The organism is Xanthobacter sp. AM11, assembly GCF_047444035.1.
Lineage (GTDB): Bacteria > Pseudomonadota > Alphaproteobacteria > Rhizobiales > Xanthobacteraceae > Xanthobacter.
Genome location: NZ_JBLAOA010000001.1, coordinates 1,832,828 through 1,888,641 on the forward strand (window position 1 = coordinate 1,832,828; position 55,814 = coordinate 1,888,641).

47 protein-coding genes and 2 pseudogenes (1 of these 49 cut by a window edge) are annotated in these 55,814 nt (G+C 69.5%); 18 read left to right on the forward strand and 31 right to left on the reverse strand.

Going from position 1 to position 55,814, the window contains the following annotated elements; genetic code table 11:
- Positions 1-170: 170 nt before the first annotated feature.
- Complete coding sequence (locus ACI7BZ_RS08510) at positions 171-1,172, forward strand: GSU2403 family nucleotidyltransferase fold protein (protein WP_414116732.1); 1,002 nt, start codon at positions 171-173, stop codon at positions 1,170-1,172.
- Between the two features lie 8 nt (positions 1,173-1,180).
- Here the strand turns inward: ACI7BZ_RS08510 and ACI7BZ_RS08515 are convergent, their stop codons facing one another.
- Together ACI7BZ_RS08515 and ACI7BZ_RS08520 are read right to left on the reverse strand one after the other, a co-directional pair.
- Complete coding sequence (locus ACI7BZ_RS08515; RefSeq protein WP_414116733.1) at positions 1,181-1,393, reverse strand: alkylphosphonate utilization protein; 213 nt, start codon at positions 1,391-1,393, stop codon at positions 1,181-1,183.
- Entirely contained in the window at positions 1,394-3,034 is a 1,641-nt protein-coding gene (locus tag ACI7BZ_RS08520) for an acyl-CoA synthetase (RefSeq protein WP_414116734.1), read from the reverse strand.
- 339 nt (positions 3,035-3,373) lie between these two features.
- On the opposite strand from ACI7BZ_RS08520, the gene ACI7BZ_RS08525 reads away from it, so the two are divergent.
- Entirely contained in the window at positions 3,374-5,290 is a 1,917-nt protein-coding gene (locus tag ACI7BZ_RS08525; RefSeq protein WP_414116735.1) for a propionyl-CoA synthetase, read from the forward strand.
- Between the two features lie 88 nt (positions 5,291-5,378).
- Here the strand turns inward: ACI7BZ_RS08525 and ACI7BZ_RS08530 are convergent, their stop codons facing one another.
- A complete protein-coding gene (locus ACI7BZ_RS08530) occupies positions 5,379-5,681 on the reverse strand; it encodes a hypothetical protein (RefSeq protein WP_414116736.1) in 303 nt (100 codons plus the stop codon).
- 118 nt (positions 5,682-5,799) lie between these two features.
- Positions 5,800-6,141, reverse strand: a complete 342-nt coding sequence (locus ACI7BZ_RS08535) for a hypothetical protein (protein ID WP_414116737.1) — start codon at positions 6,139-6,141, stop codon at positions 5,800-5,802.
- A 331-nt stretch (positions 6,142-6,472) separates the two neighbouring features.
- Here ACI7BZ_RS08535 and ACI7BZ_RS08540 point away from each other — a divergent pair, with 331 nt between their 5' ends.
- The 3 genes from ACI7BZ_RS08540 (at position 6,473) to ACI7BZ_RS08550 (ending at position 9,476) form a co-directional block, all read left to right on the forward strand.
- On the forward strand, positions 6,473-7,177 hold the full coding sequence (locus ACI7BZ_RS08540; RefSeq protein WP_414116739.1) for an outer membrane protein: 705 nt from the start codon (positions 6,473-6,475) through the stop codon (positions 7,175-7,177).
- Positions 7,178-7,778: 601 nt separating this feature from the next.
- Positions 7,779-8,693, forward strand: a complete 915-nt coding sequence (locus ACI7BZ_RS08545; RefSeq protein ID WP_414116740.1) for an MBL fold metallo-hydrolase — start codon at positions 7,779-7,781, stop codon at positions 8,691-8,693.
- Positions 8,694-8,744: 51 nt separating this feature from the next.
- Positions 8,745-9,476: an SOS response-associated peptidase gene (locus ACI7BZ_RS08550; protein WP_414116741.1), complete on the forward strand. Its 732-nt coding sequence runs from the start codon at positions 8,745-8,747 to the stop codon at positions 9,474-9,476.
- Between the two features lie 100 nt (positions 9,477-9,576).
- Here the strand turns inward: ACI7BZ_RS08550 and ACI7BZ_RS08555 are convergent, their stop codons facing one another.
- Both ACI7BZ_RS08555 and katG read right to left on the reverse strand, forming a co-directional pair.
- Positions 9,577-10,356, reverse strand: coding sequence for a DUF1499 domain-containing protein (locus ACI7BZ_RS08555; protein ID WP_414116742.1), 780 nt, complete (start codon positions 10,354-10,356; stop codon positions 9,577-9,579).
- A 279-nt stretch (positions 10,357-10,635) separates the two neighbouring features.
- Positions 10,636-12,828, reverse strand: coding sequence for a catalase/peroxidase HPI (gene katG / locus ACI7BZ_RS08560; protein WP_414116743.1), 2,193 nt, complete (start codon positions 12,826-12,828; stop codon positions 10,636-10,638).
- Positions 12,829-12,986: 158 nt separating this feature from the next.
- Between katG and ACI7BZ_RS08565 the strand changes: the two genes are divergently transcribed.
- Positions 12,987-13,895 (forward strand): hydrogen peroxide-inducible genes activator, encoded by a 909-nt coding sequence (locus tag ACI7BZ_RS08565; RefSeq protein WP_414116744.1) that lies wholly within the window; start codon positions 12,987-12,989, stop codon positions 13,893-13,895.
- A gap of 12 nt (positions 13,896-13,907) precedes the next feature.
- Here ACI7BZ_RS08565 and ACI7BZ_RS08570 read toward each other — a convergent pair whose 3' ends face one another.
- From ACI7BZ_RS08570 to ACI7BZ_RS08610, 9 genes are all read right to left on the reverse strand, one after another.
- Entirely contained in the window at positions 13,908-14,891 is a 984-nt protein-coding gene (locus ACI7BZ_RS08570; RefSeq protein ID WP_414116745.1) for a beta-ketoacyl-ACP synthase III, read from the reverse strand.
- Positions 14,888-16,153 carry an adenosylmethionine--8-amino-7-oxononanoate transaminase gene (locus tag ACI7BZ_RS08575; protein WP_414116746.1) on the reverse strand — a complete coding sequence of 422 codons (1,266 nt, stop codon included), beginning with the start codon at positions 16,151-16,153 and terminating at the stop codon, positions 14,888-14,890. Before ACI7BZ_RS08575 ends, ACI7BZ_RS08570 begins: the two co-directional genes overlap by 4 nt.
- Positions 16,150-16,809 (reverse strand): dethiobiotin synthase, encoded by a 660-nt coding sequence (gene bioD, locus ACI7BZ_RS08580; protein WP_414116748.1) that lies wholly within the window; start codon positions 16,807-16,809, stop codon positions 16,150-16,152. Before bioD ends, ACI7BZ_RS08575 begins: the two co-directional genes overlap by 4 nt.
- Positions 16,806-17,954 carry an aminotransferase class I/II-fold pyridoxal phosphate-dependent enzyme gene (locus ACI7BZ_RS08585; protein WP_414116749.1) on the reverse strand — a complete coding sequence of 383 codons (1,149 nt, stop codon included), beginning with the start codon at positions 17,952-17,954 and terminating at the stop codon, positions 16,806-16,808. Before ACI7BZ_RS08585 ends, bioD begins: the two co-directional genes overlap by 4 nt.
- Complete coding sequence (bioB, locus tag ACI7BZ_RS08590) at positions 17,941-18,954, reverse strand: biotin synthase BioB (protein ID WP_414116750.1); 1,014 nt, start codon at positions 18,952-18,954, stop codon at positions 17,941-17,943. The genes ACI7BZ_RS08585 and bioB overlap by 14 nt, the downstream gene beginning before the upstream one ends.
- A 128-nt stretch (positions 18,955-19,082) precedes the next feature.
- Positions 19,083-19,694 (reverse strand): GntR family transcriptional regulator, encoded by a 612-nt coding sequence (locus tag ACI7BZ_RS08595; RefSeq protein WP_414116751.1) that lies wholly within the window; start codon positions 19,692-19,694, stop codon positions 19,083-19,085.
- 58 nt (positions 19,695-19,752) lie between these two features.
- Positions 19,753-20,337 (reverse strand): GNAT family N-acetyltransferase, encoded by a 585-nt coding sequence (locus ACI7BZ_RS08600; RefSeq protein WP_414116752.1) that lies wholly within the window; start codon positions 20,335-20,337, stop codon positions 19,753-19,755.
- A 22-nt stretch (positions 20,338-20,359) separates the two neighbouring features.
- Positions 20,360-22,717, reverse strand: a complete 2,358-nt coding sequence (locus ACI7BZ_RS08605) for an Orn/Lys/Arg family decarboxylase (RefSeq protein ID WP_414116754.1) — start codon at positions 22,715-22,717, stop codon at positions 20,360-20,362.
- Between the two features lie 141 nt (positions 22,718-22,858).
- Positions 22,859-23,611, reverse strand: coding sequence for an N-formylglutamate amidohydrolase (locus ACI7BZ_RS08610; RefSeq protein WP_414119117.1), 753 nt, complete (start codon positions 23,609-23,611; stop codon positions 22,859-22,861).
- Between the two features lie 148 nt (positions 23,612-23,759).
- Between ACI7BZ_RS08610 and ACI7BZ_RS08615 the strand changes: the two genes are divergently transcribed.
- The 3 genes and pseudogenes from ACI7BZ_RS08615 to ACI7BZ_RS08625 all read left to right on the forward strand — a co-directional run.
- Positions 23,760-24,566, forward strand: a complete 807-nt coding sequence (locus ACI7BZ_RS08615) for a transglutaminase-like domain-containing protein (RefSeq protein ID WP_414116755.1) — start codon at positions 23,760-23,762, stop codon at positions 24,564-24,566.
- Positions 24,567-24,812: 246 nt separating this feature from the next.
- Positions 24,813-25,559: a hypothetical protein gene (locus tag ACI7BZ_RS08620; RefSeq protein ID WP_414116756.1), complete on the forward strand. Its 747-nt coding sequence runs from the start codon at positions 24,813-24,815 to the stop codon at positions 25,557-25,559.
- Positions 25,560-25,668: 109 nt separating this feature from the next.
- Positions 25,669-25,818: pseudogene (locus tag ACI7BZ_RS08625) on the forward strand (alpha/beta fold hydrolase); the annotation flags it as partial.
- Between the two features lie 46 nt (positions 25,819-25,864).
- Here ACI7BZ_RS08625 and ACI7BZ_RS08630 read toward each other — a convergent pair.
- Positions 25,865-26,056 carry a hypothetical protein gene (locus ACI7BZ_RS08630; protein WP_414116757.1) on the reverse strand — a complete coding sequence of 64 codons (192 nt, stop codon included), beginning with the start codon at positions 26,054-26,056 and terminating at the stop codon, positions 25,865-25,867.
- 529 nt (positions 26,057-26,585) lie between these two features.
- Between ACI7BZ_RS08630 and ACI7BZ_RS08635 the strand changes: the two genes are divergently transcribed.
- On the forward strand, positions 26,586-27,347 hold the full coding sequence (locus ACI7BZ_RS08635; RefSeq protein ID WP_414116758.1) for a substrate-binding domain-containing protein: 762 nt from the start codon (positions 26,586-26,588) through the stop codon (positions 27,345-27,347).
- Between the two features lie 92 nt (positions 27,348-27,439).
- Here ACI7BZ_RS08635 and ACI7BZ_RS08640 read toward each other — a convergent pair whose 3' ends face one another.
- The 6 genes and pseudogenes from ACI7BZ_RS08640 to ACI7BZ_RS08665 form a co-directional block, all read right to left on the reverse strand.
- The gene (locus ACI7BZ_RS08640) at positions 27,440-29,137 is read right to left on the reverse strand and encodes an FAD-dependent oxidoreductase (RefSeq protein ID WP_414116759.1); all 1,698 of its coding nucleotides are present in this window, start codon (positions 29,135-29,137) and stop codon (positions 27,440-27,442) included.
- 161 nt (positions 29,138-29,298) lie between these two features.
- Positions 29,299-31,021, reverse strand: a pseudogene (locus tag ACI7BZ_RS08645) (ABC transporter ATP-binding protein).
- 104 nt (positions 31,022-31,125) lie between these two features.
- Positions 31,126-33,093: a Fe(3+)-hydroxamate ABC transporter permease FhuB gene (fhuB, locus tag ACI7BZ_RS08650; RefSeq protein WP_414119118.1), complete on the reverse strand. Its 1,968-nt coding sequence runs from the start codon at positions 33,091-33,093 to the stop codon at positions 31,126-31,128.
- 16 nt (positions 33,094-33,109) lie between these two features.
- The gene (locus ACI7BZ_RS08655) at positions 33,110-33,988 is read right to left on the reverse strand and encodes an iron-siderophore ABC transporter substrate-binding protein (protein ID WP_414116760.1); all 879 of its coding nucleotides are present in this window, start codon (positions 33,986-33,988) and stop codon (positions 33,110-33,112) included.
- The gene (locus ACI7BZ_RS08660; protein ID WP_414116761.1) at positions 33,985-34,770 is read right to left on the reverse strand and encodes an ABC transporter ATP-binding protein; all 786 of its coding nucleotides are present in this window, start codon (positions 34,768-34,770) and stop codon (positions 33,985-33,987) included. The genes ACI7BZ_RS08655 and ACI7BZ_RS08660 overlap by 4 nt, the downstream gene beginning before the upstream one ends.
- A gap of 26 nt (positions 34,771-34,796) precedes the next feature.
- Positions 34,797-36,929, reverse strand: coding sequence for a TonB-dependent siderophore receptor (locus ACI7BZ_RS08665; protein ID WP_414116762.1), 2,133 nt, complete (start codon positions 36,927-36,929; stop codon positions 34,797-34,799).
- A gap of 277 nt (positions 36,930-37,206) precedes the next feature.
- Here ACI7BZ_RS08665 and ACI7BZ_RS08670 point away from each other — a divergent pair, with 277 nt between their 5' ends.
- The 3 genes from ACI7BZ_RS08670 (at position 37,207) to ACI7BZ_RS08680 (ending at position 40,016) form a co-directional block, all read left to right on the forward strand.
- On the forward strand, positions 37,207-38,085 hold the full coding sequence (locus tag ACI7BZ_RS08670) for a helix-turn-helix domain-containing protein (protein WP_414116764.1): 879 nt from the start codon (positions 37,207-37,209) through the stop codon (positions 38,083-38,085).
- A 225-nt stretch (positions 38,086-38,310) separates the two neighbouring features.
- The gene (locus ACI7BZ_RS08675) at positions 38,311-39,648 is read left to right on the forward strand and encodes an NAD(P)/FAD-dependent oxidoreductase (protein WP_414116765.1); all 1,338 of its coding nucleotides are present in this window, start codon (positions 38,311-38,313) and stop codon (positions 39,646-39,648) included.
- A 14-nt stretch (positions 39,649-39,662) separates the two neighbouring features.
- Positions 39,663-40,016 carry a DUF5368 domain-containing protein gene (locus ACI7BZ_RS08680; protein WP_414116766.1) on the forward strand — a complete coding sequence of 118 codons (354 nt, stop codon included), beginning with the start codon at positions 39,663-39,665 and terminating at the stop codon, positions 40,014-40,016.
- A gap of 147 nt (positions 40,017-40,163) precedes the next feature.
- Here ACI7BZ_RS08680 and ACI7BZ_RS08685 read toward each other — a convergent pair whose 3' ends face one another.
- The 9 genes from ACI7BZ_RS08685 to ACI7BZ_RS08725 all read right to left on the reverse strand — a co-directional run bounded on the left by ACI7BZ_RS08685 (position 40,164) and on the right by ACI7BZ_RS08725 (position 50,951).
- Positions 40,164-43,373 carry a glucosaminidase domain-containing protein gene (locus ACI7BZ_RS08685; RefSeq protein ID WP_414116767.1) on the reverse strand — a complete coding sequence of 1,070 codons (3,210 nt, stop codon included), beginning with the start codon at positions 43,371-43,373 and terminating at the stop codon, positions 40,164-40,166.
- Positions 43,374-43,450: 77 nt separating this feature from the next.
- Positions 43,451-43,711: a hypothetical protein gene (locus tag ACI7BZ_RS08690; RefSeq protein WP_414116768.1), complete on the reverse strand. Its 261-nt coding sequence runs from the start codon at positions 43,709-43,711 to the stop codon at positions 43,451-43,453.
- 27 nt (positions 43,712-43,738) lie between these two features.
- Complete coding sequence (locus ACI7BZ_RS08695) at positions 43,739-45,082, reverse strand: S8 family serine peptidase (protein ID WP_414116769.1); 1,344 nt, start codon at positions 45,080-45,082, stop codon at positions 43,739-43,741.
- Positions 45,083-45,407: 325 nt separating this feature from the next.
- Complete coding sequence (locus ACI7BZ_RS08700) at positions 45,408-46,706, reverse strand: LLM class flavin-dependent oxidoreductase (protein WP_414116770.1); 1,299 nt, start codon at positions 46,704-46,706, stop codon at positions 45,408-45,410.
- Positions 46,707-46,711: 5 nt separating this feature from the next.
- Positions 46,712-47,473 (reverse strand): ABC transporter permease, encoded by a 762-nt coding sequence (locus ACI7BZ_RS08705; RefSeq protein WP_414116771.1) that lies wholly within the window; start codon positions 47,471-47,473, stop codon positions 46,712-46,714.
- Positions 47,470-48,276, reverse strand: a complete 807-nt coding sequence (locus tag ACI7BZ_RS08710; RefSeq protein WP_414116772.1) for an ABC transporter permease — start codon at positions 48,274-48,276, stop codon at positions 47,470-47,472. The genes ACI7BZ_RS08705 and ACI7BZ_RS08710 overlap by 4 nt, the downstream gene beginning before the upstream one ends.
- A complete protein-coding gene (locus ACI7BZ_RS08715; protein ID WP_414116774.1) occupies positions 48,273-49,295 on the reverse strand; it encodes an ABC transporter substrate-binding protein in 1,023 nt (340 codons plus the stop codon). The genes ACI7BZ_RS08710 and ACI7BZ_RS08715 overlap by 4 nt, the downstream gene beginning before the upstream one ends.
- A 43-nt stretch (positions 49,296-49,338) precedes the next feature.
- Positions 49,339-50,127, reverse strand: coding sequence for a class II aldolase/adducin family protein (locus tag ACI7BZ_RS08720; RefSeq protein WP_414116775.1), 789 nt, complete (start codon positions 50,125-50,127; stop codon positions 49,339-49,341).
- Positions 50,127-50,951 carry an ABC transporter ATP-binding protein gene (locus tag ACI7BZ_RS08725; protein ID WP_414116776.1) on the reverse strand — a complete coding sequence of 275 codons (825 nt, stop codon included), beginning with the start codon at positions 50,949-50,951 and terminating at the stop codon, positions 50,127-50,129. The genes ACI7BZ_RS08720 and ACI7BZ_RS08725 overlap by 1 nt, the downstream gene beginning before the upstream one ends.
- A 274-nt stretch (positions 50,952-51,225) precedes the next feature.
- Here ACI7BZ_RS08725 and ACI7BZ_RS08730 point away from each other — a divergent pair, with 274 nt between their 5' ends.
- The 5 genes from ACI7BZ_RS08730 to ACI7BZ_RS08750 all read left to right on the forward strand — a co-directional run.
- Complete coding sequence (locus ACI7BZ_RS08730; protein ID WP_414116777.1) at positions 51,226-51,939, forward strand: GntR family transcriptional regulator; 714 nt, start codon at positions 51,226-51,228, stop codon at positions 51,937-51,939.
- An 80-nt stretch (positions 51,940-52,019) separates the two neighbouring features.
- On the forward strand, positions 52,020-52,799 hold the full coding sequence (locus ACI7BZ_RS08735) for an SDR family oxidoreductase (RefSeq protein WP_414116778.1): 780 nt from the start codon (positions 52,020-52,022) through the stop codon (positions 52,797-52,799).
- Positions 52,800-52,864: 65 nt separating this feature from the next.
- A complete protein-coding gene (locus tag ACI7BZ_RS08740) occupies positions 52,865-53,998 on the forward strand; it encodes a pyridoxal phosphate-dependent aminotransferase (RefSeq protein WP_414116779.1) in 1,134 nt (377 codons plus the stop codon).
- 11 nt (positions 53,999-54,009) lie between these two features.
- Positions 54,010-54,915 carry an alpha/beta fold hydrolase gene (locus ACI7BZ_RS08745; RefSeq protein ID WP_414116780.1) on the forward strand — a complete coding sequence of 302 codons (906 nt, stop codon included), beginning with the start codon at positions 54,010-54,012 and terminating at the stop codon, positions 54,913-54,915.
- A 27-nt stretch (positions 54,916-54,942) separates the two neighbouring features.
- Positions 54,943-55,814, forward strand: the 5' portion of a protein-coding gene (locus ACI7BZ_RS08750) for a hydantoinase/carbamoylase family amidase (protein WP_414116781.1). It continues 382 nt past the right edge of the window; 872 of the gene's 1,254 nt are visible here — the first part of the coding sequence; its start codon is at positions 54,943-54,945; its stop codon lies beyond the right edge, outside the window.

Sequence of the window (55,814 nt, forward strand, 5' to 3'; positions counted from 1 at the left end):
GAACTTGGACCGTGCAGCATTGGCGCGTGGCGCATGGCGGAAGCATGACCGGCGCATGAAGGATTGGAAAGGTGCCGCAGGGGCAGGAACGCGGCGGGGGAGGGGCGGTTACAGACAGGATTGCGAAATCTGTCTGTAAGCAGTAATCGTTACAGACAGGAGGCAAGAAAATGTCTGTAACCCTGAAGCCCATCCCGCTGCCGCTCCAGACGCTCTATGCGGATCTGGTGCAGCAGGTGCATGGGGTGGTGGAGCGGCCGGCATCGCTCTACCGGCGGGACATTGCGGGCGTCACCTACATCTATGCCAAGCGTCCTGCCGGCGCCTCCCGGCGCGACATCTTCATCGGGCGCGCGGACGATCCTGCCGCGGGGGAGCGTGCGGCCGTGATCGAGCAGGAGAATGCCGCCGCCAAGGTGCGCGCCAGCCTCGTCTCGACCCTGCGTCGGGCCGGAATTCCGGCCCCGACGACCACGCTCGCCCAGGTTCTCGACGCCCTGGAGGAGGCGGGACTGTTGCGCCAGTCCGTGGTGGTGGGAACCGCGGCCTATCAGTGCTATCCGGCGCCGGTGGGTCATCTTCTGCCATCCGCCGCCATGATGACCCAGGATGCGGACCTCGCCACCGCCACCCTTGCCATCAGCGCCGCCAATGCCGGGGAGACGCTGGAAACCATCCTGAAGCGGGCCGATCCCACCTTCCGGCCGCTGCCGGGGCTTGATCGCGCGGCGCCCCCGTCCCACTTCCGATCCGCGGCAGGCTTCGTGGTGGATCTGCTGACCCCGCAGTTTCGCAAGAATGACCCCAACCCCATGCCGCTGCCGGCACTGGCGGCCGGGGCGGCGCCGCTCCAGCACCTCGCGTGGCTGATCGACGCCCCCATGGATGCGGCCGCTCTCTTCCGCTCGGGCATCGCCGTGCGCATTCCCCAGCCGGCACGCTTCGCCGTGCACAAGCTCATCCTCGCCCAGAAGCGCGGCGGCGATACCGCCAAGCGGGCGAAGGACCTCGTGCAGGCCGCTGCGCTCATCGCCGCGCTCCGGGCGGCCGACCCGTTCGCCTTGTCCGACGCCTTCGAGGATGCCTGCGCGCAGGGCGCCACCGGCTGGAAGCGCCCGGCGGAGCGTTCCCTCGCCGAACTCGGCCTGACGCCGGCGGACCTCGTGGCCTGACGGGTCGCTCAGGCCTTCTTCACGAACTCGGTGCGCAGCACCAGGCCCTTCACCTTGTCCACCTTGCAGTCGATCTCTTCCGGGTCGTCGGTGAGGCGGATGCCCTTCACCAGCGTGCCCCGCTTCAGGGTCACGGACGTGCCCTTCACCTTGAGGTCCTTGATGAGGGTGACATTGTCCCCGTCCTTGAGGACGGCGCCGTTGGCGTCCCTGACTTCCACTCAGGCCTCCTTTGCCGCGTCGCGCGCCAGATCGCGCAGTCGGAATTTCTGGATCTTGCCCGTGGAGGTCTTGGGGATCTCGTCGAACATGATGTGGCGCGGGCATTTATAGGCGGCCAGATGGGCGCGGCAATGGGCAATGATCTCCTCCGCCGTGGCGCTCATGCCCTCGCGCAGCTCGATGAAGGCCACCGGCGTCTCGCCCCATTTCTCGTCGGGCCGCGCCACCACCGCGGCGGCGCTCACCGCCGGGTGCTTGTAGAGCGCATCCTCCACCTCGATGGAGGAGATGTTCTCGCCGCCGGAGATGATGATGTCCTTGGAGCGGTCCTTGAGCTGGATGTAGCCGTCGGGATGCTTCACCCCGAGGTCGCCCGAATGGAACCAGCCGCCGGCAAACGCCTTGTCGGTGGCGCTGGGGTTCTTCAGGTAACCCTTCATCACCACATTGCCGCGGAACATCACCTCGCCCAGGGTCTCGCCGTCGGCCGGCACCGGGACCATGGTTTCCGGGTCCATCACGTCGAGCGCCTCCAGCGCCCCGTAGCGCACGCCCTGGCGTGCCTTGCGCATGGCGCGCTCCTGCGCCGGCAGCGCGTCCCATTCCTCGTGCCAGTCGTTCACCACGGCGGGGCCGTAGACTTCGGTGAGGCCGTAGACATGGACCACGTTGAAGCCGGCCTCCTGCATGGCGGCGAGCACGGCTTCCGGCGGCGGGGCGGCGGCGGTGATGAACTCCACCTTGTGGGGCAGGGGCCGCTTGTCCGCGTCCGGCGCATTGAGCAGCGTGGACATGACGATGGGGGCGCCGCACATGTGCGTCACCTTGTAATCGGCGATGGCGTCGAAGATGGGCTTGGCGCGCACCTGCCGCAGGCACACATGGGTGCCGGCCACCAGGGTGATGGACCAGGGGAAGCACCAGCCGTTGCAGTGGAACATGGGCAATGTCCACAGATAGACCGGCTGCCGGCCCAGGGCGCAGGTCACCACATTGCCCACCGCGAGCAGGTGGGCGCCGCGGTGGTGGTAGACCACGCCCTTGGGGTCGCCGGTGGTGCCGGAGGTGTAGTTGAGGGCGATGGCGTCCCACTCGTCGGCCGGCGGCTTCCACGGGAAGGCGGCATCGCCGGTGGCGAGGAAATCCTCGTATTCCATGGTGCCGATGCGCTCGCCCTTGCCGGTGAATTCCGGGTCGTCATAATCGATGACGATGGGCTTCTTCGAGGCCATGGCCAGCGCGGCCTTCATCACCGGCGAGAATTCGCGGTCGGTGATGAGCACCTTGGCTTCGCCGTGGTCCAGGGTGAAGGCGAGGATGGCGGCATCGAGCCGGGTGTTGAGGGAGTTCAGCACCGCCCCGGTCATGGGCACGCCGTAGTGGGCCTCCAGCATGGACGGGACATTGGGCAGCATTACCGCCACGGTGTCGCCCGGGCCCACGCCGAGCCGGGCGAGGGCGCAGGCCAGCCGCCGGCTGCGGTCGTAGAATTCGCGATAGGTGCGGCGCAGGCCGCCGTGGATGATGGCGGTGCGATCGGGGAAGACGCCGGCGGCACGCTCCAGGAAGCCGAGGGGGCTCAGCGGCTGGTGGTTCGCCGGATTGCGGTCGAGGTGCAGGTCGTAGATGCTGCCAGCCATCTGGTTTCCCCTTGCGCGGCCGTGTCGTGGTGCCGCAATGCCGGTTCGTCTTCGGGCGGCGAACGTAGCCGAGCCCGGCGCGCGGGCGCAATCTGGCGCCGGCGCGAAAAATGCCGCTGCCGGGGGATCTGGAGGAGCAAGCGGGGGATGACGCGCCGCCGGTGCGCGGTCTTATCGTTTTAAATGGATTTTTCCGGCCGTCGTGCAAGGTTCATCCTGCTGCAGTGCGGCCGGAAGCGTGATGGAGCCCAACCAAGGTCTTACGCATTTGTGCGAACTTGCGCGGTGATTTGGGGGCCTGCAGTACAAACCATAAGAACAGCCATGAGGGAGACGTCCATGTCCGGAGTCTGCACCAGCCGCTACGCGGAAACCTATGCACGCTGGAAGGCCGATCCCTCGGCATTCTGGGGCGAGGCGGCCCGCGACATCGACTGGACCACGCCGCCCGGGAAGATCTTCGATGCCGAGGCCGGCGTCTATGGCCGCTGGTTCCCGGACGCCGCCGGCAATGTCTGCCACAATGCGGTGGACCGGCACGTGGCGGCCGGCCGCGGCGACCAGCCGGCGCTGATCTATGACAGCCCGGTCACCGGCACCAAACGCACCTTGACCTATGCCGAGCTGCGCGACGAGGTGAGCGCGCTGGGCGCGGTTTTGTCCGACCTCGGCGTCGGCAAGGGCGACCGGGTTCTCATCTACATGCCCATGGTGCCGGAGGCGATCGCCGCCATGCTGGCCTGCGCCCGCATCGGCGCCATCCATTCCGTGGTGTTCGGCGGCTTTGCCGCCAAGGAACTGGCCACCCGCATCGAGGATGCCGAGCCCAAGGTGATTCTCGCCGCCTCCTGCGGCATCGAGCCGAACCGGGTGGTGCCCTACAAGCCGCTGCTGGACCTCGCCATCACCATGTCCGCGGTGAAGCCGCAGGCCTGCCTGGTGCTGCAGCGCACGCAGGGGCCGGGCACCCTGGTGGACGGGCGCGACCTGGACTGGGCGGCGGCCTGCGCGGCGGCTTCGGCGGCGGGCAAGACCTCGGCCTGCGTGGAGATGGCCGCCACCGATCCGCTCTATATCCTCTACACCTCCGGCACCACCGGAAAGCCCAAGGGCGTGGTGCGCGATACCGGCGGCTACATGGTGGCCCTGCGCTGGAGCATGGAGCACCTTTACGGCGTGAAGCCCGGCGAGGTGTTCTGGGCCGCCTCGGACATCGGCTGGGTGGTGGGCCATTCCTACATCGTCTATGGCCCGCTGCTCATGGGCTGCACCAGCATCGTCTACGAGGGCAAGCCGGTGGGCACACCCGATCCCGGCGCCTTCTGGCGGGTGATCGAGGAGCACAAGGTGGTGGCGCTGTTCACCGCCCCCACCGCCCTGCGCGCCATCAAGAAGGAAGACCCGGACTGCACCTTCAAGACCGGGCGCGACCTCTCCCATTTCCGCACCCTGTTCCTGGCCGGCGAGCGGGCGGACCCGGACACGGTGGTGTGGGCGCAGGACCAGCTGAAGGTGCCGGTGGTGGACCACTGGTGGCAGACCGAAACCGGATGGGCCATCGCCGCCAATCCGGTGGGCCTCGGCCTTCTGCCCGTCAAGCTCGGCTCGCCCACCGTCGCCATGCCCGGCTATGACGTGCAGATCGTGGACGAGGCGGCCAAGCCGCTGCCGGCCGGCACCATGGGGTCCATCGTGGTGAAGCTGCCGCTGCCCCCCGGCTGCCTTTCCACCCTGTGGCAGCAGGACGAGCGCTTCGTCGAGAGCTGCCTTGCGGAATATCCCGGCTTCTACAAGACGGCGGACGCCGGCTTCATGGATGAGGACGGCTACATCTTCGTCATGGGCCGCACCGACGACATCATCAACGTGGCGGGCCATCGCCTCTCCACCGGCGGCATGGAGGAGGTGATCGCCTCCCATCCCGACGTGGCCGAATGCGCGGTGATCGGCGTGAAGGACGAACTGAAGGGCGAGGTGCCCTGCGGCTTCGTGGTGCTGAAGGCGGGCGAGCGGCGGGCGCCGGAGATCATCGAGAAGGAATTGGTGGGCCTGGTGCGCGACCGCATCGGCCCGGTGGCGGCGTTCAAGCTGGCGGTCACCGTGGACCGGCTGCCCAAGACCCGCTCGGGCAAGATCCTGCGCGGCACCATGAAGAAGATCGCCGACCACGACGCCTGGTCGGTTCCGGCCACCATCGACGATCCCGGGGTGCTGGAGGAGATCGAGGGCGTGCTGAAGGCCCGCGGCATCGCCTGAGCGGCCGCTTCCTCCGCGTCTCCACCATCGAGATGGGCCGCGTCCGCAAGGGCGCGGCCTTTTTGCATTTGCGGGGTCGGCGCGTGCTCTACCGGCTGCGCCCGCCGCCCCGGCTCGGGTCGAAGCAGGTGTAGCCGACGAAGCACTGGGGATTGTCCCGGGTGGGCACCCATTCCGGGCGGGTGTCCTGGTCGTAGTCGCAGAAGCTGCGGTCGCGCACGTAGCGGTCGTAAAGGGTCCGCGAGGTGGCGAGCACCACCTGCCCGCGGGCCTGCACCAGCGCCGCCGCCTGGACGCAGGTGAGCGAGATGCTTGCGGTCTGGGCGCCGGCCGTGCCGGCCATGGCCGTGCACAGGAGTGCCCCCACAAGGAATGCGAAGGGTTTCTTCATCACCGGCCTCCGGTTTCCCGCGCGCCCGCCGCACCTCGGACGCCGCGCGCCGGAACCTGGGGCGCGTGCGGGCGAAAAGCAAGGCCGCGCGACGGTGCGGCGCAGGGCCGATCGTGCTTCACCGGAAGCCGAAATTGTCGCGCGAGGGCACGAAGCAGGTGTAGCCGATGAAGCACTGGGGATTGTCCCGGGTCTTCACCCATTCCGGCTTCAGCTGTTCCGCGCCCGAGCAGAAGCGGATCTCCCGCACGTAGCGGTCGAAGATGTTCGGCCCGGTGCCGAGCACGATGGCGCCGCTGGAGGTGACCAGGGCCGCGGCCTGGGCGCAGGTCATGGTCAGCGTGTCGGGCCGGGCCTGGGCGGGGCCGCTATAGCCGGCGGCGAGCCCGGCGCAGGCGGCGGCCGCCAGGGCCAGGGGGGTGGAGCGGTTGCGGCGCGGGGGGAATCGGAATGGTTGCATCGCGAACTTCCTTTGCTGTGGGCGCCCGAGCCCGTTTCCCACCCTTCCACCGGCTCCCTGAACGCAGTGTGAAGACCCTGTGTTTACTATTCTTTTACCGTTCAGGCCCGGTTGCGGGGGGCGCCTGGAAGAAAGAAGGGCGATGGGAGGTATCGCGCTAGTTTAGAGGGCTCTGGTTGTGCTGATTTGGGTCCACTGTGGCAAGAATGTAACGGCATTTGGGCCGGCGGCCTGCTAGATAGGTGCCACTGGACGAAACGACTCGTAACAAGCGTATCGGCGTGAATGCGCCTTCGGCCAAAACGTAGTTTCCCAATCAAGGGGGTTAGTCATGAAGCGGTTCCTTCTCGCCACTGTCGCGCTGGCGGCGCTCTCGGCTCCGGCCGCGGCTGCTGACCTGGCGACGAAGTATCCGGTCAAGGCCGTGGCCGTGCCGGTGTTCTCCTGGACCGGTTTCTACATCGGTGCCAACGTCGGCTACGGCGGCGACTCGTTCACCTACGACGTGGACTACTTCGGCCTCCCGGTGGCTGCTGCCAGCATCACCTCGTCGGGCTTCTTCGTCGGTGGCCAGATCGGCTACAACTACCAGTTCGCCAACAACGTCGTGCTCGGCCTCGAGACCGACCTGCAGTGGTCGGACATCTCCGGCACCGTCGATGCCTCCGTGCTCGGCCTGCCCGTGCTCTCCGCCGGTTCGTCGGTTGACTACTTCGGCACGATCCGCGCTCGCCTCGGCTACGCGATCGACCGGTTCCTGCCCTACATCACCGGTGGTGTGGCCTACGGCAAGACCGGCACCGACGTGAGCGTGCTCGGCGTCCCGCTGTTCTCCGAATCCTCCACCTCCTGGGGCTGGACCATCGGTGCCGGCGGCGAGTTCGCCATCACCAACAACTGGACGTTCAAGGCCGAATACCTCTACGTCGACCTGGGCTCCAGCGATGTGGACGCCACCCTCGTGGCCCCCGGCGTCGTGATCGGCAACGACTCCAAGTTCCACACCTTCAAGGCTGGTGTGAACTACAAGTTCTGATCGAAGCTCTGCTTCATCGAGAGCCCGCTGCTTCGGCAGCGGGCTTTTTTTGTGCCGGCACCATCCGCCGCCTGACGGGCGGGTCCGCCCCGACGCCGCCGGCCAGCGGCGCCTCCCCCTTCGATGCTGCTTACCCGGCGCCGGCAGCCCCGCACCGCGGACCAGCCGGTTTCCGGGCGCAGCCCCGCGCCGGCACGGTCTTTAGGGCGGCGCGGCATGGGCTTGGGCGTGGCATGGTCTTGGGCGCGGCATGGTCTTGGGCGTGGCATCTCACCGGCGTCCGCGGCTGCAATTGGAGCCCCCCGGTCACGCGGGCGAGCCGCAACGCCATGAGCCGGAAGGCTTGAACCACAATGCCTCGCGCCGGAAGGCTTGAACCACAAGGCCTTGCGCCGGAAGGCCGGCTGCCGCCGATGGCCGGAGGGGCGAACCCGCGCCGCGCCCGCCAGCCCGGTTCCCTCCGCGCCGATCCCGTTCTAAGGTCGGTGCCTCGATCCGGCGGCCCCCGCCCGGCCGGATTTCCCGTCTTCCATCACAAGAAAGGGAACGCGTCGTCCCGTCGGCCTGGGCCTCGCGCCGACCGACGCACACGCCTCGGCCCATGAGCGACGAAATCCGCTTCAACCGCAGCTTCGATGTCCCGGCTGGCCGGGTGGACCAGGTTTCCCCCGGGGTCCGCCGCCTGCTGGCACCGAACCCGTCCGCCTTCACCTTCACCGGCACCTGCAGCTATATCGTCGGCCGCGGCCAGGTGGCCATCGTCGACCCCGGCCCCGACGATCCCGCCCATGTGGCGGCGCTGCTGGATGCGGTGAAGGGCGAGACGGTGACCCATGTCTTCGTCACCCACACCCATCGCGATCATTCCCCCGCCGCCCGCGCCGTGAAGGCCGCCACCGGCGCCCTGACCGTGGGCGAAGGGCCCCACCGGCCCGCCCGCCCCCTCGCCGCCGGGGAGGTCAACCCCCTGGACGCCAGCGGCGACACGGCGTTTCACCCCGACATCGCCCTGCGCGACGGGCAGGTCCTCACCGGCCCGGGCTGGAGCCTCACCGCCATCGCCACCCCCGGCCACACGGCCAACCACATGGCCTTCGCCCTTGCGCAGGATGAGCTGGTGTTCTCCGGCGACCATGTGATGGCCTGGGCCACCTCCATCGTGGCCCCGCCCGACGGGGCCATGGGCGATTATATCCGCTCCCTTGAAACCCTCGGCGCCCGGGGCGAGCGCGTCTATCTGCCCGGCCATGGCGGCCCGGTGACCGACGCGCCGGCCTTCGTCCGCGATTATCTGGACCACCGCCTCGCCCGCGAAGCCGCCATTCTGCGCGCCCTGGACCGGGATGTGGACACCATTCCCGATCTGGTGCGCGGCATCTATATCGGCCTTGATCCGCGGCTGGTGGCGGCCGCCTCCCTCACGGTGCTGGCCCATCTGGAGCATCTGGTGGAGAGCGGGCGGGTGGTCAGCGATGGCCCGCCGGCTCTCACCGGCCGCTTCCGCCGTGCTGCGTGAGCGCGCCCCTGGGGCGCCGGCGGCGCCCGCCGCAGCCGTGAGGGGGCGGTGATGTGCGGGCGCTTCGTCCAGCATCGCACGCCCGTCGCCTATGCCGAGCATTTCGGCGTGGATGCGGCCCAGGCGCCCTTGCCCAATGCCCCGCCGCGCTTCAATGCCGCCCCCACCCAGGACCTCATGGTGGTGCGGCGGCACCCGGAAACCGGAGTCCGGCACCTCTCCCTGCTGCGCTGGGGCCTGGTGCCCTCCTTTTCCCGGGATGCGTCGGGCGGTGCACGCATGATCAATGCGCGGGCCGAAACGGTGGCGGAGAAGCCCGCCTTCCGTGCCGCCTGGCGGGCGCGCCGCCGCTGCATCGTGCCGGCGGACGGCTTTTATGAGTGGCATGCCGGCCCCCATGGCCGGCAACCCTTTTTCATCCGCGCGGCAGACGGCGCGCCGCTCGCCTTCGCCGGAGTGTGGGACGGCTGGCGCGACCCGGCCACCGGCCACTGGCTGCGCACCTTCACCATCCTCACCTGCGCGGCCGATTCTCTGCTGCGCCCGCTGCACGATCGTATGCCGGTGATTCTCGCCCCGGGGGACATGGCGGATTTTCTCGCGGAGGAGGACCCGCGCGCCCTGTTGCGGCCGTTTCCCGGCGATGGCCTGCGCCTGTGGCCGGTCTCGCCCCGCGTGAATGCGGTGCGCAACGAGGGGGAAGACCTGACCCGGCCCCTGACCGGCGCCGAGGCCGCCGCGGCGCTGGCCTTGCTGGCTCCGGCACCGGACCGGCCGGCCTGACGGCGGCGTGGTCCCCCGGAGTGGACGACGCGTGCTCTCACTTAAGGATAGAGAACGCGTTATCCGACCAGCTTGCGGTGCAAGCTGATCGGCGCGTGCTCTAGCGTCGGCGCCGCTCGGCGGCGAGGTCGGCCATCAGCGCCTCGATGCGCTCGGCATTGGTGCCGAGGTCGTGGATGCCGTAGCGGGCGGCGGAGCGCACATCCACCCGCGCGCCCTTGACCGTGGGGCGGATGCGGATGACCACATCGCTACGGAAGCCCATGACCGGCGAGACCGCCACCGCCTCGATCTGTCCGTCTCGGCGGGAGCCCCGGGGCGGGGTCTGGTCGAGAATGCGCCAGCGCCGCTTCTGCACCAAAGCCAGCACCGTATTATAGGCCTCCTCCGGCGTGGCGCTGAGGTCCACCGGCTTGATGCCGGGATAGGCCAGCCGCTGGGCCGCCGCCGCATCGCCGCCGCCATAGGTAAGGTCGTTGGCCTCCCGCGGGTGGGCGAGGGCGAGGGCGCGGAAGGTCGGCGGATCGGTGCCGTCGGTGGAGATGTCGGTGAGGCGCGGCAGCATCATGCCGCGCGCCAGCACCGCCGCCGGCCCGGCGAGAACCAGCACCGCAATGGCCACCGCCGCCATGGCGCGGCCGATGCCGAGCCAGCCGGTTTCCCAGGTGATGAAGAAGGCCGCCATGCCCAGCATGCCCGCCAGCAGGGCGAGGGCGAGCCCGGTGCCCAGCGTGGTGATGGCCGGCACGAATTCCATGAAGCCGGTGCGGTAGAGCAACGCGGCAAGGGCGACCACCGGCAAAGAGAACAAGGCGAGGCGGAAGCTCCATCGCGCCAGCGGCGAGATGCGCTCCTCGGTGTAGAGACGGCGTCTGATCATCGAACCTGCCTGCCCCGGCGTGGTGGAGGCGCCAGGAGGCAGGCGGGCCGCCCCGCCGCCTCCGCCCCTGCCCGCCCCGAAGGAGCGACCGCGAGGCCGGCGCCGAGCCCCCCGGCGTAGGGCGCCGGCGGGCTGTGGCGGGAGCTTAAGGCAAAAGCCGGTCCCGATCAGCCTGCGATCCCGCGGAAAAAGGGCAGGGGGCGACACGGCCCGCCGCCCCGCCCGGACGGGAAAAAGGCGCCTCCCCCCGCCTGGACCCGGCGGGGGGAGGCGGCCGCGTCACTGCGCCAGATCGAACCGATCGGCGTTCATCACCTTGGTCCAGGCGGCAACGAAGTCCTTGACGAACTTCTCCTTGTTGTCGTCCTGGGCATAGACTTCCGCATAGGCGCGCAACACCGCATTGGAGCCGAACACGAGGTCCATGCGGGTGGCGGTCCACTTCAGCGCGTTGGAGGCGCGGTCGCGGATCTCGTAGAGGCCGCCGCCGGCCGGCTTCCAGCTGTTGCCCATGTCCGTCAGGTTGACGAAGAAGTCGTTGGTCAGGGCGCCCTCGCGATCGGTGAATACGCCATGCCGGGTGCCGCCATAGTTGGTGCCGAGCATGCGCATGCCGCCCACCAGCACCGTCATTTCATTGGCGGTGAGGCCCATCAGCTGGGTGCGGTCGAGCATCAGCTCTTCCGCGCTGACCACATAGTCCTTCTTCAGCCAGTTGCGATAACCGTCGTGGATGGGCTCCAGCGGGGCGAAGGAGGCCGCGTCGGTCGTCTCGTCGGTGGCATCGCCCCGGCCGGGCGCAAACGGCACGGTGATGTCGAAGCCCGCGGCCTTGGCCGCCTGCTCGATGCCCACGTTGCCGCCCAGCACGATCACGTCGGCCACGCTCGCGCCGGTGCTGGCGGCGATGGTTTCCAGCACGCCGAGCACCCGGGCGAGGCGGGCCGGCTCGTTGCCCTCCCAGTCCTTCTGCGGGGCGAGGCGGATGCGCGCGCCATTGGCACCGCCGCGCATGTCGGAGCCGCGGAAGGTGCGGGCGCTGTCCCAGGCGGTGGTCACCAGGTCGCTGACGGACAGGCCGGAGCCGGCGATGGCGGCCTTCACCGCCGCCACGTCATAATCGGTGCGGCCGGCGGGCACCGGGTCCTGCCACACGAGGTCTTCGGCGGGCACGTCGGGACCCACGTAGCGCACCTTGGGGCCCATGTCGCGATGGGTCAGCTTGAACCAGGCGCGGGCGAAGGTGTCCTGGAAATAAGCGGGGTCCGCCATGAACTTCTGGCAGATGGCGTTGTAGATGGGGTCCATCTTCATCGCCATGTCGGCGTCGGTCATCATGGGGTTGTGGCGCCGGCTCGGGTCGCTGGCGTCGAGCGGCTTGTCCTCTTCCCTGATGCTCACCGGCTCCCACTGCCAGGCGCCGGCCGGGCTCTTGCGCAGCTCCCATTCGTGGCCGAACAGCATGTCGAAGAAGCCCATGTCGAAGGTGGTGGGGTGGGTGGTCCACGCCCCTTCCAGGCCCGAGGTCACGGCACGGCTGGCCAGGCCGTTCTGGCCCGGGTTCGCCCAGCCCAGGCCCTGCTGGTCCACGTCGGCCGCCTCGGGGTCGGGACCGAGGGTGGCGGCGTCGCCATTGCCGTGGGTCTTGCCCACCGTGTGGCCGCCGGCGGTGAGGGCGACGGTCTCCTCGTCGTCCATGGCCATGCGGGCGAAGGTCTCGCGCACCTGCGCGGCGGTCTTCAGAGGGTCCGGCTTGCCGTTCACACCTTCGGGATTGACGTAGATCAGGCCCATCTGCACCGCGGCCAGCGGGTTTTCCATGGTCTTGGGGTCGTCGAGGTTTTCATAGCGGTTGTCGCTGGGGGCGAGCCACTGCTTTTCCGAACCCCAATAGGTGTCCTTCTCCGGGTGCCAGATGTCTTCGCGGCCGAAGCCGAAGCCGAAGGTCTTCAGGCCCATGGATTCATAGGCGATGGTGCCGGCAAGGGCGATGAGGTCGGCCCAGGACACCTTGTTGCCGTACTTCTTCTTGATCGGCCACAGCAGGCGGCGGGCCTTGTCGAGGCTCACATTGTCCGGCCAGGAGTTCAGGGGGGCGAAGCGCTGGTTGCCGGTGCCGGCGCCGCCGCGGCCGTCGGCGATGCGGTAGGAGCCGGCCGCGTGCCAGGAGAGGCGGATCATCAGGCCGCCGTAATGGCCCCAGTCCGCCGGCCACCACGACTGGCTGTCGGTCATGAGGGCGATCATGTCGGCCTTGAGGGCCGCGAAATCCAGCGTCTTCACTTCGTCCCGATAGTTGAAGGCCGGACCCATCGGGTTGGTCTTGGTGTCGTGCTGGTGAAGGATGTCGAGGTTGAGGGCCTTCGGCCACCAGTCCATGTTCGAGGCGCCGACTTCCGTGAGGGCGCCATGCATCACCGGGCATTTGCCGGCCGGCTTCGTCTCTGTCCCGCCCATCGTGCTCTCCGACATTCTTGGGGTTTCGCGTCCTGGAACGCGGGCCGACCCTGCGTCCGCCCCCGGAAAAAGGGTTGTCCAGGTTGTGCGCCCTGCGTTTGACATCTGATTTCTAGTCGAGAAGTGCAATAATGAAAATTTGCATTTTCTAATGACGACGATATGCTCAGCTTATGAATGGCATCTCCATGAAGCAGCTCCGCTATTTTGAGGCGCTGGCCCAGCATGGCCATTTCGGGCGCGCCGCCGAGGCCTGCGCCATCTCGCAGCCGGCGCTTTCCCTGCAGATGAAGGAGCTGGAGGATATCCTCGGCGCCCCGCTGATCGAGCGCGGCACCCGCAAGATCCGCCTCACCAGCCTCGGGGAGGAGTTCGCCCGGCGCGTGCGCCTCATTCTGCGGGCGGTGGAGGAGCTGGACGACTTGGCGCGGTCCTCCCACAGCCCGCTGGCCGGCCGGCTGCGCATCGGTGTCATTCCCACCGTCGCGCCCTACCTCCTGCCGGGCGTGATCAACAGCCTCACCGAGCGCTTCCCCGGCCTCGACCTGCGCCCGCGGGAGGCGGTGACGCAGCGGCTGGTGGAGGACCTGCTGGAAGGCCGGCTCGACACCGCCATCGTCGCCCTGCCGGTCTCCGAGCCTTCCCTGAACGAATACGCCCTGTTCGACGAAGAATTCGTACTGGTGCGGCCCATCGAGGATGCGGAACGGCCGGTGCCCGGCCCGGAGACGCTGCGCGAGATGCGGCTGTTGCTGCTGGAGGAGGGGCATTGCTTCCGCGAGCAGGCCCTCTCCTTCTGCCGGATGTCCACCAGCCTGCCCCGCGACCTCATGGAGGGCAGCTCCCTGACCACGCTGGTGCAGATGGTGGGGGCCGGCATCGGCGTCACCCTCATTCCGCAGATGGCCGTTCCCATCGAGACGCGCTCGGCCTGCGTCGCCGTCGCCCGGCTCGCCAAGCCGCGCCCCTCGCGCACCATCGGCATGATCTGGCGCAGATCCAACCCCCTGTCGGGTCAGTTCGAGCATATCGCCGAAGTGGTCCGCGCCGTGGGCTTTCCCGGCCGGCGCAAGGTGGCCTGACGCCCGCGCGCTTCAGAAGCGGAACACCGCGGCGCCCCCCGTCAGCCCCGCCCCGGCGGCGGTGAAAAGCAGGATGTCGCCGGGGCCATAGCGGCGCGCCGCCCGGCATGCCGAGAGGGTGAAGGGCAGGGTGGCGGCGGAGGAATTGCCGAAGTCCGCGACGGTGGACAAGGTGCGCTCGGCGCCGATGCCCAGCCGCTCGGCCACTGCCGTGATGATGCGCCCATTGGCTTGGTGGGGCAGGAAATGGGTCACGTCCGCCGGCTCCAGCCCCGCCTCGGCCAGCGCCGTGCGGCCGGATGCGGCCATCATGGCCACCGCCTTGGCGAACACCGCGCGCCCTTCGCGCATCACCATCCGCGCCGGGGCCGGCGGCTGGCCGGGCGGCGGCAGGCGGCTGCCGCTGTCGGGAATCTGGATGAGATCGTAGGCCGAGCCGTCGCTGGCGAGGCAGGAGCCGACCACGCCGGAAGCGGTGCCGGGCGCCGGGGCGAGCACCACCGCGCCGGCGGCGTCGGCAAACAGCGCGGCCGTTCCCGCATCGTGCGGATCGACCCGGCGGGACAGGATGTTGGCCGCGGCGATCAGGGCCGCCCGGCCGGTGGTCCGCACGAAGCCGTCGGCCAGCACCAGGGCGTAGAGAAAGCCGGCGCAGGCGCCGGTCAGGTCCACCGCGCCGCTCGCCGGCAGGCCGAGGCGATGGGCCAGAAGGGGGGCGGTGGGCGGCAGCAGGTGGTCCGGGGTGCTGGTGGCCAGGAGGGTGAGGCCGATGGCCTCCCGCGGCAGGCCGGCATCGCAAAGGGCCATTTCGGCGGCGGCTGCCGCCAGGTCGCTCACCGCCTCGTGGGGCGCCGCCACCCGCCGCGCATGGATGCCCGTGCGCCCGCCGATCCATCCCTCCGCCAGCCCCAGCCGCTGCTCGATCTGCGCGCTGGTGACCCGGTGCGCCGGGGCGTGGTGGCCGAAGCCGGCGATGCGTGTTCCCGGCCCCTTCATGCCCGTGCGACCTGATCGGCGGCGGCGGCGATGGCCGCATAGATCAGGTCCAGCTCGTCGCCGGTGGTGCAATAAGGCGGCATCACATAGACCGTGTTGCCGAGGGGACGCAGCAGCAGCCCCCTGTCCCGGAAGAAGGCGGCGAGGGCCGGCCCCATCTGCGCCAGATAGCCCGCATCGCCGGCCGCGAAGTCCAGCGCCGTGAGGGTGCCCATGCGGCGCACGCCGGCAAAGCGCGGATCATCGCGGAACGGCGCCACGTGCGCCTCCTGCAGCGCGGCGAGGCCGGCGATACGCCCGGCCACCGGCTCCTCGTCCCAGATCTCCAGATTGGCGAGGGCGGCGGCGCAGGCGATGGGGTTCGCCGTGAAGGAGGAGGAATGGAAGAAGGTGCGCGCGCGGTCGCAGGAATAATGTGCCGCGAAGATCTCGCGCCGGCACAAGGTGACCGCCAGCGGCAGCGCGCCGCCGGTGAGGCCCTTGGCGTAGCAGGCGATATCCGGCACCACGCCGGCCTGCTCGCAGGCGAACAGGGTTCCGGTGCGGCCGAATCCGGTCATCACCTCGTCGGCGATGAGCAGCACCCCGTGGCGGGCGCAGATCGCCGCCATCTCGGCCAGCACCGCCGGCGCATACATCAGCATTCCGCCGGCGCCGAGGACCAAAGGCTCCACCAGAAGGGCGGCCGGCGCCTGCCGGCAGGCGGCCTCCAGCGCATCGAGGGTGGCCTGTTCGCGCCCCGCCTGCGGGAAGGGCAGGCGCGTGACCTCGAACAGGAACGGCTCGTAGGCCGCATTATAGACGCCGCGCGCCCCCACCGACATGGTGCCGATGGTATCCCCGTGGTAGCCGTGCTCCAGCGCGAGGATGCGGGTGCGCCCCTCGCCGGTGTGGCGCCAGTAGCCCGCCGCCATCTTCAGGGCCACCTCCACCGCGGTGGAGCCGCTGTCGGAAAAGAACACGTGGTCGAGCCCCGGCGGGGTCATGGCCACCAGCCGCCGCGCCACCGCCTCGGCGGCCGGGTGGGTGTGGCCGGCGAAGATCACCTGGTCCAGCTGCCCGGCCTGCCCGGCGATGGCGGCGGCGATGCGCGGATGGCAATGGCCATGGGTGATGACCCACCAGGAGGAGATGGCATCGAGGATGCGCCCGCCGGTGGCGGTTTCCAGCCAGGCCCCGGCGGCGCGCACCACCATGCGCGGTTCCGGCGCCAGCGCGTGCTGGGTGAAGGGATGCCAGACGGGGGAAGGGCTGGTGTTCATGCGCGGCGGTTCCCGGGGTGGAAGTCCTCCCGCCGGAAGCCGGCGGCGAAGGCGGCGCGCAGGGGGGCGGGCGCCAGGGTGGCAAGGTGGGGCAGGCGGCCGAGCCGGCGCACCCCGCCCAGCTCGGCGATGATGTGCTCGCTGTCGTCGTTCGCTGCGCCGATGAAGGCGACCCCGTGCAGGGCGATGCCGCGCCGCGCCAGCGCCTCGATGCAAAGCAAGCTGTGGTTGATGGTGCCGAGGCTGGTGCGGGCGCACAGGATCACCGGCAGGCCCCAGCCGGCGAACACATCGGCGAACAGCAGGCGGCGGGTGAGGGGCACCAGCGGCCCGCCGGCCCCTTCCACCACCAGCGGCCGGGGCGAGGCGGGAAGCGCCAGCGCCGCCGGATTGATGGTGATGGCCTGCGCCTCGGCGGCGCGGTGCGGGGAGGCGGGCAGGGCCAGCCGGTAGGCCTCGGGCAGGATGCGGCCGGGCGGCAGGCCGGAGAGCCGGGCCACCGCCTGGGCATCGGTTTGCCCGTCCAGCCCGGCCTGCACCGGCTTCCAATAGGCCGCATCGATGGCACCGGCGAGGGCGGCCGCGAACACGGTCTTGCCGATGCCGGTGTCGGTGCCGGTGATGATGAAGCCGCCGGCGGCGCCTGCCGGGGTCATGGCGCCAGCCGGTCCGGTTGCGCCAGGATGTCGCCGAGGGCATCCATCAGGGCGTCGAAGGTGGCGTCGGCCACGTTGAGGGTGAGGGCGAGGCGCAGGCGCGCGGTGCCCTCGGGCACGGTGGGCGGGCGGATGGCCCGCACGTCGAAGCCCCGCGCCTGCAGCGCGGCGGCGGCGGCGGTGGCCCGCCGGTCGGCACCGAGCATCACCTTCTGGATCTGCGAGGGGGTCGCCGGCAGGCCGATGGCCGCCAGCCGCTGCCGGGCGCGGCCGATGCGGGCCATGAGGCGCGCGCGCCGCTCCTGCGCCGCGGCGGCGATGGGCAGGGCCGCGCGCACGGTTGCCGCCAGCAGCGGCGAGGGGGCGGTGGCATAGATGAACGGGCGGGCGCGGTTCACCATGTAGTCCTTGAGGCCTTGCGGCAGGCACACCAGCGCGCCCATGGCCCCCAGCGCCTTGCCGCAGGTGTGCAGGGTCACCACGTTGTCGCGCCCTTCCAGATGTGCGGCGAGGCCGCGCCCGGCCAGCCCGTAGACCCCGGTGGCGTGGGCCTCGTCCAACAGCAGCATGGCGTCGTGCCGCCCGGCGACGGCGACGAGATCGTCGAGGGGGGCGAAGTCCCCGTCCATGCTGTAGAGGGTTTCCGCCGCGATCCAGGGGCGCCCGCGCCCGCCCGCGGCGCGCCAGCGGCTTATGGCGTCGTCCATGGCGGTGGCATCGGCGTGGGGCGTGGCCACCGCCTCCACCCGCTCGGCCGATGCGGCGCCGGCGAGCCCGTCATGGATGCTGGCGTGGATCAGCGCGTCATGGACCACGAGGTCGCCGCGGCGCGGCAGGGTGGCCACCAAGGCCGCATTGGCGGCAAATCCCCCGGCGAAGAACAGGGCGGCCTCGGCGCCGAAGAAGGCGGCGGCCTCCGCCTCCAGCGCCTCGTGCTCGGCATGGTTGCCGCGCAGCAGGCGCGAGCCGCCGGCCCCCAGGGGCACGCCGCGGGCGAGGGCCGCCATGGCCGCCTGGCGCAGCTCCTGCGACCCGGCAAGGCCGAGATAATCATTGGAGGCGAAGTCGGCGCCGCGCGCCGGGGCCAGCGTGCGCAGCCGGCCGCGCCGGCCCAGCGCCGCCAGCGCGGCCTCATGCGCCGCCATGGCCCGCCCCGCCTTCCGCCGCCCGCAGGCCCAGCCGCGCGAACAAGGCGGCGTCGCGGTCTTCCGCGGGATTGGCGGTGGTGAGCAGGGTCTCGCCCACGAACATGGAATTGGCGCCGGCGAAGAAGCACAGGGCCTGCAGTTCGTCGCTCATGTGGGAGCGCCCGGCCGAAAGCCGCACCACGCTGCGGGGCATGAGGATGCGGGCCACGGCCACCAGCCGGGCGAAGGCGATGGGCTCCACCGGCGCCGCGCGCTGCGCCACCGGCACGCCGGCCACCTCGTTCCACAGGTTGAGCGGCACGCTTTCGGGCGGCTCGTCCAGGTTGGCGAGCAGCACCAGCATGTCGAGCCGGTCCGCCACCGCCTCGCCCATGCCGACGATGCCGCCGCAGCACAGCTTGAGCCCGGCGGCGCGAGCGTGGCCCAGGGTCTCCAGTCGGTCGTCGATGGTGCGGGTGGTGATGATCTCGCCGTAGAAGGCCTCGGAGGTGTCGATATTGTGGTTGTAGTAATCGAGCCCGGCGGCGCCCAGCCGGCTTGCCTGCTCTTCATCCAGCATGCCCAGGGTGGCGCAGGTTTCGAGGCCCATGGCCTTCACCGCTGCGATCATGTCGCACACCCGGTCGAGGTCCCGCGCCTTGGGGGCGCGCCATGCGGCGGCCATGCAGAAGCGGGTGGCGCCCGAGGCCCGGGCCTGCGCCGCGGCGGCGATCACCTCCTCCTCCGCCATCAGGCGGGTGGCCTTCATGCCGGTGTCGTAATGGGCGCTTTGCGAGCAATAGCCGCAATCCTCCGGGCATCCGCCGGTCTTCACGCTGAGCAGCCGGCTGAGCTGGACGGCGTTGGCGTCGAAATGCCGGCGGTGGACCTGGTGGGCCTGCAGGAGCAGATCGTTGAACGGCAGATCATAAAGCGCCTGCGCCGCCGCGCGGGTCCAGCCGGGCTGCCCGGCCGCGGTGCGGGGGGTAGCGGGGGAAGTGTGCGGCGTGGCGGACATCGGCGCTCCAAATTATAGATAAAATTACATTGTTATCTCCAATAGGTTTCACAAAGCGGGGCGTACGGCAAGTCGCCCTTCGGCACGGGGCCGGCGGCGGCAGGGGCGATGGACTTCGGGTGGGCGGGTCAGCCGATCCGCTTCACGTGCCGCGCCAGCGTGGCCACGGCGGTTTCCGCATCGCCGGCGCGCAGGGCGGCGAGAATCGCCCGGTGCTCCCGGTCCACCCGGGGAACGAAGGTGGGGGCGGCGGTGGCGAGCAGGTATCGGGCGCTGGCGGTGTGCAGGTCGTCGATGGTGGCGAGCAGGCGGGGCATGGCGCAGGGCGCCAGCAGCAGCCGGTGGAACTGCCGGTTCGCCTCCTGCCGGCTGCGGATGTCGGTGCACAGGTCGCCGGCATCGGCCGCCGCATCGGCCTGCTTCAGCAGGGCGGGGGTGAGCTGGGGGATGGCATGGCGCAGGGCCAGCACCTCCAGCGCCGCGCGCATCTCCACCACCTCGCGGATCTCGGCGCGGTCGTAGGTCGCGACCCGGACGCCACGCCGGGGAATGCTGACGGCCAGCCCCTGCGCCTCCAGCCGGCGGAAGGCTTCGCGCACCGGCACATGGCTGGCGCCGAATTCCTCGGCGATCGGGTCCTGGCGCAGTTTTTCCCCCGGCGCGAGGGTGCCGGCGACGATGCGCTCCGCCAGCACGCGCGTGATGCGCGCCGCGACGGTTTCTTCCGGGGGTGAGGTCATGGATTATAGATAAAATGACTGGCCGATTCTGTCGAGGCCGCCGATGCCGGCCCGGCGCTCAGCGGGTGGAGAGCGGCGGCGCCGGGGGCGGGGTGGTGGAGCCCGGGCCCAGGGAGCGCTGCACCATCACGCTGTCCGCCCACCGCCCGTAGCGAAAGGCCACCCCCGGCAGCAGCCCCACCCGCACGAAGCCGAAGCGCTCGTGCAGGGCGAGGGAGGCGGTGTTGTCGGCGTCGATATAGCCGATCATCTGCCGGAACCCCACCGCGGCGCAGGCGTCGATCAGCCCGCGCATGAGCCGGCTGCCCACCCCTTCGCCCACATGCTCGTGGTGCACATAGATGGAATGCTTGACGGTGTAGCGATAGGCCGGCCGCTTGCGGAACAGCACCACATAGGCATAGCCCACCACCGTCTCGCCCGAGGTGGCGACGATATGGGGGAGGCGGCGGCTCTTCAGGTTCTTGCGCCGCTCGCGCAGGTCGTCCGGCTCCGGCGCGCCGTCGTCGTCCACCCCCTCCTCGACGCCGCGGCGGATGTGCCGGCGGTAGATCGCCAGCATGGCGTCCACGTCGCCATCCCGCGACGGACGAATGAGGATCGCGCTGTCCTGCCCGCCGGTGCGGGCCTTCTCCAGCTCCATGACCGAACCCTGAGCTTCCCGCCTATTCCGCCACCACATAGGTGTGGAGCCGCACCCGCCCCGACGCGTCGGTCTCGCGATAGACGCCCTGGATCTCCACGTCAAAGCCGGGGAAGGCATTGAAGCAGGATTCGAACATCTTCAGGTAGTCGATCATGGGCTTGGCCCGTTCGGTCAGGCGCTCCCCGGGCACGATGGTGGCGATGCCGGGGGGATAGACTACGAACGGCGTGGTGGCGATGCGGCCGGAAATGGCGTCGATGGGCAGGTAGTCCACATCGTTGCGCACCAGGCAGCGCGCCGCATCGTGGGGGGAAAGGGCGATCTCGGGCAGATGCGCGGCGGAAAACTGCATGGCCTGCAGGGCGCTCACATTGGCGTCGCGGAAGAAACGGTGCATCTGCCCGCACAGGTCGCGCAGCCGCACCCCGCCATAGCGCCCCGCCCGGCGGCGATAGAATTCCGGGATGGCCTCCTCCAGCAGCGCATTGTCGTCGTGCAGCCGCTTGAAGGCGACGAGGCCGGAGATGAGGGTTCCCGCCTTGGAGGCCTCCACCCCCGGGGTGAGCAGGAACAGCAGGGAATTGAGGTCGTTCTTCTCCGCCACGATGCGGTTTTCGCGCAGATATTGCGCCACCACCGGGGCGGGAATGCCGTGTTCCCCATAGCCGCCGCCGGCCCGGTCGAAGCCGGGGGTCAGCAGCGTGAGCTTGTTGGGGTCGGTCATGGCGAAGCCCGGCTCCATGCCGGCAAAGCCGTGCCAGGCAGCGCCCGGCGCGAGGTGCCAGAAGGCCGGGTCGGTGGCGAGCAGGTCGGTGGCGACGCTCTCCCACGGCACGTCGTGCACCGCGCCGGGGCGGGCGGCATCGGGAATGGCCACCCGGTCGGGCACGAACGGTTCGAAGAACCAGCGCCGTTCGGGCCGCAGCTCCTTCTCCTCGAACTCGCGGCGCACGGCGCGGATCTTCTTGCGCAGCTCGATGCCGAGGCGGATCGTGTCGTCCCACAGCACTTCGCCCGAGCGGCCCTTCATCATCTGCGCGCCCACGTCGAGGGAGGCGAACAGCGGGTAGAAGGGCGAGGTGGAGGCGTGCTGCATGAAGCTCTCGTTGAAGCGCCGGTGCTCCACCCGCCGCTTCTGGCCGGTGATGTGCCGGTCCTTCATGTGGATCTGCGAGGCCTGGGAGAAGCTCGCCAGCTGCTTGTGGGTGGACTGGGTGGCGATGATGCCGGGGGCCTCCGGGCCGAGGTCCTTCAGCCCCATGGCGAAGCGCCCGGCATAGAGCGGATGGAACTTCATGAAGCCCGCCCATGCCTCGTCGAACAGGATGTAGTCGGCGAGGTGGCCGATCTTCTGCAGGATCATCTGCGCATTGTGGATGGTGCCGTCATAGGTGCACTGCTCCACCACGGCGACGCGGAACGGACGCGGCTTCTTCCACACCTCGGGGTCCTTCACCAGCGGATGGGTGCGGATGCGCTCGCGCAGCGCCGCCTCGTCCAGCGCGGCAAAATCCATGGGGCCGATGAGGCCGTAGGCGTTGCGCGCGGTGGGCACATAGACCGGGATGCCGCCGGAGATCATCAGCGCGCCGTGGTGGGCGGCCTTGTGGTTGTTGCGGTCGAACAGCACCAGGTCGCCGTCGGTGACGAGGGCGGAAAGCGCCACCTTGTTGGATGTGGAGGTGCCGTTGAGCACGAAATAGGTCTTCTCGGCGCCGAAGATCTTCGCCGCCTCCTTCTGCGCCGCCAGCGCCGGCCCCTCATGGGTGAGCAGGTCGCCGAGGTCGAGCACCGAATTGTCGAGATCGTCGCGGAACACCGCCTCGCCCAGATGCTCCATGAACACCCGGCCGATGGGGCTGCGGGAATAGAACACGCCGCCATTGTGCCCGGGGCAGGTCCACAGCTGGTTGCCTTCCTCGGCATAGTCCACCAGCGCGCCGAAGAAGGGGGTCTTCAGCGTCTCGGCATATTGCTTCAGCCGGCTGATGAGGTTCTTGGCGATGAAGGCCGGCGTTTCTTCCGAGAGGAAGACGTAGCCGTCGATGAAGTCGAGCACCTCCACCGGCACGTCCTCGAAGCGCTTGCGGCGGATCAAGAGGAGGATGGGAAAGTCGAGCCCGCGCCGGCGCATGAGGTTGATGAGGGACGCGGTCTTGCCCTCAAGCCCCTTCTTGCCCCAGTCCACCAGCATGCAGCCGATGGCGGCGTCGGTCTGCACGGCGATTTCAGCGTCTTCCAGGTTGCGGGCCTTCACCACCTCGAAGCCGGAGCGTTCGATTTCCGCGACGATCTGGTTGTAGCGGGCGCCCTCCAGATCCTCGGCATCGAAGACCGGGGTCGCGAACAGGAAGGTGAAGCGTCTGAAATAATCCATGGGGGCACCCGCGCTGATCCGACGCGAGGGTGTCGGCAAGTTTCATGACAGGGCGACGACACGATGCCGGCCACGGTGACGGCCGTGATGGTGGCGGTGCGACCGCCGGCACCCTGCGTCGGCGGCTTTTTTCCGATTTCCCTAAGCCGGGCAGGCGCCAGGGGTAGCGGCAAGAGCAGCGGTGAGGGTGCGGGCGATGCGCTCGCCCCATTGCGCCTGTCCTGCGGCATCGGCGATGAGGTCCTGGCGGATCTCGATGCCCACATGCAGCAGGCCGCGCCGCTCGCCATGGACGGGAATGGTGTAGTCGGTGGAATCATCCACGCTGTAGGGCTCGTTGTCGCCCACGCACAGGCCCGGTTCCTGCCGCAGCGCCGCCAGCACCGCGCCGGCCAGCCGGGCGTCGCGATGGTAGAGCACCCCCGCATGCCAGGGGCGCGCCACGCCGAGATAGACCGGCGTGAAGCTGTGCATGGCCACCAGCACCGCCGGCCGTCCCGCCTGCGCCCGCCGCTCGATCTCGGCGGCGATGCGGTCATGATAGGGATGGAAGATCTCGCGTTCGCGCGCGGAAATCTCCGCTTCGCCGAGCCCGCGATTGCCGGGCACCGGCGTGCGCTCGCTCGCCTCGGGAATGGAGGCGGGGCTGCGCGGCGGCCGGTTGCAGTCGATGATGAGCCGCGAATAGGTCTGCTGGATCAAGGTGGCGTCCAGCCGCTGCGCCAGCGCGCGGCACACCGGCGCGATGCCGATGTCCCAGGCGATGTGGCGCACCTGCTCCGCCGGCGCGAGGCCGAGCTGGCCCGCCGACCGGGGAAAGGCGTTGCCCGCGTGGTCTGCAACAATTAGGAACGCAGAGGCCCCTTCCGCATTGAGTACGGTGACCGGCGGCATCTCGTCGGCGGACAACACGGGGGAGATCGGCTTCACGTCAGGTTTTCTCGCTGCATGCGGCGCCGCAGAGGCGTGCCATGTTCGATTTTGTGCGAGCCATAGCAGACTTCCGCGCGTTCGGCTCGCGCGCACACCATGAGGTCTACAGATGAAGATACGCGCGGGCTATGAGATTTCCTACGACTGCCCCCACCCGACGCCGATGATTCTCACGCTCAGCGTCCACCCCTCGCGGGTCGCCGACCTGGAGAGCGTGGACCGCGTGCTGTTCAGTCCCGACCTTGTGGCCAATACCTATCACGACAGCTTCGGCAATTTCTGCCACGTCATCCAGGCGCCGGCCGGCCGGCTCACCATGCATACGGATTTCGTGATCCGCGACAGCGGCAAGCCCGACGAGGTGGCGCCCGGCGCCGTGCAGCATCCGCTGGACGAACTGCCGGTGGACGTGCTGCTCTTCCTGCTGGGCAGCCGCTATTGCGAGACCGACCGGCTGAGCAACATCGCCTGGTCGCTGTTCGGCCATGTGCCCAAGGGCTGGCCGCTGGTGCAGGCGATCTGCGATTATGTCCACGGCCACATCACCTTCAACTATGCCGATGCGAGCCCGCTGCGCACCGCATTCGACGGCTACACCCAGAAGCGCGGCGTGTGCCGGGACTTCGCCCACCTTGCTGTCACCCTGTGTCGCTGCATGAATATTCCGGCGCGCTACTGCACCGGCTATCTCGGGGATTTCGGCGTGCCGGTGGACGTCAACCCGATGGACTTCAGCGCCTGGTTCGAAGTCTTCCTCGGCGGGCGCTGGTATACGTTCGATGCCCGGCACAACAAGCCGCGCATCGGGCGCATCCTCATGGCCCGGGGGCGCGACGCCACCGATGTGGCCATCGTCACCTCGTTCGGCCCGTCCACGCTGGCGAGCTTCAAGGTCACCACCCTGGAGGCGGCCTGAGGCAGCCGGACGGGTTGCAGGCCCGGCGGGCCGGACACTGTGGGGCGGTGGCGGGGTCACGTCGTCGTGGGGCCGGCACAACCGGCCGCGCCCTTATTCCCGTTGAGGCCCCCGTGTGAGCGGAGTATCACCAGGGGCAGGGTGGAGCCGGTGCGATCAGGGCCGTTTGCCGGATACCTCCCTGCCCTCGATCCTTCGGGGGATCGAACCGTCATTCGCCTGCCCCTGAAAGGGAAATGTGACGAAATGGCCAACAAGACTGCATTTTCCGGCAAGCAAGGCTTCTCCTTGCTGCTCGCCGCCGGGCTGATCCTTGCGGGCAGCGCCGCGTTCGCCCAGCAGGGCCCGGCCCAGCCGCAGCATGTGCCCCTCAAGAAGGCCATCGGCGTGCCCCATGTGGACCGGCCGGTTCCCTCGCTGGCGGTCATCAATGCCGCCGGCGCCAAGCTCGAAGGCACGAAGCTGACCCTCTCCGGCGTCTCCGCCAACACCATCGTGTTTGCCGACCGCCCGGTGCGCGCGGCCGGCCACGAGACGCTGAAGCAGTTCCTGATGCAGTGGGACGAGGGCAAGGACAGCTTTGCCGTGGACCCGCCCAACGCTACGGTCTCGGTGCTCGGCGCCAATCCCGGCGAGGTGTCGGACATCGTGGTCACGCTGAAGACGCCCAAGCTCGACGGCTCCACGCTGACCTTCGACGTGGCGGTGCTGGAAGGCAGCCTCGTGGCCGGCGGCCCGGTGGCGCTGTTCATCGACGCCTGGGCGGTGCGCGGCCCCTATGGCGGCGGCGTGGCGCACGTGGGCGGCTATTACCATCCGCCGGTCTATCACGGCGCCTGGTATGCCCATCCCTATTATCCGGCGGCGGGCGCCGCTGCGGTCGGTGTTGCGGCCGGTGCCGCCCTCACGGCCGGCGCGATCGCCGCGACCGCCGCTCCGCCGCCGCCTCCGCCGGTGTATTGCGGCTATTATCCCTATCCGCCCTGCTACTGAGCGGGCGTGCGGCCGGCGCTCCTGGCGCCGGCTCCTTCCCTGCCCTGGGGCGGATGAACGGCGCGATCACCGCGCCGCCGCGGCAGTGGTGGACCACCTGGACCTGCGCGACATGGTGCCCATCGATGATGCCGGCCGGCTCGGCGTCAAGCTGGTGCAGAACGGCACGCTGAAGGTCTATGCGGGCTTTCCCCACGGCATGCTCACCGTGCATGCCAATGTGATCAATCCCGACCTTCTGGCCTTCGTGAAGGCCTGAGCGCCGTTCCGAAACCGCATGCCGGCGCCCGGCGGGGCGCCGGCGGCTATTTTTCGGCGCACTCCGGCTGGCCCTTCTGGTGGTTGCCCACCAGGCCGCCGTCGGCACGCCGGCAGTCCTTCCCATCCTGGTCCGGCTTCTGCCGCCCGCTCTTCTGGTGGTTTCCAACCAGGCCGCCCGGCGTGTGTCCCGGCTTCGGCTTGTGCTGCCCGGTCCGGTGTTCGGTCCTGTGTTCCATGCCGTGTCCTCACCTTTGCTTCCTCTGCGGTGACAACGACAGGGGGAGCCTTTCGTTTCAGCGGGGCTGGAAGGGGATGGGGCGCGAGCGGCGGCGACGGGGCGGAAAAAATCCACGCGGCGGTGGAATAAGACGGACGCGCCGGCGTCTTTCCTCCTGTCATCCCATGCGGGAGTTCATGATGATGTGCCTGACCGCCCGGCCTGCGCCCTACGCCGTGCCAGCGTCCTGCCCCGGCACGGCGCGCGCCGGCTCCATCCAGTAGTCAGAGCCTGATCCGATCAGGTTGAATCAACCTGATCGGTGAATCAGTCTCTAAATTATTGATAGAGCACGCGTTATCCGACCAGCTTGCGGTGCAGGCTGATCGGCGCGTGCTCTAAGCCCGGTGATGCACCCGGGCCGGCCGTACACGACGGCCGGTTCCATTCCCGTCCGCTTGTCCCCCTCAAGCCGCCCGTCGACGCTTCCTTTCCGGCCCCAGGCCGGCCGGGGCGCGCCGGGGCGGCCCATGCGTGGAGAACCCCCTGTGCTCAAACGTCTTCTTCTTTCCCTCGCCCTCGTCACCGGGGCCGGCGCCGCGGCGCCGGCGGCCGACCTCAATGTCTACGGCCCCGGCGGTCCCCTGCCGGCCATGAAGGAAGCCGCCGCGACGTTCGGCCAGCTGCGGGGCATCGAGATTGCCGTGAGCGCGGGCCCGACCTCCGCCTGGATCGACAAGGCCCGCCAGGATGCGGACCTCGTCTTCAGCGGCTCGGAGGCCATGATGACGGACTTTGTGGCCGCCATGGACAAGCAGGTCCGCAGCGAGGATGCCGAGCCGCTGTATCTGCGGGCCGCGTCGATCCTGGTGCGCCCGGGCAATCCGAAGAAGATCACGGGGCTCGCCGATCTCATGCAGCCGGGCATGAAGGTTCTCGTGGTCCACGGCGCCGGCCAGGCCGGCCTGTGGGAGGACGTGGCCGGGCGCACCGGCGATATCACCGAGGTGCGCCGCCTGCGGGCCAATATCGGCGCCTTCGCGCCCAACAGCGCCGCCGCCCGCCAGACCTGGACCGACGATGCCAGCTTCGATGCCTGGATCATCTGGAACATCTGGCAGGTGTCCAACCCCAAGCTCGCCGACGTGGTGGAGATTGATGCGGCGCACCGGGTCTATCGCGACGCCGGCATCGCGCCCACGGCGCGCGGCAAGCAGAAGCCCGCCGCGGCCGAGTTCGTCGCCTTCCTGAAGAGCCCGCAGGGCGCCGCCATCTTCCAGAAATGGGGCTGGACCAACCCGGAGCGGTAGGGCGCGCCGCCCGGCCAGCCGCCGGGCTGCCCCGTTCCCGGCTTCGCGTTCGGCAAGCCCACCCCCGGCGGTGCGCCGCCGGGGTTCGTCCGTCAGGCCGCCGGCTGGATCAGGGCGCGCGCCAGCATGCCGCCGGAGATGTTGCGCACCTTGAACCCGTTCTGCATCAGCACGCGCGTGGCATAATAAGCGCGCTGGGCGGAGCGGCAGATGACGTGGATCTCCCGGTCCCGCGGCAGCTCGTCGAGCCGCTGGCGCAGGTCGCCGAGGGGGATGTCCAGCGCCCCGGGCACGCTTTCCACGGTCAGCTCCACGGGCTGGCGCACATCCAGCAGGAAGGCGTCGTCGGTCTCGTCCCAATGGGCCAGGGGCATGTCGCCCCGCAGCACGTCGGCCGCCACCATGCCGGCGAAATTGACCGCATCCTTGGCGCTGCCGAACTGCGGCGCGTAGCACAGCTCCGCCTCTTCCAGATCATAGACGCTCGCGCCCAGCTGCAGCGCCACCGAGAGGGCGCTGATGCGCTTGTCCACGGCGGGGCCGTCCTCGCCCAGCGCCTGGGCGCCGAGGAGCTTGCCGTCGGACTTGCGGAACAGCACCTTCATGCCCAGCACCTTGGCGCCCGGATAATAGCCGGCGTGGGAGTTGGGGAAGAGATAGATCTTCTCATAGTCCGTATCCCCGAGCCGCTTCAGGGTCTTCTCGCTGACGCCGGTCCAGGCCGCCGCGGCGCCGAACAGGCCGATGATGGAGGTGCCCTGCGTGCCGCGGAACCGCGAGGGGCGCCCAGCGATGACGTCGGCGGCAATGCGTCCCTGCCGGTTCGCCGGCCCCGCGAGGGCGACGAGGCTCGCCTCGCCGGTCACGAAGTCCGCCACCTCGATGGCGTCGCCCACCGCGAGAATGTCGGGGTCGCTGGTGCGCATCTGCGCGTCCACGCGGATGCCGCCGCGTGGGCCGATGGCAAGGCCCGCCGACCGCGCAAGGGTGGTGTCCGGGCGCACGCCCAGCGCCAGAATGGCCACGTCGGCCGGATAGGTCCGGCCGGAGCGGGCCGCCACCTCCAGCCGCCCGCCCTCCAGCTGGCGGAAGCCCGCCACCCCGTCGCCCAGCACCACCTGCACGCCGTGCAGCTTGAGATGCTCCTCCACCATGCGCGCCATCTCCCGGTCGAGGGGGGCGAGCACCTGGTCGTTCATCTCCATCAGCGTCACCTCGAAGCCGATGTGGGCGAGGTTCTCCGCCATTTCGAGGCCGATGAACCCGCCGCCGACCACGACGGCGTGGCGCTCCGGCTTGAGGAACTGGATGCCGGAATAATTGTACATGCCGGCGAGGAAGTCGGTGCCGCGGGCCAGCCATTCACGGATGGTGCGGGCGTCTGGCACGGTGCGCACCTCGAAGATGCCCGCAAGGTCGATGCCCGGCAGATCCGGCCGCACCGACGGCGCGCCGGGGGACAATACGAGCTTGTCGTAGCTCTCGTGGACGATGGCGCCGGTCTTCACATCGCGCAGCGTCACCGTCTTGTCCCGGGGCGAGATGGCGATGGCCTCGCACTCGGTCCGCACGTCGATGGCGAAGTTGGTTCGGAACACTTGCTCGCTCGCCACCAGGAGGGAGGCTTCGCGCTCGATGACGCCGGAGATATGGTAGGGCAGCCCGCAATTCGCATAGGAAACATAGGGGCCGCGCTCGACCATGACGATCTCGGCCCGCTCGTCCAGGCGACGCAGGCGCGCGGCGCAGGAGGCTCCGCCCGCCACGCCTCCGATGATGACGACCTTCATGCTTCCGCTTCCTTGCTCGATGGCGCCGGCTGGGGATGAATCGCGCGCGGCCGCATGTTACATTCAAGTATCATAATTTCAATTGATGGAATGTAGATGCGCCGCCGCCGCCCCGCGCCGTTCCTGCGCGTTGCGCCATCCGCCAGGCCCGCCCGGCGGCCTCACAGGGCGAACTGGCTCTCCACCAGGCGGGAGTAGAGGCCGCCGGCCTTCAGCAGGTCGGAATGCGCGCCCTGCTCGCTCACCCCTTCGCGGGTCACCACCACGATGCGGTCGGCATTGCGCACCGTGGACAGGCGATGGGCGATGACGAGGGTGGTGCGCCCGCGGGAAAGGGCCGCCAGCGACTGCTGGATTTCCCGCTCGGTCTCGCTGTCCAGCGCCGATGTCGCCTCGTCCAGGATGAGGATGGGCGGGTCCTTCAGGAACATGCGGGCGATGGCGAGGCGCTGCTTCTGCCCGCCGGAAAGCTTCACCCCCCGCTCGCCCACCTGCGTGTCGAGGCCGAGCGGCAGGGCGGCAATCATCTCGTCGAGCCGTGCGCGCCGGGCGGCGTCGAGGATCTCCGCGTCGGTGGCGTCGAGGCGCCCGTAGGCGATGTTCTCGCGGATGGTTGCCGCGAACAGGAACACGTCCTGCTGCACGATGCCGATGGAGCGCCGCAGGGAGGAAAGGGTCACGTCGCGGATGTCGTGGCCGTCGATGGTGATGCGGCCGGCGGTGGGCTCGTAGAAGCGCGGCAGCAGGGAGCACAGGGTCGTCTTGCCGGCGCCGGACGGGCCGACGAAGGCCACCGTCTCCCCCGCCGCGATGGTGAGGGAGAGATTGTCGAGCACGCGCTTTTCCGGGCTGTAGCCGAAGCCGACCTTCTCGTAGCGCACCTCGCCGCGCACCCGCTTGAGCTCCAGCGCCCCCGGCCGGTCGGCGATGTCGGGCCGGGTGTCGAGGAAGTCGAGGTAGGAGCGGAAGCCGGCAATGCCCTTGGGATAGATCTCCACCACCGCCGCGATCTTCTCCAGCGGCCGGAAGAAGACCGCCACCAGCAGGAGAAAGCCGACGAACCCGCCGTTGGAGAAGCTCGCCCCGCAGCACGAAATAGGTGCCGGCGAGCATCACCAGCACCTGCGTCAGCCGCATGCCCAGGTAGCTCAGCGACATGTTTGCGGCCATCAGCCGGTAGGCGGCGAGCTTGGTGGCGCGGTAATGCTCGTTGTCGCGGGCGAACAGGCGCCGCTCGTGGTCCTCGTTGGCGAACGCCTGGACCACGCGGATGCCGCCCACATTCTCCTCGATGCGCGCATTGAAGGCGCCGACGCGGCCGAACAGGGTGCGGAAATTCTCCGTCATCTCGCGCCCGTAATGGGTGGTGGCGAAGGCCACCGCCGGCACGATGGCGCCGGTGACGAGGGCAAGGGGCACGTTCACCCACAGCATCAGGAGGAAGGCGCCGATGAAGGTCATGATCGCCAGGAACACGTCTTCCGGCCCGTGGTGGGCAATCTCCCCCACCTCCTCCAGATTCTTGGTGAGCCGCCCCACCAGATGGCCGGTCTTCTGGTTGTCGAAATAGGAGAAGGACAGCTTCTGCAGGTGGTCGAAGCCACGGCGGCGCATGTCGGTCTCAATGTTGATGCCGAGCATGTGGCCCCAATAGGTCACCACCGCCATCAGTCCGGTATTGACCAGATAGATGACCAAAAGGCCGACCGCGGCCAGAAGGATGAGGCCCCAGTCCTGCGCCGGCAGCAGGTGGTCCACGAAGCCCTTGACCGCGATGGGAAAGCCGAGTTCCAGCAGGCCGGACAGGATGGCGCAGGAGAAATCCAGCAGGAACAGGTGTTTGTAGGGCGCGTAATAGGCGAAGAACTGGCGCAGTAGAGTCATGTCAAAAACGCTCGCATTATTCGCCGATAACACCATCATTGCACCACGGGCGCCAGCGGGCGCCCGTTGCGGGCCGGGCGCGGGGCCCGTGGGGCGCCCTTGCCTCAGCCATGGCCGCCGCCCTTCTTCTGCAGCAGCCAGATCAGGTAGGGCCCGCCCACCAGAGCGGCGAAGAAGCCCACGGGGATCTGGTAGGGATAGGCAAGGGTGCGCCCGAGGAAATCGGCCAGCATCAGCAGCGCCGCACCGATGATGGCGCTGGCGACGGGAAAGAGCCGCCCGCCGGCAAAGCCGGAGAGCCGCGCCAGATGCGGGGCCAGAAGCCCGGCAAGGCTCAGCGGTCCCACGAAGAAGGTGGCGGCGGCCGTCATCAGCGCCGCCAGAAGCGACAGGGACAGGCGGCTGGCCGCCACCGGCACGCCCAGCGACCGGCTCACCGGCCCGCCGAGGGGGAGAATGGCGAGCCAGCGGCCGAGCCAGGGCAGGGGTGCCAGCAGCACCAGCATGACGCCGGCGAGGATCGCCGCCTCCGGCGTGCCGGCGTGATCGGTGGAGCCGGCCATCCAGCCCAGCAGCAGGAAGGTGTTCCAGCCCCCCGCCGCAAACACCGCCGTGAGCACCGCAAGGCACATGGCGCCGAGGGCGACGCCGGCCAGCAGCATGCGATCGGGGCCGAAGCCGGTGCGCGCGCCCATCATCAGGATGAAGGCCAGGGCGGCGAGGGAGCCCAGCGCGCTCGCCGCCATCAGTGTGCCGGTGCCCGGCATGGGGAACACCAGCAGCGCCGCGGCAATGCCCACGCCGGTGCCGGCGCTCACCCCCAGCACCTCGGGGCCGGCCAGGGGATTGCCGGTGAGCCGCTGCATCAGCGCCCCGGCGGTGCCCAGCAGCGCCCCGGCGCAGGCGGCAGTGGCGACCCGCGGGAAGCGGAAGGGCCACAGCTCGGCGAGCAGCGGGCCGGTGGCCAGCGTCCAGCCGGTGCCGTCCGGCCCCAGGGTCAGTGCCAGCGCCGCCAGAGCCAGCGCGGCGGCCGACAGCAGCGCCAGGGCGCGCCAGGGGCGGGCCAGGCGGGGCGTGGCAGGCGCAGCGGCGGCAGGCGGCGTGGTCGGCGTCACCTGTGGCAGCAGCCACAGCAGCAGCGGCCCGCCCAGCAGGCCCACCATGGCGCCGGTGGGAATGAGGTCACCCCGGCTGCCCGCGGTGGCGAGCACCAGCCCGTCGGCGAGGCTGAGCAGCAGGGCGCCGATGAGCGGGGCGCGCCACAGCAGCTGTGCCGGCGTGCGCGCGCCGCTGAGGCGGGCGAAGGCCGGTGCGGCAAGGCCGACGAAGCCGATCACCCCCACTTCCGCAAACACGCTCGCCGCCAGCCAGACGGCAAGGGCGATGACGAGGATGCGCACCGCAAGGAGCGCCACGCCCAGGCTGCGCGCCGCCCCATCGTCCAGCGCCAGCACCGCCAGGGGCCGCAGCAGCAGCGCCGCGGCGGCGGCGCCGAGGGCGAGGCGGGAGGCGATGACGCCGGCGCTGTTCCAGTTCTGCTGGTGCAGCGAGCCGGCGCCCCAGATGAAGACGGACAGCACATACTCGCCGCGGGCGAGGATCACCGCCGCGCTCGCCGCCGCGGCCATCAGCGCCACGGTCATGCCGGCAATGACCACGGTGACGGGATCGAGCCCGCGCCGCCAGCTCATGGCCACCACCAGCGCCACGGCGCCGGCGCCGCCGGCGAAGGCGATGGCCTCCCGCGAGATCGCCAGCAGGCCGGGGGCGAAGGCGAGGGCCAGCGTCAGCGCCAGCTGCGCCCCGGCGGCGATGCCGAGGGTGGAGGGATCGGCGATGGGGTTGCGCAGCACCCGCTGCAGCAGCGCCCCCGACAGGCCGAGGGCGGCGCCGGCCAGCAGCGCGGTGGCCGCCCGCGGCAGCAACGCGTGCCAGAGCAGGGCCTCATCCAGCCGCTGCACCGTCTGCGGGTCGCCGGCGATCTCCGGGCGGCGCAGCACGGCGGAAAGGAACAGTAGCAGCGCCACGGCGGCAAGGCCGAGCCACAGGGGAAGCCGGTGCGCGCCGGGCATCTCGGGCAAGGTGGCGTCAGCCAAGGCCCGCTCCCGTGGGCTGGCGCAGGGCCGCGGCCAGCAGCCGGGCAAACCGCGCGGCGGTGGGCAGGCCGCCGAACGGGTTCACGGCGCCGAGCACGTAGACGCGGTTCTCCCGCACATTGGGCAGGGCCTGCCACACTGCGCTCTGCGGCAGGATGCGCCCGGCATCCGGCGGCACCGGGGGCAGGATGACGAGGGCGGCATCGGCAAAGCGGGCCAGCGCTTCCAGCCCCACCGGCGCGGAGGCGGCATAGGAGGTGCCCTCGCTCCAGGCATTGGCGAGCCCGAGGCGCGCCAATGCCTCGCCGAACATGCTGTCGGGGCCGAACACCCGGAAATGGCGGGCATCGCCGAGATTGATGACCAGCACGGGCCGGCCGCTCCAGCCGCCGAGGACGGCGCGGCAGCGCTCCAGCGTGTCGCGCGTGTCCGCGATGAGCCGGGCCGCCGCATCCGGCCGGCCGGTGGCGTGGGCCAGGCGCCGGGCGGCATCCTCGGCGCGGGCGAAGGGCCGGCCGTCCCGGGCATAGATGGAGAGTGTCTCCACCGGCGCGACGAGGCGCAGCTTCGGTTCGGACGCGACATAATATGCGGAATTGAAGATGAGGTCGGGCGCGGCGTGCAGCAGCGCCTCGAAGTTCGGCATGCCCCGCAGCCCCAGGTCCGCCACGCCGGCCGGCACCTGCGGTTCCACCGCCACCTGCCGGAACAGCACCAGCTCCGCCGCCGCCACCGGCGCGATGCCCATGGCGAGGAGGGTTTCCAGCAAGGCCCAGTCCAGGGTCGCCACCCGCACCGCGCCCGCCCGCGCCGGCCGGGTGGCAAGGAGGGCCGCCGCTGCCAGGAAGGTGCGCCGCGACGGCCCCCTCACAGCACGAACCCCATGGGCAGGCCGCTGACGGGATGGGGCATGACGCCCATGTCGAGATCGTAGATGGACCGCAGGGTGGCGGGCTCCACGATGTCCCGGGTCGCGCCGTGGGCCACCAGATGCCCGCCGCGCAGGGCCAGAAGGCGGTCGCAGCTGCGGGCGGCGAGATTGATGTCGTGCAGCACCACCACCACCGCCATGGCGGCGTCGCCGGCCACCAGCGCGCGCAGGATGGCGAGCAGCTCCATCTGGTGGGCGATGTCGAGGGCCGAGGTGGGCTCGTCCAGCAGCAGGCAGCGCGGGCCGGCCCCGTGCTTCAGCTGGGCCAGCATCATGGCGAGCCAGGCGCGCTGGCGCTCGCCGCCGGAGAGGCTGTCCACCGCGCGGCCGGCGAGGCGGGCAAGGCCGGTGCGCGCGATGGCGGCCTCCACCGCCGCCGCATCCGCGGCGCCGAAGCGGCCCAGCGCCCCGTGCCATGGGTAGCGGCCGAGGGCCACCAGCTCGCGCACGCTCATGGCGTCCGTGGCCGGGGTGAATTGCGGCATGTAGGCGACCTTGCGGGCGAAGGCCCGGCCGCGCCAGCCGGCAAGCGGCGCTCCGCCGAAGCGCAGCGTGCCCGCGCTGGGCGCCAGCTGGCGGGCAAGCAGCTTCATCAGCGTGCTCTTGCCGGACCCGTTGGGCCCGATGAGGCCATGGACCCGCCCCGGCGCGAGGGAGAGGGTCAGCGGCGCGAGGATCTGCCGGTTCCCGGCGCGCACGCTGACGCCCTCCATCTCCCACATGGGAGCGCCGGGGCAGGGGCCGGCCGCTACCATCGGTAGGTGATCTGGGCGGTCACGGTGCGCCCGTCCCCGTAGAAGCAGCCGAAGTAGCCGCAGCTTGCCACGTAGGTTTCGTTGGCGATGTTGTTCACGTTGATCTGGGCCTTGAAGGCCCCTTTCTCATAATGCACCGCCGCATCGAAAAGGGTGTTGGCGTCGAGGAAGATGGCGTTGTTGTCCAGCGCATAGCGCGCGCCCACGTAGCGCACGCCGCCGCCGAGGCCGAAGCCGGCCCACGGGCCGTTCCTGAAGGTGTAGTCGAGCCAGAGGTTGGCCATGTTCTCCGGCACGTTGGCGGGCCGGTTGCCGGCATATTCGCCCTGGGTGATCTCGGCGTTCATGTAGGTGTAGTTGGCGATCAGCTTCAGGCCCTCGGCAAGGCTCATGGTGCCGGACAGTTCCAGGCCCCGCACCGAGACTTCGCCGATCTGGGTCTGGTAGCTCACGCCGTTGATGAGCTGGGTGGAGAGCACGTTGCTCTGGGTGATGTCGTAGAGGGCGGCGGTGAAGAAGCCGTTCCAGCCGACCGGCTGATACTTCACGCCCACCTCGTATTGCTCGCCGGTGGAGGGCTGGAACGGCTGGCCGCCGAGGGCCGCCGGCGCGTTGCCGATCACCGGCTCGAACGAGGTGGAATAGCTCACGTAGGGGGCCACGCCATTGTCGAACAGGTAGGTCAGGCCGATGCGCCCGGTGAGCGCGCTGTCGTCCTGGTCCTGGGCGCTGTCGCCGTAATTGGTGTCGGTGGTGGAATCGGTGCTGGCCCAGTCCTGCCGCAGGCCGGCGGTGAGGAGCCACTGGCCGTAGCGCACCTGGTCCTGGGCATAAAGGCCGGTCTGGTTCACCGTGCCCTCCACCAGCGACATGTACCAGGGCGAGCCGGTGACGGGCTGGTTGTAGACGGGGGTGGTGAGGTCCAGGCTGGGGGCGGTGCCGAAGGCGGTGGTGTTGTTCTGGTGGTAGCGGCGATAATCCAGCCCTATCAGCAGCTTGTGGGTGAGGGGGCCGGTCATGAAATCGCCCTGCACCTGGGTGTCCACGGTCACCGTGTTCTGGTCCTCGACATTCTGCGAGGTGCCGCGCGCCGCCACCGTCGGGCTGCTCAGGTAGCTGTAGTAAAGGCTCCTGTAGTCCCAGTTGAGGGTCAGGTAGCGCGCATTCTGGCGCACCTGCCAGGTGTCGTTGAACGTGTGCTGGAACTCGTAGCCGATGCTCGCCAGCGTGCGGCTGGAGGCGTTGTAGTCGGGATCGCCGAGGAAGAAGTCGGGCGACAGGAGGTTCTGGAACGGCCCGACCGTATATTGCGCCGGCAGGCCCACCGGGATGCCGGCCTCGTCATATTGCACATTGCCCAGCAGGGTCAGCGAGGTGGCGTCGGTGGGCTTCCAGGTGAGGGCGGGGGCGATGAACAGGCGGTTGTCGTCCACGAAATCGGTCTGGGTGCCGGCATCCCGGGCAAGGCCGGTGAGCCGGTAGGCCACATCCGTGCCCAGGAGGCCGCCGACGTCGAACGCGCCCACGAAGCGATCGAAGCTGGCGATCTGGCCCTGCACCTCGCCGAAGGTGGTGAAGGTGGGGCGCTTGCTGATCATGTCGATGAGGCCGCCCGGATTGCCCTGGCCGTAGAGCACGGAGGCCGGGCCCAGCAGCACGTCGATGCGTTCCAGGCCATAGGGCTCGATGGCGATGCTGCCGGCGTCGCGCATCAGCTTCAGTCCGTTGAGATACTGGCTGTTGGCGGCGGAGAAGCCCCGCAGGATCGGGGAATCGAACCGCGGGTCGGTGCCGTACGGCTGGCCCAGCACGCCGACGCTGTAGTCCAGCGCCTGGCCCACATTCTGCACCGCGCGATCGTCCATCTGGTCGCGGGTGACCACGGAAACGGACTGCGGCACCTCGATGACCGGCGTGTCGGTCTTCGACCCGGTGATGGTGCGCTGCGCCACATAGCCCTCCACCGGGCCGGTGGGGGTCTGCGCGGTGGCCTGGGTTTCCACCGTCACCGTATCCAGCGCCACATCGGTGGCCTGCTGCGCCCGCGCCGGCGCTGCCGCCACCAGCGCGGTGGCGGCAGCGCCGAGCAGCCAAGATCGAGTATGCACACCTGATCTTGTAGTCATTCCATCACCCGCATGTCAAACTGTTCATTTAAGAACAATTAAAAACTGTATCTCTCGCCGATAGGCTGCGATTACTGCCTCTCATAGCAAAGGCGCTCTGTGACGGGATTGTCCGTTCCTCTTGCGAATTGATGCTTCTTGGCGTCATATTGCGCCGCGGGGAGGCAGGATAGGTGCCCTCCTATTGTTTATGAAGATTCTAAACTGTGCACTTCTATCCGGTGTCGGATCAGGTGCCTGTTCTGCCGGGCCGGTGCCCGCACGTGAGACCTGCCCCATGGCGTTCCAACCGCGCATGACCTCCTCCATCGAGGGCATCACGCTGCTTGACGACCTGCGCTGGCGCCGGTGGAACGGCGTGGTGGCCGATGTCTGGCGCGTGCATTGCCGCCCCGGGGCGCGGGGCGAATATGTGTCGCGCGATGCGCGGCTGTTCGTCGTGCTGGAGCGGGCCCGCGGCCAGACCCAGCTGCAGCTTTCCGCCAGCGGCGGCGCGGTGGATGCCTGCGCGCCGGTGCACATGAGCTATGTTCCCGCCGGCATGCCGCTCTGGTCGCGCGTGGAGGTGGAAGGCGAGTTGCGGCACCTGGACCTGCATTTCGACATTCCGGCCCTCGCCGAGCGCCTGGGCGAGGACCTGGACCCGGACCGTCTCGCCACCCCCCGGCTGGGCTTCATGGACGAGCGCATCCACGCCCTCGCCCGTCTCATCGCCCAGGAATGCGTGGAGCCGGACGCCCGCCACGACCTTTATGGGGACGGGCTGGTGATGTCCCTGTTCATCGACCTGATGCAGCTTGGCCGCAGCCCCGCGTCCCGGCGCACCGCCTTATCGCCGCGGCAGTTGCGGCGGGTCACCGCCTTCATCGAGGAAAACTGCCTGCGCAACGTCCGCCTGCAGGAGCTGGCGGCCCTCACCGACCTGTCGCAATCCTATTTCAGCCATGCCTTCAAGGCCGCCACCGGGCTTCCCCCCGGCCAGTGGCACATGCAGGCCCGCATGCGCCGGGTGCAGCACATGCTGGAGGACGCACAACTGCCGCTCACCCAGATCGCGGTGGCCGCCGGCTTTGCCGACCAGGCCCATTTCACCCGCGTGTTCCGCCGCTTCTGCGGCGTCACCCCCGCCGCCTGGCGCCGGGCGCGGCGCGGCTAGAGGGCGATCCGTTCTTTATTTGAATGGAGCCGGACCTGCCGGGATCGCGTCTGGCGGAGGGCGCCCCGGGCGGTGGCCGGGGCGGTTCGCGGCTGCTGTGACCCTGCGTCATACTGAAACATTCCAATTATGTAATTTATGATATTTGAATGTCTACACCAAGGACAAACCGCGGATTCGGGAGCAGGCTCTTTCGCTGCAACCCGACCCAGGGGGAGGGAACCCATGAAGGACGCTTTTCCAGGTCTGCTCGATCGCCGCCGCCTGCTGCTCGGCGGCATCGGCGCTCTCACGTCCGGCGCCCTGGCCGCCGGTGCGCTGGCGACGCCGGCGCGTGCCGATGAGCGGCTGAAGACCAAGGCCCGCATCGTCATCGCCGGTGCCGGGGCGGCCGGCCTTGCCACCGCATCGCGGCTGGCGCAGCGCCTGGACGGCGCCGATATCATTCTGGTGGACCGCCGCCGCGAGCATTATTATCAGCCCGGCTTCACCCTCATCGCCGCCGGGCTCAAGCCGGTGTCCTATTCGGTCTCCCGCACGAAGGACTATGTGCCCGGCGACGTGAAGCTGATCGAGGAGGCGGTGGCCGAGATCGATCCCGTCGGCAACAAGGTGGTCACCGAGAGCGGGCGGGCGGTTCCCTACGATTATCTGGTGGTGGCCACCGGCCTTGCGCTGGATTACGGCGCCATCGCCGGCATGGATCTGGCCCTGGTGGGCAAGAACGGCATCGGCTCGGTCTATGCCGGGCCGGAGGCGGCCGCCGCCACCTATTCCGAGATGTCGCGCTTCGCCGATACCGGCGGCGTGGGCCTGTTCAGCCGCCCCGCAACGGAGATGAAATGCGCCGGGGCGCCGCTGAAATACACCTTCATCACCGACGACGTGCTGCGCCGCCGCGGCAATCGCGGGAAGGCCGAGATCATCTATGCGGCCCAGAATACCGGCCTGTTCTCGGTTCCCATCGTGTCCGAGAAGGTGCGCATGCTGTTCCAGGACCGGGGCGTGAAGGTGGCCTACAACCACGTCATGACCGCGCTGGACCCCGGCCGGAAGATCGCCACCTTCACCACCCCAAGCGGGCCGGCGGAGCTGCGCTTCGATTTCATCAATGTGGTGCCGCCCATGCGGGCGCCGCAGGTGGTGCGCTCCAGCCCGCTGCCGTGGCAGTCCGGCCCGTTCGCCGCCGACGGCTGGATGGAGGTGGACCGCGCCACCCTGCGCCATGTCCGCTTCCCCAACGTGTTCGGCGTGGGCGACGTGGCCGGCGTGCCGAAGGGCAAGACCGCCGCCAGCGTGAAGTGGCAGGTGCCGGTGGCGGTGGACCACCTGGTGGCGAGCCTCGCCGGCAAGACCTCCTCGGCGGCCTATAATGGCTACACCTCGTGCCCGCTCATCACCCGCATCGGCCAGGCCATGCTGGTGGAGTTCGACTACAACAACAACCTCACGCCGTCCTTCCCCGGCATCATCGCGCCGCTTGAGGAGCTGTGGATCAGCTGGGTGATGAAGGAAATCGCCCTGAAGCCCACCTATATCGCCATGCTGCGCGGCAAGGCCTGAGGGAGCACGCGACCATGAAAGACCTTGATCCCGCAGTCTTTGCCGCCGTGTTCCAGGAAATCCTGGGGCCCTTCTTCTGGCCCCTCGTCGCCCTCGTGGTGCTGGGCGCCGCCGCCTTCGTGTTCGTGCTGATCCGCGATGGCAAGCTCGTCAGCGCGCGCTTCCTGTGGTCCGAGCTCATCGGCCTTCTGGGTGGCGTCTTCGCCATCTGGTTCACCTTCGCCATCACCAGTTCCGACCTTGCCGACATCGGCGGCCCCATCGACTGGGTGCTGCTGATCGCCCTGTTCGCGGCGGGCAGCGTGGGGGGCGCCATCATCGCCTATGTCCTGCTCTCCCTGCTGCGCCGCCGCCCGGCGGCGGGCTGACGGCGCTCTAACTTAAGGATAGAGAACGCGTGATCCGACCAGCTTGCGGTGCAAGCTGGTCGGCGCGTGCTCCAGTGGTTCGACCGCGACAGATGGAACCCATCTGTCGCGACCAGGTCGAACCACAACGCCTCGATCCACTAGGGCTCAGTGGTCGAGGGACCAGAGCAGGGAGATGACGGCCTCGTAGCGGTCCAGCATCTCCTCGTTTCCATCCATGAGCCGCTTGCCGGCCTGGGCGCACCCCATGGCGTCGAGGCCGGCGGGCAGGGCGTCGGTCGCCGCCGCCTCCTCCCGTTCCGGGTGCGCGGGATCGGCCGGCGCCGGGCGCCGGGACACGGCGCGAGGGTCGGCGCCGCGATCCAGCAGGAAGCGCACCGCGTCGATGCAGCCGTGCAGGGCGCCCGCCAGAAGGGGGGTAACGCCCGCGCGGTCGTGCCGGTCCAGCGCCGCCCCATGGCGGTGGAGGAGGACGAGCGCGGCGGGCGAATCCGCGATGGCGGCCTCCACCATGGGCGTGTGCGGGGCGTTCATGTCGTCCAGGGGCACGCCGCGCGCGGCAAAGCGCGCCGCGATGGCATCCAGGCGGGCGAGGAGGGGCGCGCGGGTGGCGGGGTTCGAAAGGGCTCCCGCCACCGCGCAGGCGGTGACGAAGGGCGACCACACGGTGGCGCCGTCCATGTCCCGCAGGCCGGCGAGGTCGTCCACGCCGGCGATGATGTTGTCCACGGTGCCGTCTTCCACCATCCCGGCTTCGGCCGGGCCGATGAGCGCCGATGCCACGAGGTGGAAGATCTGTGCCGGCGATGCCGCCGCCGCGGTGGCCGATGCCATCTCTTCGCGCACCGCCTCCATCTGCTGCAGCCCGAAGCCGGCGGTGGACCGCACCGGCGCGCCCTCCCGGGTGCCGGCGGGCCCGGGCTCGTTCTCGATGATCATCACCGCATCGGCGATGACGGCATTGTTGGCGGCCGGAAACCGTGGACCCAGCCGTTCGCGCATGGCGTCGATGAGCGCGATCACGCGCGTGCGGCTGTCGTTCCATTCGATCGCCCCGAGATCGCCGAGGGGCCGGGAGAGGTTGAAGCAGCCGACGCTCCACAGGTAGCCCTGCCCGGGATGGAACAGGATGCCCGAGCGCGCGCCGGTATCCATCAGCCGCACCGAGGGGCGCGGGGCGGCACCGGCGGCGGTGCTGTCGGTGAAGCCGATGGTCTTGTAGAGGGTCACGCCCGCATCGTCCGTGCGTGAGCCGGAATGGGTGCTCAACGCATAGGCGCCGGCCCGCACCCGCCGGTGCGCCTGCACGCCGGTCTGGCTGTTGTCGCCGGGGCCCTGGCGCTCGAAGGCGATGCCCGAGAGGCCGGGCAGGGGCGCGCCATCGAAGAAGGCGGCGTAGCGGCTCACGGTGCGATCGAAGCTCGCGTCGGCGGCGCGCTCGCAATGGGTGCGCGTCAGCCGCAGCACAAAGCCCCGCCGCTCCATCTGGGGCTGCGGCGCGCCATCGTCCGCCGGCCCCGGTGCCGCGGCGCGGGAGAGGTCGCGGTGGCGATCGGCCAGGGCACGGGCATAGCCGGGGTCCGAGGGGCGCCACGCCTGGCTCAGGAAGGCGATGAAATCGGCCGGCGCGGCGGTCCGGGCGCGCCAGCCGGCGAAGGCAGGGTCCCGCTCCAGCCGCTGCACATAGCCTTCCGCAAAGCGTGCAAGATCGAGGAAGCGGCAGAAATCGCCCTTCTCCGGGCTGGTGGGGTGCGGCACCCGGGCGGCGATGCCGGCGAGCCGGTCCGACCATTCGATGCCGGCGAAATTGAAGTGCTGCACCGCCAGCGCCGAGCGGCCCCAATTGGACTCCACCGCCCATTGGGCGGCGAGCACCGCCTTCACCCGGGCAAGGTCGGCATCGGCGGGTAGGTGGCGGGAGACCAGCTCGGCGAACAGCCGCGCATCGGCGGGGATGACGGCCATGTTGAGGGCGCCGTCGCCCCCATGGTCACCGGCGGGCTCCGCCGGCACGGGCGGGGCGGCGGCCAGGATGCGCCGCTCGATGCTGATGATGCGGTCGGCATAGCCGGGATTGCCATTGGACCACACGCGGCCGATGAAGCGGATGAAATCGTGGGGGGAGCGCCGCGCCGCCGCGCGCCAGCCGCCATAGGGCGAGCGATCGAGGAACATGAAATAGCCGGTGATGAAGTCTTCCAGGCGGCCGAAGCGCAGATACCAGTCGAAGCCGTCATGGGCCTCGTACCAGACCTTCTGCGCGGAGAGCTGGGTGAGGATCGCATCCACCTCGCTCAGCGCCTTCATGCCGGCAAAGTTGAAATGCTCCGCGGACAGCGCCGAGGTGCCCCAGCCGGATTCCTCCGCCCATTGGGCGAGGACGATGGATTTCAGGCTCCGGGCGGTGTCGGCGTCGAGGTCGGGAATGGAAAGGGGCATGGCCTCCAGGGCCTGCCTCAGCCGCGCGAACAGCGGGCCGCCGGGCAAGGCGGGTCCATCGCCGGCTACGTCGGGGCCGGGGGCCACCGGGCGCACCGGCCGGCCGGCGAACGCGGCATAAGCGGCGACGATGGCTTCCGCCAGATTCTGCTTGAGGGTGATGCCGAGGCGGGCATCAACCGGGTTGTGGCCGAAGAACGGCTCGATCAGCGCCGAGGGGTGGATCTGCACCACATTCTGCGTCCCGCGCGCATAGCCCGATCCCGGCCCGGGCATCTGGATGCCGCGGTCCTCGCTGTGCCCCTGCCGGTCGTAGAGGGCCACCATCGCCTCCTGGAGCTGCTTGGCCCAGGCGCGGGATTCCTCGGCGCCGAACAGGGTGAGCGTGCCCTTGGCGGTGGGGCTTTCGGCCCAGTTGAAATGCAGCTCCACCGTCGCTGCCGGCCGCCATTGCCGCACCGGCGCGTAGGAGCCCTCAATGTCGGTGCCGTCGCGGGTGAAGATCTGGCAGCGGATGCCCTGTGCGGTGGCGACGGCGTGGATGCGCCGGGCGAGGTCCGAATTCCATCCGTATTCGAAGCGGTCGTCGGGCGCGAAGGGCGGGCAGGCGCCCTTGGCACCCGGGCTGGCCCGGGTGTGCCCCACCATCACCGCGAGCCCATCCGGCGCCGCCGCGGCGGTGGCCTCAAGGGCGGCCTGCGGGGCTGCGGCGGCCGCCACGGCCATGCCGGCGGCGAGATCCTCCAGTTCCTCGCGCAGCGCCCAGCGCTGTTCGGCGGCGTCGTCTGCAAGCCCGGCCGGGGCTTGCACGGCTTCTTCCCCGCCGGGCGCGGCGATCCGGCTGCGGAGCGCGTCGAGGCGTTTTACAAGGGCGGCGCGGCGATCGGCGGAAAGGGGCTGGGAGCCGGGTGACGTCATGGAAACCCTCCTGCGGGCGTCGAGGTCCATCCTGTCGTGGCAAGGTGCGCGCCGCCGTCGAGGGGGCGGGCGGTTCGTCAGGGCTTTTTCACCGGACCGAAGGGCGCGATGGGCGGATTGGAGAAGCGGGTGTCGGCCGCCCCGCCATCGGGTTCGGGCGGCAGGCGATCGGCGAAGGCCTCCACCACATAGCGACCGCTGGCGGGGTCTATCGGCACCACGCCAAAGGCCGGGTTGAGCGCATCCTGCGGCAGGCCGAGCTGCGCGGCAGCATCCGCAAGGCTCGGCGCGCCGGCTGCGCCGGTTACGGTCATCAGCACCGTCCTGCGTTCGGCCATGGCGGGCTCCCTCGCGTCCGGGGCGCTTCACACGCCGCAGATGGCGGCGGCCGCGTCGGGGTCGATGATCCCATGCCCGTAATCGGGGTTCCAGCCTGCGGGCCCGCCGCCGCCGGGCCGCGCCGTCGCCATGATCTGGGCGAACAGGGCGTGGGGCGGGGTCGTGGCCGGGGACACACGGGTACGGATCGCCGCGACACAGCCGGCGGCCACCGGGCAGGCAGCCGATGTCCCGGTGTCGGGCGTGCCGGCGCCGAAGGCCTGCGAACCAAGAAAATGGGTGTAGGCCGTCACATCCGGCTTCTGTGCGGACATGCCGGCGATGGCGGGCCCCTGCGAGGAATAGCCGACGCGCACGTCCGTGGTGTCGCATCCGGCCAGGGTCATGACGTCCGGGGAGGCGTTGGCGCCCATGATGGTTCCGCTGGTGCGCGAGCGGCAGCGCATGTCCGCGCACTGGCTGCCGCAATTGCCAGCGGCGAAGATGATGTCGGCACCGGCACGGGCCAGCACCCCCACCACCGCCGTGAACGGATGGTTGGGATTGTCCACATAGCGGCCGCGATGGCCGGGCGGAAAGTCCCAGCCGGGGTGATAGATGCCCCAGCTGTTGGTCACCACCAGCGCCGTGTAGCGCGGCCCGCCGCCGGCGAAGGCGACGCCCCAGAAGGCCAAGAGCTGCGCATAGGCCTGCAGCGCCACGCTCAGGGTGCGCCCGGTCATGGCGCCGCCCGGTGCCGTGGCGGAGAGGATGGGAAAGTCGAGCAGCGTGGCGTCCGGCGCGGCGATCAGGGCATCGAAGGCGCACATGGTGCCATGGTCCACCGGATGGGCGCCGGGCGCCAGCGTGCTGCCGGGCGGGCGCCAGGAGTTCGCAGCGTCAAAACGCGGCATGCCGCCGAGCTGCCGGCGCAGGTGGTTGAGGTTGATGCCGGTGTCCATGACGGCGATGGCGACATCCCGTCCGGTCAGCCCCCGCCCGTGGACGGCGGCAAGTTTGAGGCGCGCCGCGACATCCGGCACGCCGCCCACCGCCGGCGAACCGCCGCAGGTGAGGAAGGCGGCGATCACCGGATCGGAGAACAGCGGCTGCCCCTCCATCGTCTCGGGGATCTCGGCAGGGTCCTGCGCCTCGATGAAGCCGCGAACGACGAAGGTCTCGGACTTGTCTGGCCGGGTGCTCTCGGTGCTCAGGTCGGAGCCCGGCCCTGCGCCCAGGGGAACTGCCGCGAAGGTGGGGTCGATCTCGAAGGCGCCGGGCAGCTGGGCCGATTCCAGGCTGCTGGCCGGGCCGCGGTGCTCGGCGGTTGCCTGGGCGGATTCACGGAAGGTTTCTTGTGCCGGAAGGACGGCGAGCACTGGAACGCGCATGATCTGCCCCCTCTTGCGTCAGGGAATGGATCACCGGCCTTTCCGGCGGGAAACCGTCCGGGCCAGGCTGCACGCGCCTGCCCGGAGCCTTCCGCCGCCCGGATCCGTTACGCCGATCTCATGGGGCCGGGCATGCCGGCGCGGTGTCGCTTACGCACCTGCTGCCCGGCCGAAAAGAAAAGGCACCGCGGGCAGTTGCCCTCTTCTTCCATCTTCAAGCAGATGGCAGATGAGGCCATGAAAGAGTGGCCCAGCATGCAGAATTCGGCATCCCCCGTTTGGGGGAAATGCCGTGGCCGGGGTGCCGCGCGGGGCCTCCGGGGGGTCAGAAGTTGGGGTTGGCCGGCCGCTTCAGGCCCAGGAGGTCGCGCAGTGTCGGGCCCTCATACTGCGTGCGGAACAGGCCGCGTGCCTGCAGGATGGGGATGACGAGGTCCACAAAATCATCGAACGCGCCGGGGAAATAGGGCGGCATCACGTTGAAGCCGTCCGCCGCGCCGTTCTCGAACCAGAGCTGGAGCGTGTCCGCCACCTCCTCGGCGGAGCCCACCAGCACCCAGTGGCCGCGGGCGGCGGCCACCATGTTGTAGACGTCGCGCAGGGTGCCGCCCTCGCGCCTGGCCTTGGCCAGCATCACGCCGGTGAAGGATTTGTAGGTGTCGGCCTCGGGCAGATCGGGGATGGGGCCGTCGAGGTCGAAGGCGCTCATGTCCGTGCCGAAGCGCTCGGAGAGCATGCCCAGCGCGTTTTTCGCATCCACGAAGCGCATGAGCTCGGCCAGCTTCTCGCGCGCCTCCTGCGCCGTGCGGCCCACCACCGGCATCACGCCGGGCAGCACGCACACGTTTTCCGGCTTGCGGCCGAAGGCGGGCAGGCGATCCTTCAGCGCCTTGTAGCCGGCCTGGGCTTCGGCGAGGTCCTGCACCACGGCGAACACGATGTCCGCCGTGCGCGCCGCAAGCTGCTGCCCGGGCTCCGAGCCGCCGGCCTGGGAGATGATGGGATGGCCCTGGGGGCTGCGGGAGATGTTGAGCGGTCCCTTCACCTTGAAGAACGGCCCCGCATGGTCGAGCGCGCGCACAAGGGCGGGGTCGATGTAAAGGCCGCTTTCGCGGTTCGCGACGATGGCATCGTCCGCCCAGCAGTCCCACAGGCCCTTCACCACGTCGAGGAACTCGCCGGCGATCTCGTAGCGCTTCGCGTGGTCCGGGTGCAGCGTGCCGAAATTGGCAGCGGCGGCCGGGGCGGCGGTGGTCACCGCGTTCCACACCGCGCGGCCGCCGGAGATGTGGTCGAGGGAGGCGAAGGCGCGGGCCACCGTATAGGGATCGCTATAGGTGGTGGAGACGGTGCCGCCGAGGCCGATGTGGCTGGTCGCCCCGGCGATGGCGGCAAGCAGCGTCAGCGGCTCCAGCCGCGCGGTGTAGGAGGGGTGGGCGGCTGGGTCGGCATTGAGGTTGTCGCCCATGAAGATGAGGTCGAACAGCCCGCGCTCGGCGATGCGCGCGATCTGCCGCACCTTGCCGATGTCCTGGAAGGTGTCGATGGCGCCGGGGGTGCGCCAGCCGGCGATGTGGCTTCCCGTTCCCAGAAGGAACAGGCCGAAATGCATCTTGCGGGTCATGCAGGCTATTTCCAGAAGATGAGACGCTTCTCGGCGAAGCCGACGAGGCCGAAGAACAGAAGGCTTGCGGCCGAGGCCACGAAGATGGCGGACCACACCTTCACGAAATCCACCTGCAGCACCGCCTGGTAGATCACCCAGCCGAGGCCGTCATAGGCGCCCAGCATCTCGGTGACGATGGCGACGATGATGGCGCGCACGGTGGACACCCTGAGCCCCGCCGCGATGAGCGGCAGCGCCGTGGGCAGCCGCAGGCGGAACAATATGGAAAGCCGCCCGGCGCCGAACGAGCGCATCAGGTCCACCGCGCGCCGGTCCACCCGGTCGAGGCCCGCCAGCGCCGAGAGGAAGACGGTGAAGCTCACCGCCAGCGCCACCATGACGATCTTGGACGGCATGCCGATGCCGAACCACAACAGGATCAGCGGCGACCACGCCACCACCGGCACGGAATTGATGGAGGTGGCCACCGGCACGATGGCGTTGCGCGTCGGCGGCACCAGCGTGATCACCACCGCCAGGCCGATGCCGATGGCGGCGCCCAGCACATAGCCGATGACCGCTTCCGCGAAGGTGTAGGCCCCCGCCGCCAGCAGCACCCCCCGATGGTCCCAGATGGAACCGAGGATGGCACTGACCGAGGGCAGCGTATAGGCCGGCAGGTTGAAGCCGCGGGCGATGCCTTCCCACAGCGCCACCAGCAGCACCATGCCGAGGATGCCGCGCTGGGCGGCGCGGGACGGACGGGGCAGGGACAGGGCGCTCATTGCTCGGCTCCCCAGAAGACGAAGAGGCGCTCGGCGGCGGCGACCACCGCGTAGAAGCCGGTGCCCAGCAGGGCGCACATGGCGATGGCGGCCCAGATGCCGATGACGTTCTCGTTATACATGCCCTGCAGCAGCAGCACGCCGAGCCCCACCGTGTCGCCGAACCATTCGCCGACGATGGCGCCCACCAGCGCCAGGGCGGAGGCGAGGCGCAGGGCGACGAAGATCTGCGGCAGCGCCGCCGGCAGTTGCAGGCGGGTGAGCAACTGCAGGCGGCTGGCGCCGAACGAGCGCATGAGCGCTTCCTGCCGCGGGTCCACGCTCTCCAGGCCCAGCAGCGCGTTCACGGTCACCGGGAAGAAGGTGAGGTAGAAGGAGATGGCCGCCTTGGCGAGGAGCGTGTTGCCGAACCACAGGACCACCAGCGCGCCGAAGGCGATGACCGGAATGGTCTGCGACACCACGAAGATGGGGAAGATGAGCTCGCGCAGAACCCGCGCCCGGAAAAACACGATGGCGATGGCGACGCCGAACACCGCGCCGGAGACAAAGCCCATGAGCGTCTCTGTGAGGGTGCGCAGGAAGCCCTGCACATAAGGCTGCGGTGTCGAAACGATGGCGCCGATCACCAGGCTCGGCCGCGGCACGTACCAGGGCTTGACGCCGAAGACCACGATGAGGCCTTCGGCCGCCGCCAGCACGGCGAGGAGGATGGCGAGGCCGCGGGCGGCGCGCGCCAGCGGCTTCAGCAAGGCGGGTACCCCCGGCCGTGTGGCCGGAGGCTGGAGCGTGGTGCTGCTCACGGGCGGCGGTCCGCCACCGGGATGGCTTCAAGGAAGGAGCGGTTGAAGGTGGCGGCAAGGTCCACCGGCTTGGCGATGACCTTGGCGTCGAGGAACAATTGCTGGGTGATCTTCACCGCGTCCATGTCGATCCAGAACAGCCCGTCCTCCTTCACCTTGCCGGCGGTCATCAGCTTCGCCACCTCGGCCAGCATGAATTCCTGGTGGGCGCGGTCCAGGGTCGGGGCCACCTTCATCACCGTGTCGATGGCGCCCTTGGGGTCCTTGAAGGCATCCTGCCAGCCCTTGATGGAGGCGCGCAGGAAGCCCTTCACCAGCTCCGGCTTCTCCTTGGCGGTCTGTTCGGAAACGATGAGCGTGTCGCGCGGGAAGGTGACGCCGGAATCCTCCGCCACGAAGGTGCGCAGCTTCTCTTCGCCCATGCGGGTCTTGATGGTGTAGAATTCATTGTAGCGCGTGGCGGTGACCACATCAATCTGTCCGTCCACGAAGGGCGTGACGCTCACCTGCTGGGGCTGGATGTCCACCAGCGCGGGGTCGAGCCCCTGCTTGGTCAGCATGGCCTTCAAGACATGGTTGGCGCCGGTGAACCATGTGGTGACCTTCTTGCCCTTGAAATCCTGAATGGACTTGATGGGGCCGTCCGCGCGCACCACGAACACGAAGGGCGTCATCTGGTGGGAGATGCCCACGCACACCACCGGCAGGCCCTTGTCGCGGGCGGCGAACACGCTGTCGAGGCCGCCGGAGAGGCCGAAGGTGTCGGCGCCGGTGGCCACCAGGTTCTCAGCGAGGATGTTGGGGCCGCCGGGATTGATGGTGAGGTCGATGCCCTCGGCCTTGTAGTAGCCCTTGGCCACGGCCACGTAGAAGCCGGCGAACTGGGCCTGGGGCAGCCACTTGAGGCGCAGGGTGGCCGGCACGGGGTCGGCTGCTGCGGCGGGCAGGGCGCAAAGCGCCGTGGATACGAGGGCGGCGCCGGCCGCGAGGGTGGAAAGGAAGGTTCGGCGGGCAATCATGGCTGGTCTCCGGTGAATGGCGGGCCGCGTCTTCGGGCGGCGATCAGGTGCGGTAGGACGGATCGGTGCGGTCGAGCTGGCGCATGAGGGCCGGCCATTCGCGCTCGCCGGGCACGAGGATGTCGCCCTTGAGGTCCCAGAACTGGCGGGCGGCCTTCTCGCACACCTCGTGGGGTGGCAGCACCAGCTTGACGCCGGAGGCACAGGCCGCCTGCATGGCCAGCTGGATGCGCGCGGCCCGCTCGAAATAATAAAGCAGCATGAAGGCCTCGCCCGGCGTGCGGCCCACGGTGAGGATGCCGTGGTTGCGCATCAGCATCACCTTGTGGGGGCCGAGGTCGGCCACCAGGCGCTGCTGCTCGTCAAGGTCGATGGCGACGCCCTCGTAATCATGGAACGCCTGGCGCTTGTAGAAGCGCATGGCGAACTGGCTGAGCGGCAGCAGCCCCTCTTCCTGCCCGGAGACCGCGACGCTGGCATCCGAATGGGTGTGGAGCACGCAGGCGGCGTCGTGCCCCGTCTTGTGGACGGCGGCGTGAATGACGAAGGCGGCGAGGTTCACCTCATGGGGGGTGGTGTCGAGCTTGCGACCCTGCGTGTCGATCTTCACCAGGCTGGAGGCGGTGATCTCCTCGAACAGCAGGCCGTAGGGGTTGAGGAGGAATTCCCCCTCCCGGCCCGGTACCCGCAGGGAGATGTGGTTGTAGATGAGATCGTCCATGCCGAGCTTCGCCACCATGCGGTAGCAGGCCGCCAGCTTGACGCGCGCATCCCATTCACCCGCATCCCATTCACCCGCATCCTTGGCGGCGGGGATTCCGGCGGTGCTCATCACTTGCCCTCCGTGAAGGATTTCATCGCCTCTTCCTCGATGGCCTCCAGCAGGGTGCGCTTCAGGCGGATGAATTCGGGGGAGATGACGATTTCCGGCGGGCGGGGGCGGGGCAGGTCCACCTTCTGCGTCAGCTTCACCTTGCCGGGGCGCGCGCTCATCACCAGCACCCGGTCGCCGAGGAACAGCGCCTCGTCCACGTCGTGGGTGATGAACAGGATGGTGCGCTGGTGCTTCTGCCACACGTCCAGCAGCCAGCGCTGCATCATGGTGCGGGTGAGCGCGTCCAGCGCACCGAACGGCTCGTCCAGCAGCATCAGGTCGCGCTTGAACAGGAAGGTGCGCATCAGCGCCACCCGCTGGCGCATGCCGCCGGACAGCTGGTGGGGATATTGCTGGCCGAAGCCGGCGAGGCCGAACTCGGGGAGCATCCTCTCGGCCAGGGCGCGGGCTTGGCGGCGCGGGGTGCCCTCCACCTCCAGGGCGAGGATGGCGTTATCGATCACCGTGCGCCAGGGCAAAAGCAGGTCGCGCTGGGGCATGAATGAGACGCGGCCGAGCAGGTCGGCGGAATGCACGCTGCGGCCTTCGAAGCGCATGGCGCTGCCGGCGTCCGGCTCCTCCAGCCCGGCGACGATGTTGAACAGCGTGCTCTTGCCGCAGCCGGACGGGCCGACCACGGTGACGAACTCGCCCTTCTCCACCGTCGCGGTGAAACCGTCGATGGCGCGCACGGCACCGAAGGTCTTGGTGAGGGCCCGCAGGTCGAGGATGTCGCCGGGCGCGGCAGTCGGCGCGGCGGCGCCTGCAGCATCGGCGCGCATGGCCTCGGCCCCGGGGGATGATGCAGCCGGCAAACGCGCCCCTTTCCTCTTTGTATAATCAAAGCGCCGTGGCGCATGCGAGAGTATGGTCGTCATGCCTTCCGTTCAAGCAATCGACATGCCACACTGATCTGCACGGCTTGAGAGCCTGGGCTTTCGGGCCGTCTTGGCGTGGTCCATGCAGGGATTGCCATGGATCTACGGTTTGTCCCACCCCCTGCCCCGGGGGTGTGGCGGCATTTATGTATACCTAAACTCGTTTTCAGGAATGCAAATGGCAATCATTGGTGCACAAGAAGGCAGCAGATGCCTGCCGATTGATCAAAGCGGGCGCGCCCCGGCCGCTGGCGAGACCCTTGCGGACCGCATCCGCCGGGCGCTGGAGGCGGATATTTCCTCCGGCCGCCTCGAACCGGGCAGCCGCCTGGATGAGCAGGAGATTGCAGTCCAGTTCGGCGTTTCCCGCACGCCCGTGCGCGAAGCCTTCCGGCTGCTGGCGGCCAGCCACCTGGTGGAGCTGCGCGGCCGGCAGGGGGCGGTGGTGCGCACCATCGGCGCCCATGCCCTGGTCGAGATGTTCCAGGTGATGGCGGAACTGGAAGGCCTGTGCGCCCGCCTCGCCGCCCGCCGCGCCGGCTCCGCCCAGATCGCCCGGATGGAGGCGATTCACGCGCGGCTGGAAGAGGTTGCCGCCACCGGCGACATCGACCTCTTCTATGATGTGAACCAGGAGTTCCATGAGGCTGTGTACGAGGCGTCGGCCAACGGCTTCCTTGCCGACCAGACCCTGCGGCTGCGCAACCAGGTGGCGGCCTACCGGCGCCGGGTCACCCACCGGCCCAGCCGGATTTCCAAGACATTGAAAGAACATGGCGAGGTCATCGCCGCCATTCGCCGGCATGACGACGAGGCCGCGCAGAAGGCCATGCGCGACCATGTGAACCTTCTGGGCGACGACCTCCTGGACTTCCTGGCAGCCTATGGCTGACCCGCTGCCGATTTTTGGTATGCAATTTGCTTGAGTTTGCATATCCAGATCGGCCAGAGATCGACACCCGGAGATCAAGCTTGAACCTCGACCTCACCAGCAAGAGCGCCCTCATCACCGGCGCCTCCAAGGGCATTGGCCTTGCCACGGCCCGCGTGTTCGCCGCCGAAGGGTGCCATCTGCACCTGGCCGCCCGGAACGGCGAGGCGCTTGCCGCCGCCAAGGCCGAGATCGAGGCGGCCCACGGCGTGAGCGTGGCCATCTACCCGGTGGACCTCTCCTCCACCGAAGCCATGGAAACCCTTGCCGCGGACGTGGGCGACGTGGACATCCTCGTCAACAATGCCGGCGACATCCCGGCCGGATCGCTGGAGGTGGTGGACGATGCGGCCTGGCGCCGGGGCTTCGACCTGAAGGTGTTCGGCTACATCACCCTGTCGCGCGCCTATTACCGGCGCATGCGCGGCAAGGACGGCGTCATCGTCAACGTCATCGGCAATTCGGGGGAGAACTGGGACGCCAGCTACATCGCCGGCTCCACCGGCAATGCCGCCCTCATGAGCTTCACCAAGGCCTTGGGCGGTGCCAGCCTGAATGAGGGCGTGCGCGTGGTGGGGGTCAATCCCGGCCCGGTCGCCACCGATCGCATGCTTAAGATCATGAAGGCCAAGGCCACCGACATGCTGGGCGCCGCCGAGCGCTGGGAAGAGCTGTTCGACAAATATCCCGGCAAGCGCCCCGCCACGGCGGAGGAGGTGGCCGACCTCGTGGCCTTCCTCGCCTCGCCGCGCGCCGGCTACATCACCGGCACCAATGTGACCATCGACGGCGGCATCTCCGCCCGCGGCTCGGTCATCTGACGCGGCCTTTCCCTGCGGCGCCCGCCCCGCGGCGGGCGCGCGGCCAAACCTTCAAGGACCGCCTTATGTCCACCGCCCGCCAGCGCAACCGCTATTTCGACACGCTCTTCTCCACCCCCGGCCTCATGTGGATGGGGCAGAACACCAACCATATTCCCGCCCACCCGGCGGTGGAGGCGGCCATGATCGCCTCCGTCAAGGCCCAGGAATTCAATGCCTATGCCCCGCCCATGGGGTTCGAGGCCCTGCGCGCCGGCATCGTCGAAGACCTCGGCACGCCGGGGGCGGAGGCCCTCGTCACCGAGGGCGGGGTGAACGCGCTGGCCATGGTGTGCCGCGCCTGGTGCCGGCCGGGCACCACCTTCGTCACCACCGATCCCACCTGGAAATGGCCGTGCCTGTTCGCCGCCCAGATGGGGGCGCAGGTGATCGAGATTCCCATCTACGATCCGGCGGTGAACTACCGCCTCACCGCCGAGGCGCTGAAGGCCCACGTGGATGAGCGCACCGCCATCATCTATCTGGTGGACCCCAATAATCCCCTCGGCATCCGCTACACGCGGGAGGAGATCGAGGCGTTCTGCGCCATCGCCCGCGACTGCGGCGCGCTGCTGGTGCACGACTGCACCTATCGCGATTTCGCCGATGGGCATCACCCCGCGCTCCATGCCGCGCCGGAGGGCGCGCTCGTGTCGCTCTCCTTCTCCAAATGGCTCGGGCTTGCCGGCCTGCGCATCGGCGCCCTCGTCGGCGCGCCGGGCCTATTGGACGAATGCGCCGCCCGCGCCACCTCCGTGCTCGGCGCCAGCGTCGTCGCGCAACGGGCGGCGCAGGCGGGCCTAAAGGTGAAGGGCGAGTGGATGGGAACCGTGCGCGCCATCGACCGCGCCAACAAGGAGAAGATCCGCATTGCGGCCGAGGCCATCGCGGGCCTGAGTCTGCCGGTCTATCCCTCCCACGGCAATTTCCTGGTCATCGAGACGCAGGCCGCCGGCATCCGCCCCGAGGCGCTGGTGGAGGCGGCCCGCCGCCGGGACATCATGATCCGCCAGGGCACTTACCACACAGCCCGCTTCGGCGACCGCTTCATCAAGGTGTCCACCTCGGTGCCGCCCGCATGGGCGGACCGCTTTGCCGAACTGCTGCCGGCGCTGGTGGCGGAGGCCCGCACCCTCAACGACGTGCCGGCCCAGTTCTGAGGATTTCCACCATGACCCACCAGGACCTTTCCGCCACCCACACCATCACCGCCCCGGACGGGGTGCGCCTGCACGTGGAGGAGGCAGGGCAGGGCACGCCCATTCTCTTCATCCATGAATTCGGCGGCAACCACATGAGCTGGGAACCGCAGATGCGGTTCTTCGCCCGCCGCCATCGCTGCATCACCTATGCCGCGCGCGGCTATGCCCCCTCCGACATCCCCACGGACGTGGAGGCCTATTCGCAAGCCATCGCCGCCGACGATGCGGTGGCGGTCCTCGACGCCCTCGGCATCGGCAAGGCGCACATCGTCGGCCTCTCCATGGGCGGCTTCGCAACCGTCCATTTCGGCCTCAGGACGCCCGAGCGCGCCCTCTCCCTCACCGTGGCCGGCGCCGGCTATGGCTGCGAGAAGGACTATGAGGACTATTTCCGCGGCGTCTCGCTGGCGGTGGCGGAGAATTTCGAGAAGCTGGGCGCCAAGGACTTCTCCAGGATCTATGCGCTGGGCGCCAGCCGAGTGCAGTTCGAGACCAAGGACCCGCGCGGCTGGCGCGAATTCGCCGATCGCCTCGCCACCCATTCGGACACCGGCGCGGCGCTGACCATGCGCGGCGTGCAGGCGCGCCGGCCCTCCTTCTGGGACCTGGAGGCGGAGCTGAAGCAGCTGCTGGTGCCCACCCTGGTGATGGTGGGCGACGAGGACGACCATTGCCTCCAGCCCGGCATCTTCCTCAAGAAGACCATCCCTGCCTGCGGCCTATGCGTCTTCCCCAAGGCCGGGCATACGCTGAACCTGGAGGAGCCGGCCCTGTTCAACGCCCAGCTCGCCGAATTCATCGCCCAGGTGGAGGCCGGAAAATGGCTGCCGCGGGACCCGCGCGCCATTCCCGGCCAGATCATGCGCACCGCCTGAGGGGGAGCGACTTTGATGGAGGAAACCGTGACCAGGCCCCTATACCCCTCCATCGACCCGGACCGCCTGTGGCGCCGCCTGATGGCGCTGGCGGAAATCGGCGCCCTGCCCGGGGGCGGGGTGGACCGGCAGGCGCTGAGCGAAGGCGAGATCGACGCCTGGCGCCTCGTCATCGGCTGGGCCGAGGCCGAGGGGCTGGAGCCCTCCTGCGACGATGCGGGCAACCTGTTCCTCGTCCTGCCGGGCGCGGACCGGGCCGCGCCGCCGGTGCTGGCGGGCAGCCACCTGGACACCCAGCCCAACGGCGGCAAGTTCGACGGCGCGGCGGGCGTGCTCGCGGCGCTGGAGGCGGCCGTGGCGCTGAAGGCGGCCGGCGTGGCGCGCCGGCGCGATCTGGCCGTGGTCGCCTGGATGAACGAGGAAGGCTCCCGCTTCGCCCCCGGCATGATGGGCTCGGAAGTGTTCGCCGGCGCGCACGCGCTTGCCGACATCCGTGCCGTGCGCGATGCCCGCGGCGTCAGCGTCGGCACCGCGCTCGACCGGCTGCTGGCCGCCTTTCCCGAGGTGCCCCGCCAGTTCCTCGGCTTTCCGGCGGCGGCCTATGTGGAGCTGCATATCGAGCAGGGGCCGGTGCTGGAGGCGGAATGCAAGGTGGTCGGCATCGTCACCGGCATCCAGGGCAAGAAGACCTGGGACATCTCCATCGAAGGCACGCCGGGGCATGCGGGCACCCTGCCCATGGCGCAGCGGCGCGATGCGCTCGCCGCCTTCACCCGCATGGCCCATCGCCTCTATGCAGAGGTGGGCGGGCATGACGGGGCGGTCATGTTCACCATCGGCCGCCTCATGGTGGAGCCCAATGCGCCTTCCGTGGTGCCCGCGCGCGTCACCTTCCGGGT

Excerpts from the sequence above, each read along its gene's own strand:
- ACI7BZ_RS08510 (WP_414116732.1), top strand. The coding sequence starts at position 171 with ATGTCTGTAACCCTGAAGCCCATCCCGCTGCCGCTCCAGACGCTCTAT.
- ACI7BZ_RS08520 (WP_414116734.1), bottom strand. The coding sequence starts at position 3,034 with ATGGCTGGCAGCATCTACGACCTGCACCTCGACCGCAATCCGGCGAAC.
- ACI7BZ_RS08525 (WP_414116735.1), top strand. The coding sequence starts at position 3,374 with ATGTCCGGAGTCTGCACCAGCCGCTACGCGGAAACCTATGCACGCTGG.
- ACI7BZ_RS08530 (WP_414116736.1), bottom strand. The coding sequence starts at position 5,681 with ATGAAGAAACCCTTCGCATTCCTTGTGGGGGCACTCCTGTGCACGGCC.
- ACI7BZ_RS08535 (WP_414116737.1), bottom strand. The coding sequence starts at position 6,141 with ATGCAACCATTCCGATTCCCCCCGCGCCGCAACCGCTCCACCCCCCTG.
- ACI7BZ_RS08540 (WP_414116739.1), top strand. The coding sequence starts at position 6,473 with ATGAAGCGGTTCCTTCTCGCCACTGTCGCGCTGGCGGCGCTCTCGGCT.
- ACI7BZ_RS08545 (WP_414116740.1), top strand. The coding sequence starts at position 7,779 with ATGAGCGACGAAATCCGCTTCAACCGCAGCTTCGATGTCCCGGCTGGC.
- ACI7BZ_RS08550 (WP_414116741.1), top strand. The coding sequence starts at position 8,745 with ATGTGCGGGCGCTTCGTCCAGCATCGCACGCCCGTCGCCTATGCCGAG.
- ACI7BZ_RS08555 (WP_414116742.1), bottom strand. The coding sequence starts at position 10,356 with ATGATCAGACGCCGTCTCTACACCGAGGAGCGCATCTCGCCGCTGGCG.
- katG (WP_414116743.1), bottom strand. The coding sequence starts at position 12,828 with ATGTCGGAGAGCACGATGGGCGGGACAGAGACGAAGCCGGCCGGCAAA.
- ACI7BZ_RS08565 (WP_414116744.1), top strand. The coding sequence starts at position 12,987 with ATGAATGGCATCTCCATGAAGCAGCTCCGCTATTTTGAGGCGCTGGCC.
- ACI7BZ_RS08570 (WP_414116745.1), bottom strand. The coding sequence starts at position 14,891 with ATGAAGGGGCCGGGAACACGCATCGCCGGCTTCGGCCACCACGCCCCG.
- ACI7BZ_RS08575 (WP_414116746.1), bottom strand. The coding sequence starts at position 16,153 with ATGAACACCAGCCCTTCCCCCGTCTGGCATCCCTTCACCCAGCACGCG.
- bioD (WP_414116748.1), bottom strand. The coding sequence starts at position 16,809 with ATGACCCCGGCAGGCGCCGCCGGCGGCTTCATCATCACCGGCACCGAC.
- ACI7BZ_RS08585 (WP_414116749.1), bottom strand. The coding sequence starts at position 17,954 with ATGGCGGCGCATGAGGCCGCGCTGGCGGCGCTGGGCCGGCGCGGCCGG.
- bioB (WP_414116750.1), bottom strand. The coding sequence starts at position 18,954 with ATGTCCGCCACGCCGCACACTTCCCCCGCTACCCCCCGCACCGCGGCC.
- ACI7BZ_RS08595 (WP_414116751.1), bottom strand. The coding sequence starts at position 19,694 with ATGACCTCACCCCCGGAAGAAACCGTCGCGGCGCGCATCACGCGCGTG.
- ACI7BZ_RS08600 (WP_414116752.1), bottom strand. The coding sequence starts at position 20,337 with ATGGAGCTGGAGAAGGCCCGCACCGGCGGGCAGGACAGCGCGATCCTC.
- ACI7BZ_RS08605 (WP_414116754.1), bottom strand. The coding sequence starts at position 22,717 with ATGGATTATTTCAGACGCTTCACCTTCCTGTTCGCGACCCCGGTCTTC.
- ACI7BZ_RS08610 (WP_414119117.1), bottom strand. The coding sequence starts at position 23,611 with ATGCCGCCGGTCACCGTACTCAATGCGGAAGGGGCCTCTGCGTTCCTA.
- ACI7BZ_RS08615 (WP_414116755.1), top strand. The coding sequence starts at position 23,760 with ATGAAGATACGCGCGGGCTATGAGATTTCCTACGACTGCCCCCACCCG.
- ACI7BZ_RS08620 (WP_414116756.1), top strand. The coding sequence starts at position 24,813 with ATGGCCAACAAGACTGCATTTTCCGGCAAGCAAGGCTTCTCCTTGCTG.
- ACI7BZ_RS08630 (WP_414116757.1), bottom strand. The coding sequence starts at position 26,056 with ATGGAACACAGGACCGAACACCGGACCGGGCAGCACAAGCCGAAGCCG.
- ACI7BZ_RS08640 (WP_414116759.1), bottom strand. The coding sequence starts at position 29,137 with ATGAAGGTCGTCATCATCGGAGGCGTGGCGGGCGGAGCCTCCTGCGCC.
- fhuB (WP_414119118.1), bottom strand. The coding sequence starts at position 33,093 with ATGCCCGGCGCGCACCGGCTTCCCCTGTGGCTCGGCCTTGCCGCCGTG.
- ACI7BZ_RS08660 (WP_414116761.1), bottom strand. The coding sequence starts at position 34,770 with ATGTGGGAGATGGAGGGCGTCAGCGTGCGCGCCGGGAACCGGCAGATC.
- ACI7BZ_RS08665 (WP_414116762.1), bottom strand. The coding sequence starts at position 36,929 with ATGACTACAAGATCAGGTGTGCATACTCGATCTTGGCTGCTCGGCGCT.
- ACI7BZ_RS08670 (WP_414116764.1), top strand. The coding sequence starts at position 37,207 with ATGGCGTTCCAACCGCGCATGACCTCCTCCATCGAGGGCATCACGCTG.
- ACI7BZ_RS08675 (WP_414116765.1), top strand. The coding sequence starts at position 38,311 with ATGAAGGACGCTTTTCCAGGTCTGCTCGATCGCCGCCGCCTGCTGCTC.
- ACI7BZ_RS08680 (WP_414116766.1), top strand. The coding sequence starts at position 39,663 with ATGAAAGACCTTGATCCCGCAGTCTTTGCCGCCGTGTTCCAGGAAATC.
- ACI7BZ_RS08685 (WP_414116767.1), bottom strand. The coding sequence starts at position 43,373 with ATGACGTCACCCGGCTCCCAGCCCCTTTCCGCCGATCGCCGCGCCGCC.
- ACI7BZ_RS08690 (WP_414116768.1), bottom strand. The coding sequence starts at position 43,711 with ATGGCCGAACGCAGGACGGTGCTGATGACCGTAACCGGCGCAGCCGGC.
- ACI7BZ_RS08695 (WP_414116769.1), bottom strand. The coding sequence starts at position 45,082 with ATGCGCGTTCCAGTGCTCGCCGTCCTTCCGGCACAAGAAACCTTCCGT.
- ACI7BZ_RS08700 (WP_414116770.1), bottom strand. The coding sequence starts at position 46,706 with ATGACCCGCAAGATGCATTTCGGCCTGTTCCTTCTGGGAACGGGAAGC.
- ACI7BZ_RS08705 (WP_414116771.1), bottom strand. The coding sequence starts at position 47,473 with ATGAGCGCCCTGTCCCTGCCCCGTCCGTCCCGCGCCGCCCAGCGCGGC.
- ACI7BZ_RS08715 (WP_414116774.1), bottom strand. The coding sequence starts at position 49,295 with ATGATTGCCCGCCGAACCTTCCTTTCCACCCTCGCGGCCGGCGCCGCC.
- ACI7BZ_RS08720 (WP_414116775.1), bottom strand. The coding sequence starts at position 50,127 with ATGAGCACCGCCGGAATCCCCGCCGCCAAGGATGCGGGTGAATGGGAT.
- ACI7BZ_RS08725 (WP_414116776.1), bottom strand. The coding sequence starts at position 50,951 with ATGCGCGCCGATGCTGCAGGCGCCGCCGCGCCGACTGCCGCGCCCGGC.
- ACI7BZ_RS08730 (WP_414116777.1), top strand. The coding sequence starts at position 51,226 with ATGGCAATCATTGGTGCACAAGAAGGCAGCAGATGCCTGCCGATTGAT.
- ACI7BZ_RS08740 (WP_414116779.1), top strand. The coding sequence starts at position 52,865 with ATGTCCACCGCCCGCCAGCGCAACCGCTATTTCGACACGCTCTTCTCC.
- ACI7BZ_RS08745 (WP_414116780.1), top strand. The coding sequence starts at position 54,010 with ATGACCCACCAGGACCTTTCCGCCACCCACACCATCACCGCCCCGGAC.